The 43,462-nt window shown below is 74.0% G+C and carries 4 protein-coding genes and 1 pseudogene; all 5 read left to right on the forward strand.

Translation table 11 applies throughout. The features are described from left to right. A partial coding sequence (locus ACZ4XX_RS35730; RefSeq protein WP_468511987.1) for an SDR family NAD(P)-dependent oxidoreductase occupies positions 1–14,700 on the forward strand: 14,700 nt, incomplete at its 5' end. 211 nt (positions 14,701–14,911) lie between these two features. After that, positions 14,912–29,689 (forward strand): annotated as a pseudogene (locus ACZ4XX_RS35735) (amino acid adenylation domain-containing protein); the annotation flags it as partial. Between the two features lie 217 nt (positions 29,690–29,906). Further along, positions 29,907–35,999, forward strand: a complete 6,093-nt coding sequence (locus tag ACZ4XX_RS35740) for an SDR family NAD(P)-dependent oxidoreductase (RefSeq protein WP_468511988.1) — start codon at positions 29,907–29,909, stop codon at positions 35,997–35,999. 19 nt (positions 36,000–36,018) lie between these two features. Further along, on the forward strand, positions 36,019–41,706 hold the full coding sequence (locus ACZ4XX_RS35745) for a type I polyketide synthase (RefSeq protein WP_468511989.1): 5,688 nt from the start codon (positions 36,019–36,021) through the stop codon (positions 41,704–41,706). 101 nt (positions 41,707–41,807) lie between these two features. Next, positions 41,808–43,462 (forward strand): type I polyketide synthase (locus ACZ4XX_RS35750; RefSeq protein WP_468511990.1); only part of this gene is annotated, 1,655 nt, incomplete at its 3' end.

Consider the following 43,462-nt stretch of genomic DNA (forward strand, 5'->3'; position numbering starts at 1 on the left):
GTCACCGGACACCCCACCGACGGCACCCACCTCGACGCCACCTACTGGTGCCGCAACCTCCGCGAAACCGTCCGCTTCGACCAAGCCCTCAACCAGCTCCTCCAAGACGGCCACACCACCTTCATCGAAATCAGCGCCCACCCCGTCCTCGCCATCCCCCTCACCGACGCCGCCGCACCCCACAACGGCATCATCACCGCCACCCTCACCCGCAACCACGGCACCCTCCACCGCTTCCACCACCACCTCACCCACCTCCACACCCACGGCCACACCTGGACCCCCACCACCACCAACACCACCCCCACCCCCGCCAACCTCCCCACCTACCCCTTCCAACACGAACACTTCTGGACCGAGATCCTGGGCGGCGCCCACAACGTGGCGGCCGCCGGTCTCGGCACGGCCGAGCACCCGCTGCTCAAGGCCGAGGTGGATCTGCCCGATTCCGGTGGCGCCCTGCTGACAGGTCGGCTCGCGCAGCGGAGTCAGCGCTGGCTCGGTGACCATCGGGTGATGGGCTCGGTGCTGCTGCCCGGTACCGCCTTCGTCGAACTGGCGATCCAGGCGGGCAACCACGTCGGCTGCGGGCACCTGGAAGAGCTCACCCTGCAGGCCCCGCTCCCGCTGCCCGCCCAGGGCGGCGTGCAGGTCCAGGTCGTCGTCGGGGAGGAGGCCGAGAACGGCAGCCGGCCGGTGAAGATCTTCTCCCGCTGGGAGGACGCCGGTCCGACGGAGGGGTGGTCGCACCACGCCACCGGTCGTCTCGGCCGCGAACTGCCCGTGGCTTCCTTCGAGCTGTCGCAGTGGCCCCCGGCCGGGGCCGAGGCCGTTCCGCTCGACGGCTTCTACGCGCAGCTGGTGGAGGCGGGGCTCGAGTACGGACCGGTGTTCCAGGGTCTCGGAGCGGTGTGGCGGAAGGACGGCGAGGTCTTCGCGGAGGTCGCGCTGCCCGAGAAGCAGCACGCCGACGCCGTCCGGTTCGGCCTGCACCCGGCCCTGCTCGACGCGGTGCTCCACGCCGCCGGTTTCGGCCCGCTGACGGCCGAGCCCGGCAAGCCGTGGCTTCCGTTCTCCTGGTCGGGCGTCACCCTGCACGCCGTGGGTGCCACGGCCGTACGGGCCAGGATCACCTCCGACGAGGACGGCTCCGTGCGGGTCGAGCTGGCCGACCTGTCGGGCAGCCCGGTCGCCTCGATCACGTCGCTGGTGGCCCGTCAGATGTCCGGTCGGCAGCTGACGGACGCGGGATCGGGTTCGCTGTACCGGCTGGCCTGGTCCCCCGTCACCGCCGGTGACGCCCTCGCCGACGCCGCGAGCGCGGTGGTCGGGCACGGTTCCGGCGACTTCGCGGCGGCACTGCGGACGGCGGGCTGGGAGTGCGAGGCCTTCGAGGACCTCGCGGCGCTGTCGGCGCACGCGGAAGAGACGGGCGCGGTTCCCCGGACGGTCTTCGCACCGTTCCTGGCCCCCCGTTCGGAGGACGGGACGCCCGCCGGCTCGCCGTTCGAGCCGACGGCGGCGCACACGGCGGCGCGTGAGGCGCTGCTGCTCGCGCAGGCCTGGGCCGAGGAGAGCCGTTTCCCCTCCGCCAGGCTCGTACTGGTGACCCAGGGGGCGGTGGCCGCCGGCGCGGAGCCGTCCGACCTCGCGGGTGCCACCGTGTGGGGTCTGGTGCGTTCCGCCCAGTCGGAGCACCCGGGCCGGTTCACTCTGGTCGACCTGGACGGTGCCCTCGACCTGGACGACGCCCTCGACGCGGCGAGCGCCTGTGAGTCGCTGGCGGGTGCCCCGGTCGAGGAGGAGCAGCAGCTCGCCCTGCGGGACGGTGCCTGGCTCGCCCCTTCGCTCGCCGTGGCTCCCCGCGAGCCGCTGACCGTGCCCGCCGGCGAGCCGGCATGGCAGCTGACGCCGGGTGCCGGCGGCCTCGACGCCCTCTCGCCGGCCCCGTTCCCGCAGGCCCTCGCGCCGCTGGCCGCAGGTCAGGTGCGCATCTCGGTGCGCGCGGCGGGACTGAACTTCCGCGACGTGCTGATCGCGCTGGGTACGTATCCGGACGCGGGGCACATCGGCAGCGAGGCGGCCGGTGTGGTGACCGAGGTCGCTCCCGATGTGACCGGTCTGGCGCCGGGCGACCGGGTGCTCGGCATGGTCGACCGTTCGTTCGGCCCGGTGGCCGTGGCCGACGCGCGGATGCTCGTACCGATGCCGGAGGGCTGGTCGTTCGAGCAGGCCGCCGCCGTGCCCATCGCGTATCTGACCGCCTACTACGGTCTGGTGGACCTCGCCGGGCTCCGGGCCGGTGAGAAGGTGCTCGTGCACGCCGCCGCCGGTGGTGTGGGTACGGCCGCCGTCCGCATCGCACGGCACCTCGGGGCCGAGGTCTACGGCACCGCGAGCCCCGGCAAGCACGCGACGCTGCGGGCCGCGGGCTTCGACGACGCGCACCTGTCCTCGTCCAGGACCCTGGACTTCGAGGAGGAGTTCCTCCGGGCGACCTCCGGTGACGGCGTCGACGTCGTACTGGACTCGCTGGCCGGGGAGTTCGTGGACGCTTCGCTGCGCCTGCTGCCGCGCGGTGGCCGCTTCGTCGAGATGGGCAAGGCCGACGTCCGCGACGCCGCTCAGGTGGCGCGGGACCACGAAGGTGTCTCCTACCGGGCGTTCGACCTGATCGAGGCGGGACCCGAGCGGCTCGGTGAGATGCTCGCCGAGGTCGTGGCCCTGCTGGAGAGCGGCGCCCTCGAACCGCTCCCCCTGCGCAGCATGAGCCTGCGCAACGCTCCCGAGGCCTTCCGGCTGCTCGCCCAGGCGCGGCAGGTCGGCAAGCTGGTGCTGACGGTGCCGCGGGGCATGGACCCCGACGGCACGGTGCTGCTCACCGGTGCCACCGGCGCGATCGGCTCCCTGCTCGCCCGCCGTCTGGTGGAGGAGTACGGGATCCGGCACCTGCTGCTGACCAGCCGTCGCGGCGCGGACGCGGCGGGCGCCGCCGAGCTGGACGCCGAACTGACGGCGCTCGGGGCCGAGGTCCGGATCGTGGCCTGCGACGCGGCCGACCGGGACAGGCTGGCGGAGGTGCTCGCCGGGGTGGATCCGGCGCACCCGCTGACCGCGGTGATCCACTCGGCCGGTGTGCTCGACGACGGTGTGCTCGAGTCGCTGACGCCCGAACGACTGGCCACCGTGATGCGCCCCAAGGTGGACGGGGCGTGGAACCTGCACGAGCTGACCCGGGACGCCGACCTCGCCGCCTTCGTCCTGTTCTCCTCGATGGCGGGCACCGTGGGTTCGGCGGGTCAGGCCAACTACGCCGCCGCGAACGTCTTCCTGGACACGCTCGCGCAGTACCGCCGGGGCCTGGGGCTGCCGGCGCACTCGCTGGCCTGGGGGCCCTGGGACCTGCGGGGCACCAGCGCCATGATGGAGGGGATCGACGACAACGACCTGGCCCGGATCTCCGGGACGGGCATCGTGCTGCTGCCGCCGCGGGACGGGCTCGCGCTCTTCGACGCGGCACTGTCCTCGCCGGAGCCGGCGACCGTCCAGGTGAAGTGGGACTTCCGGCAGCTGCGGGCGCGCGCCGCGGCCGGCGCGCTGCCGCCTGTGCTGCGCTCCGTGGCGGGTGGGATCGCCCGGCGGACCGCCTCGGGCTCGCCCGTCTCCGGGGGCGACGCCGGGCTGCGCGTCCGGCTGGCCGGTCTGCCCGCCGACGAGGCGCGGCGGCAGGTGCTCGATCTCGTACGTACGCAGGCCGCCGCCGTGCTGGGGCACTCCGGCCCGAACGCCGTCGAACCGGGCACGGCCTTCCAGACCCTCGGCTTCGACTCGCTGACCTCGGTGGACCTGCGCAACCGGCTCGGTGTCGCCACCGGTCTCCACCTGCCGGCGACGCTGGTCTTCGACTACCCGACGCCGCAGGTGCTGGCCGGGCACATCGCCGACGAACTGCTGGACACCCGGCAGGAGGTACGGGCGGTGACCGCGGCGGCGGACGCCGCGGACGACCCGGTCGTGATCGTGGGGATGGCCTGCCGCTACCCGGGCGGCATCACCGACCCGGACAGCCTCTGGGACCTGGTCGCCGAGGGCCGCGAAGGCATCTCGGAGTTCCCCTCGGACCGTGGCTGGGCCCTCGCCGACGAGGCGGACTACCTGCGGGCGGGCGGTTTCGTCCACGAGGCGGGCGACTTCGATCCGGCGTTCTTCGGCATCAGCCCGCGTGAGGCGCTGGCCATGGACCCGCAGCAGCGGCTCCTTCTGGAGACCACCTGGGAGACGCTGGAGCGGGGCGGGATCGAGCCGGCCGCATTGCGCGGCACCTCGGTCGGCGTGTTCGTCGGCGGTGCGTCCACCGGGTACGGCACGGACGCGGACCTGGCCCGCGCCGGGGTCCAGGGCCACATGATGACCGGCGTCTCCAGCAGTGTGATGTCCGGCCGGCTGGCCTATGTGTTCGGCCTCGAGGGGCCCGCGGTGACCGTGGACACGGCGTGCTCGTCCTCGCTGGTCGCCCTGCACCTCGCCGCGCAGGCCGTACGTTCCGGGGAGTGCTCCCTGGCGCTGGCCGGCGGTGTGCAGGTGATGGTGAACCCCGCGGTGTTCGACGAGTTCGACAAGCAGAAGGGCCTGGCGTCGGACGCGCGGTGCAAGCCGTTCGCGGAGGCCGCCGACGGCACCGGCTTCGCCGAGGGCGTCGGCATGCTGCTCGTGGAGCGGCTGTCGGACGCACGGCGCAACGGGCACCAGGTGCTCGCGGTGGTCCGGGGCAGCGCCGTCAACTCCGACGGCGCGTCGAACGGCCTGACCGCCCCCAACGGCCCTTCGCAGCAGCGCGTCATCCGCCAGGCGCTCGCCAACGCGGGACTCGAACCGTCCGAGGTCGACGCCGTCGAGGCGCACGGCACCGGCACCAGGCTGGGCGACCCGATCGAGGCACAGGCCCTGCTGGCCACGTACGGCCAGGACCGACCCGAGGACCGGCCCCTCTACCTCGGTTCCATCAAGTCGAACATCGGCCACACCCAGTCGGCCGCGGGTGTCGCGGGCATCATCAAGATGGTGCAGGCCATGCGGCACGGAACGCTGCCGCGGACCCTGCACGTGGACGAGCCGTCCACGCACGTCGACTGGACCTCGGGAGCCGTCTCGCTGCTCACCGAGAGCCGGCCGTGGGAGAACGACGGGCGGCCCCGCCGCGCGGCCGTCTCCTCGTTCGGCGTGAGCGGCACCAACGCGCACATCCTGCTGGAGCAGGCTCCGGCCGAACCGGCGCGTGCCGCCGGGGGGCCGGCCCCCTTCGAGGCGCTGCCCTGGGTGATCTCGGCCAGATCGGGCGAGGCGCTGCGGTCGCAGGCCGAGCGGCTGCTCACGCACCTCGACACGCACGGGGAGCTTCCGCCGGCGGCCGTCGCCGCCGCCCTGGGTACGGGACGCACCGCCTTCGAGCACCGGGCGGTCGTCGTCGGCTCGGACGGGCCCGGGCTGCGCGCCGGGCTGGGTGCCCTGGTCGCGGGCGAGCCGGCCGCGGGTCTCCTTCAGGGCACCGCGCACGTCTCGGGCAGGACGGTGTTCGTCTTCTCGGGTCAGGGCAGCCAGTGGGACGGCATGGGACGGGCCCTGCTGGAGAGCAGTCCCGCCTTCGCGGAGACCGCGGCCGCCTGTGACGCCGCGTTCGCGCCGCTGATCGGCTGGTCCGTGCTGGAACTGCTGCGGGGCGAACTGCCCGCCGCCGACTACCCGCTGGAGCGGATCGACATCGCCCAGCCGCTGCTGTTCACCATGTTCGTCTCGCTGGCCGCCGTCTGGCGGGAGGCGGGCGTGGAGCCGGACGCGGTGGTGGGCCACAGCCAGGGGGAGGTGTCCGCGGCCGTGGTCGCGGGGGCGCTCACCCTCGAGGAGGGCGTCCGCGTCATCGCGCTGCGCAGCCGGGCGCTGCACCGCGACGGCGGCGGCGGGGAGATGGCCTTCGTCGACCTGCCGCTGGCCGAGGTCCTGGAGCGGTCGGCCGGCTACGGCGACCGGATCGCGATCGCCGCGGTGAACGCCCCGCGTTCCGTGGCGGTGTCGGGCGACACGGAGGCCGTGCTCGACCTCCTGATGGACCTCGACGACGACGACGTGTCGTGCGGCCGGCTGCACTCCTCCTGCGCCTCGCACAGCAAGCACATGGACCGGCTGCTGCCGGAGCTCCAGGCGCAGCTGGACGACCTTGTTCCGCGCGACAGCCACGTGGCGTTCTACTCCACGGTGACCGGTGCGCCGGTCGCCGGGCACGAGCTGGACGCCGCGTACTGGAGCCGCAACCTGCGGGAGACGGTGCGTTTCGAGGACTCCGTACGCGCGCTGCTCGCCGACGGGCACTCCGTCTTCGTGGAGGTATCCCCTCACCCGGCCCTGATGATGGGCGTGCAGGACACCATCCAGGACGCCGGCGCCGACGCCGTGGCGGTGGGCACCCTGCGGCGCGGTGAGGGCGGCCGCGACCGCTTCGTCCACTCGCTGGCCGAGGTGTTCGTCCACGGTGCCGGGGTGGACTGGGCGCCGCTCCTCCCGGACACCGTACGGGCCGAGGTGCCCACCTACGCCTTCCAGCGGCAGCGCTACTGGCTGTCGCCCCGGGCGACCGCGAGGGACGCGGGCGCCGTCGGCCAGGGGGTCCTGGACCACGCCCTGCTGGCCGCCGAGGTCGTGTCCCCGCGGTCCGGGTCGATCGTCCTCACCGGCAGGCTCTCGCAGGCCGCGCAGCCCTGGCTGGGCGACCACCGGGTGCACGGGAGCGCGGTGCTGCCCGGCAGCGCGTTCGTCGAGCTGATGAGCAAGGCCGGTGACCGGTCGGGCGCCGGCCGGGTCGGGGACCTCGTGCTGCACACCCCGCTGGTGCTGCCGGACACCGAGGACGGCAGGCCCGCCACCGGCGTACAGCTCCAGGTGATCGTCGGTGAGGAGACCGAGTCGGGGACCCGTCCGGTCGAGGCCTTCTCCCGCAGGGAGAACGCCGCTCCGGAGGAGGACTGGACGCACCACGCCTCGGGCACCCTGACCGGTGCGGCCGACCGCGCCCCCGGCTTCGACCTGGCGGCCTGGCCGCCGCCGAAGGCCCGGGTCGTCGAGGTCGACGCGCTCTACGAGCGGCTCGCGCAGAGCGGTCTGGAGCACGGCCCCTCCTTCCGGGCCGTGCGGGCCGCGTGGCAGGACGGCGACGACCTCTTCGCCGAGGTCGAACTCGCGCGGGAACTGCACGCGGACGTCGACGGCTTCACCCTGCACCCGGCGCTGCTGGACGCCGCCCTGCACGTGGGGTGGTTCGCCGCGGCCGGTTCCGGGGAGCTGCCCCCGGCTCCCGAGCTGGTACGGGGGGCCGAGCTGTACGCCCGGGGCGCCACCGTCGTACGGGTGCGGATCAGCGGGCGGACGGAGGACACGTTCGGCGTCGAGATCGCCGACGAGTCCGGTAGGCCGGTCGCGTCGATCGAGGCGCTGACCTCGCGGGGCATCGAGGCCGAACGGCTCGCCGGCCCCGGAACGCTCCAGGACGGCGCCCTCTATCGGGTGGACTGGCTCCCCGTCCCGTCGGCGAAGCCCGGCGTCCCGGTCCGCTGCGCGGTCGTGGGCGCCCCGGACGGGACGCCGGCCGCCCTGGAAGGGGCCGGCTGGGCCGTCGAGACGCACACCGGCTTCGAGGCGCTCGCCGAGGCCGCCGAGGACGGGGCCGGGGTCCCGGCCACCGTCTTCGTCCCCGCGGCGCAGGACGCGTCGGACGATCCGCTCGCGGACGTCCGCGAGCTCACCTCGTCGGTGCTGTCGACGCTGCACTCCTGGCTCGCCGAACCCCTTTTCGCTTCTTCCCGGCTCGTCCTGGTCACCCGGGGTGCGGTCGACACGGGCACGGGAGCGCCCGGCCTCGCCGCCGCCGCCGTGTGGGGCCTGGTCCGTTCGGCTCAGTCCGAGCATCCCGGCCGCTTCGCCCTGCTGGACCTGCCGGACACGCCCGACGCGTGGGAACTGCCCGCCGGCGCGCCGTTCGAGACCGAGCCGCAGCTCGCGCTGCGGGCGGGCGAACCGCTCGCACCCCGGCTCGTCCCGGCGACCGACGGCGCGGAGCCGGCGCCCGACGCCCGCCCGCTGGATCCGGCCGGAACGGTGCTCGTCACCGGCGGCACCGGAACGCTGGGCGCGCTGGTGGCCAGGCACCTGATCACCGCGCACGGGATACGCCGTCTCGTGCTGACCAGCCGGCGCGGCCCGGACGCGCCCGCCGCGGCCGGGCTCCGCTCGGAGCTGGCCGAACTCGGCGCGGACGTCCGGATCGTCGCCTGTGACACGGCGGACCGGGCGGCCGTGGCGGAGGTGCTGGCCGGGATCGACCCGTCGTACCCGCTGACCGGCGTGGTGCATCTGGCGGGCACCCTGGACGACACCGTCGTCGAATCGCTCACCCCGGAGCGCATGGACACCGTCCTGCGGCCGAAGGCCGACGGCGCCTGGCACCTGCACGAGCTGACCCGGGACCTGCCCCTGGCCGCGTTCGTCCTCTTCTCGTCCATGGCCGGCACGCTCGGCGCGGCCGGCCAGGGCAACTACGCCGCCGCGAACGTGTTCCTGGACGCGCTCGCCCGGCACCGGCGGTCCCAGGGCCTGCCCGCCCACTCGCTCGCCTGGGGATTCTGGGCGCAGACCAGTGAACTCACCGCGGAGCTCGGCGCGAACGACCTCGCGAGGATGGCGAAGGCGGGCGTCCTGCCGCTCGCGTCCCCGCGGGGACTCGCGCTGTTCGACGCCGCTCTCGACCGGCCGGAGCCGGTGCTGCTGCCGACCCGTTGGGAGTCGCGCCGCCTCCGGGCGCACGCCGCCGCCGGCACCCTGCCGCCGGTGCTGCGCGGGCTGGCCGGCGCCGTCGTCCGCAGGACCGTCGCGGCCGCCGGGACCGGCACGGTCGACTCGGGGCTGCTGGGCCGGCTCGCCGGGCTGAACCCCGCCGAGGAACTCGCCGTGCTGGTCGACCTGGTGCGCTCCCACGCGGCCGCCGTGCTCGGCGCGGCTTCCGCGGCCTCCGTCGACGAGAACAAGGCCTTCAAGGAGTTCGGCTTCGACTCGCTGACCGCCGTCGAACTGCGCAACCGACTGGGCGGGGCGACCGGGCTCACCCTGCCGTCCACCCTGATCTTCGACTACCCGACGCCCGCCGTGCTCGCCGCCCATCTGCGCGACGAGGTGACCGGGGCACGGTCGACGGCAGCCCCGGTGGCGGCGGCCGGCTCCCGGGACGCCGATGATCCGATCGTGATCGTCGGCATGGCCTGCCGCTATCCGGGCGGGATCGCCGACCCCGACGGCCTGTGGGACCTGGTCGCCTCCGGCGGGGACGGGGTCTCGGCCTTCCCCGAGGACCGTGGCTGGGACCTGGACAACCTGTACGACCCGGACCCGGACAACCCGGGGACCTCGTACACCCGTGAGGGCGGTTTCCTCTACGAGGCGGCGGAGTTCGACGCGGCGTTCTTCGGCATCAGCCCGCGTGAGGCGCTGGCGATGGACCCGCAGCAGCGGCTCCTGCTCGAAGCCTCGTGGGAGACGCTGGAGCTGGCCGGCATCGACCCGTCGTCCCTGCGGGGCAGCCGGACGGGCGTGTTCGTCGGAAGCATCAGCCAGGACTACGTGTCCGGTGTGGCGAAGGCACCCGACGAGGTGCAGGGCCACCTGATGACCGGCAACACCAGCAGCGTGGTCTCGGGCCGGGTCGCGTACACCATGGGTCTGGAAGGTCCCGCGGTGACGGTGGACACGGCGTGCTCGTCCTCGCTGGTCGCCCTGCACCTCGCCGCGCAGGCCGTACGTTCCGGGGAGTGCTCCCTGGCGCTGGCCGGCGGTGTCACGGTGATGGCGACACCGGCGACGTTCATCGGGTTCTCCCGTCAGCGGGGCCTGTCACCGGACGCGCGGTGCAAGGCGTTCGCGGAGGCCGCCGACGGCACCGGCTTCGCCGAGGGCGTCGGCATGCTGCTCGTGGAGCGGCTGTCGGACGCGCGGCGCAACGGGCACCGGGTGCTCGCGGTGGTGCGGGGTTCGGCGATCAACCAGGACGGCGCGTCGAACGGCCTGACCGCCCCCAACGGCCCTTCGCAGCAGCGCGTCATCCGCCAGGCGCTCGCCAACGCGGGACTCGAACCGTCCGAGGTCGACGCCGTCGAGGCGCACGGCACCGGCACCAGGCTGGGCGACCCGATCGAGGCACAGGCCCTGCTGGCCACGTACGGCCAGGACCGACCCGAGGACCAGCCCCTCTACCTGGGCTCCATCAAGTCGAACATCGGTCACACCCAGGCCGCGGCGGGTGTCGCGGGCATCATCAAGATGGTGCAGGCCATGCGGCACGGTGTCATGCCGCAGACCCTGCACGTGGACGAGCCGTCCACGCACGTCGACTGGACCTCGGGAGCCGTCTCGCTGCTCACCGAGAGCCGGCCGTGGGAGAACGACGGGCGGCCCCGCCGCGCGGCCGTCTCCTCGTTCGGCATCAGCGGGACGAACGCCCACGTCGTCCTGGAGCAGGCGCAGGAGGCGGAGCCTTCGGACGGGACCGTCCCGGAGCGCACCGGTCTTCCGGTCGTTCCCTGGGTGGTGTCGGGGAAGACGGCCGCGGCGGTACGCGACCAGGCCGCCCGCCTCGTCTCACACCTCCAGCGCCACCCCGACGCCGACCCCCAGGACATCGGCCACGCCCTCGCCACCACCCGCACCCTCTTCGAACACCGCGCCACCGTCACCGGCGAGAACCACACCGAACTCCTCACCGCCCTCACCGCCCTCGCCCACGACGAACCCCACCCCCACATCACCACCGGCCAACCCACCAAGGGCCCCCTCGCCTTCGTCTTCGCCGGCCAAGGCACCCAACACCCCGGCATGGGCCACGACCTCTACACCACCTACCCCGCCTTCGCCACCGCCCTCGACACCATCGCCACCCACCTCGACCCCCTCACCGGCCACTCCCTCCACGACACCCTCTTCACCACCACCGACAACCGCATCAACGACACCCAGCACACCCAACCCGCCCTCTTCGCCTTCGAAGTCGCCCTCCACCGACTCCTCGAAACCTGGGGCATCACCCCCGACTACCTCATCGGCCACTCCATCGGCGAAATCAGCGCCGCCCACATCGCCGGCATCCTCACCCTCCCCGACGCCTGCACCCTCGTCGCCGCACGCGCCCGCCTCATGCAGGCCTGCCGCAACGACGGCGCCATGGTCGCCCTCCAAGCCACCGAAGACGAAGTCCTCCCCCACCTCAACGAACACGTCTCCATCGCCGCCCTCAACGGACCCCGCTCCGTCGTCATCGCCGGCGACGACCACGCCGTCGAACACATCACCCACCACTTCGAAGACCAAGGCCGCAAAACCAAGTGGCTCAACGTCTCCCACGCCTTCCACTCACCCCACATGGACGGCATGCTCCACGAGTTCAAAACCACCCTCGACACCCTCACCTACCACCCCGCCACCACCCCCCTCATCTCCAACCTCACCGGCCAACCCCTCACCACCACCGACGCCGACTACTGGACCCGCCACGTCCGCGAAGCCGTCCGCTTCGCCCACGGCATCCACACCCTCCACACCCTCGGCGTCACCACCTACCTCGACCTCGGCCCCGACGGCACCGCCGCCGCCATGACCACCAACTCCCTCCCCGACAACACCACCGCCCACATCATCACCACCCACCGCACAAACCAGCCCCCCACCCACACCCTCACCCACGCACTCACCCGCCTCATCACCACCGGCACCACCCCCCACTGGAACACCTACTACAACCCCCACCACACCACCCCCCACCCCCTCCCCACCTACGCCTTCCAACACCACCGCTACTGGCTCCCCGCCACCCAGAACACCCACAACACCACCGACCTCACCACCGCCGGACTCACCCCCACCCACCACCCCCTCCTCGCCGCCACCCTCGAACTCCCCCACAACAACGGACACCTCCTCACCGGACGCCTCTCCCTCACCACCCACCCCTGGCTCGCCCACCACGCGGTCATGGGGTCCGTGCTGTTCCCGGGGACCGCGTTCGTCGAACTCGCCGTCCAGGCGGGTGACCTGGTCGGCTGCGGCCACGTGGAGGAGCTCACCCTGCAGGCGCCGCTGATCCTCCCCGAGCGCGGCGGAGTCAACGTGCGGCTCTCCGTGGGACCGGCCGACGAGAACGGCCGGCGCCCGCTCACCGTCGCCTCGCAGGCCGAGGACGGGATCTGGGTGCAGCACGCCGAAGCGGTCCTCACCGCCGCCGCGACCGAGCCGGCCATGGCACCCGACTGGACGGTCTGGCCGCCCAAGGGCGCCGAACCCGTGTCCATCGACGGGTTCTACGACCACTCGGCCGAGGCCGGCTTCGCGTACGGAAGCGTCTTCCAGGGGCTGCGCGCGGTGTGGCGCGACGGCGACGACGTCCTGGCGGAGGTCGCGCTCCCCGAGGAACACCAGGAAGCCGCGGGCGAGTTCGGCCTGCACCCGGCCCTCCTCGACGCGGGCCTCCACTCGGTCGGACTGACCAAGGCCATGGGCGAGCAGGCCATGCTGCCCTTCGCCTGGAACGGAGTCACCCTGTACGCGGTCGGTGCCTCGGCCCTGCGGCTGCGGCTGACCCCGACCGGTGCCGACGGCACCGTCTCGGTGGACATCGCCGACGTCGCGGGACGCCCGGTCGCCCGCATCGAGGAACTCATCCTCCGGCCGGTCAGCCAGGAGAAGATCTCCGCCCGGCGCACCTCCGCCGGCGGCTCGCTCCACCGGGTGGACTGGACGGCCGCGCCGCGGCTCGCCGCACCGGCCCCCGACACCTCGTACGCCTCCCTCGGGGAACCGCTCGTCGACGGCCCCGCCTACCCGGACCTCGCGGCGCTCCGGGACGCGGTGACGGCCGGGACACCCGTACCGGACCTGGTGTTCGTCGCCTGCCCGGCGGAGCCCGGCGACGTCCCCTCGGCCACGCGGGCCGCCACGGGCCGCGCGCTGCGGCTGGCCCAGGAGTGGCTGGCCGAGGAGCGGTTCGAGCCGTCCCGGCTCGTGCTCGTCACCACCGGTGTGGTGGCGGCCGCGCCCGGCGCGCCCGTCTCCGACCTGGCGGGCGCCGCGACCTGGGGTCTGATGCGTTCGGCGCAGTCGGAGAACCCGGACAGGATCGGCCTGCTGGACCTGGACGGCGATCTCGCCACGGCGCTGTCCGCCGCTCCGGTCTCCGAGATCGCCGCGGCACTCCTCGACGGCGAACCCCAGCTGGCGGTGCGCGAGGGCGCGCTGCTGGTGCCGCGGGTGGTCACCGTCGACCGGACGTCCGCGCCGGAGGAGTCCGCGCCCGCCGAGCCGCTCGCCCAGAACGGCACCGTCCTGATCACCGGCGGCACCGGCGTCCTCGGCGCCGAGCTCGCCAAACACCTGGTCCGCGAACGGGGCGTACGCCACCTCGTGCTGGCCGGCCGGCAGGGCCCGGCGGCGGACGGCGCGGCCGCGCTGCTGGAGGAACTCACCCTGCTGGGCGCCTCGGCGCGCATCGAGGCCTGCGACGCCGCGGACGGCGAGGCGCTGGCCGCGCTCCTGGCCTCCATCGGCACCGCGCACCCGCTGACCGGTGTGGTGCACGTCGCCGGTGTCATCGACGACGGCGTGCTCGCCTCGCTCACCCCCGAGCGCATGGACGCCGTGTTCCGTCCCAAGGTCGACGCGGCGTGGAACCTGCACCGGCTGACCGCCGGGGCGGACCTGGCGGAGTTCGTCCTGTTCTCCTCCGCGGCGGGTGTCGTCGGTGCGCCCGGCCAGGGCAACTACGCGGCCGCCAACGCCTTCCTCGACGCGCTCGCCCAGCACCGGCAGGCGGCCGGGCTGCCCGGCCGGTCGCTGGCGTGGGGTGCCTGGGCGCAGGCGAGCGGCATGACGTCGGCGCTCAGCGAGGCGGACCGCTCCCGGATGGCGCGCGGAGGCGTGCTGGCCCTGGAGACGGCCGTGGGCATGGGCCTGTTCGACGAGGCCGCCCGGGCCGGGGACGCCGTCCTGCTGCCCATGCGGCTCGATCTGAAGGCGGCGGGCGGGGCCCTGGTGCCTCCGCTGTTCCGGGCGCTGGTTCCGGCCGTCCGGCGCACCGCTTCCGCCGGCACCGCGTCCTTCGGGCCCGCGCTGCTCCAGCGGCTGCTGGTGCAGGGTCCCGAGGAGCAGCGCAAGACCCTGTCCGACCTCGTGTGCGCGGAGGTGGCGGCCGTGCTCGGCCATGCATCCGGGAGCACGCTGGAACCGGACGCGGCCTTCTCCGAGCTGGGCTTCGACTCGCTGATCGCAGTCGAACTCCGCAACCGGCTCAACGAGATCACCGGCCTGAAGCTGCCGTCCACGCTGGTGTTCGACTACCCGAATCCGGCGCTGCTGGCGCAGTACCTGGGCGAGCAGATCCTGCCGGAGCCCCAGTCCGTCAGCGACCGGCTGCTCCAGCAGATCGACGGGCTCGAAGCACTGCTGGCCGAGCTGGCACCCGAGCAGGACGACCTGACCCAGGTGCGGGAGCGGCTGCGCACGGTGCTGGCTCAGCACACCAGGAGCACGGAGGCGGAGGGCGAGTCCGGCATCGAGGACACCTTGCTGTCCGCCTCGGACGACGAGCTGTTCGACTACTTCGACAAGGATCTGGGGATCTGAGGTCCACTCCCCCACCCGGCCCCGGAAGCTCACGCTTCCGGGGCCGGTGCCGTTCCGGCGCAGTGCCGGCCCACCACACGTCAACGCGACCGCAGAACCCAGCGAGGGCTAGATGTCTAACGAGGAAAAGTTCCGTCAGTACCTGGCGCGTGCCGCGGCCGAGCTGAAGCAGGTCCGCGACAAGCTCCAGCAGGTCGAGGACGACTCGCACGAGCCGATCGCGATCGTCGGCATGGCCTGCCGCTATCCGGGCGGGATCACCGACCCCGACGGCCTGTGGGACCTGGTCGCCTCCGGCGGGGACGGGGTCTCGGCCTTCCCCGAGGACCGTGGCTGGGACATGGAGAACCTGTACGACCCGGACCCCGACCGGTCGGGGACCTCGTACACCCGTGAGGGCGGTTTCCTCTACGAGGCGGCGGAGTTCGACCCGGCGTTCTTCGGCATCAGCCCGCGTGAGGCGCTGGCGATGGACCCGCAGCAGCGGCTCCTGCTCGAAGCCTCGTGGGAGGCGGTGGAGGCGGCGGGCATCGACCCGGTCTCGCTGCGCGGTTCGCAGACCGGTGTGTTCGCCGGGCTCATGTACCACGACCACGTGTCCCGGCTCCGTGACGTCCCCAAGGACCTGGAGGGCTTCCTCGGCAACGGGAACGCGGGCAGTGTCACCTCGGGCCGGGTGGCGTACACCATGGGTCTGGAAGGTCCCGCGGTGACGGTGGACACGGCGTGCTCGTCCTCACTGGTCGCCCTGCACTGGGCGATCCAGGCGCTGCGGACCGGTCAGTGCCGGTACGCGCTGGCCGGCGGTGTCACGGTGATGGCGACGCCGGCGACGTTCATCGAGTTCTCCCGTCAGCGGGGCCTGTCGGAGGACGGCCGGTGCAAGCCGTTCGCGGACGCGGCCGACGGCACGGGCTGGTCCGAGGGCGTCGGCATGCTGCTCGTGGAGCGGCTGTCGGACGCACGGCGCAACGGGCACCGGGTGCTCGCGGTGGTGCGGGGTTCGGCGATCAACCAGGACGGCGCGTCCAACGGCCTGACCGCCCCCAACGGGCCCTCGCAGCAGCGCGTCATCCAGCAGGCGCTCGCCAATGCCAGGCTGACGCCGAAGGACGTCGACGCCGTCGAGGCGCACGGCACCGGCACGACGCTGGGCGACCCGATCGAGGCACAGGCCCTGCTGGCCACGTACGGCCAGGACCGCACCGACGGCCGGCCTCTCTATCTGGGTTCCATCAAGTCGAACATCGGTCACACGCAGGCCGCGGCGGGTGTCGCGGGCATCATCAAGATGGTGCAGGCCATGCGGCACGGGACGCTGCCGCGGACCCTGCACGTGGACCGTCCCTCCACGCACGTCGACTGGACGGCCGGCGAGGTCGCGCTGCTGACCGAGAGCCGGCCGTGGGAGAGCGGGGGGCGGCCCCGCCGCGCGGGTGTCTCCTCGTTCGGCGTGAGCGGGACGAACGCGCACGTGGTGCTGGAGCAGGCTCCGGAGACGACGGAGGAGTCGGACGGTTCCGACGCCTCGGACACCGCCGGTGCCGCCGAGGAGTCGGCTGCCCGCGTGGAGCTGCCCGTGATCCCCTGGGTGGTGTCGGGGAAGACGGCCGCGGCGGTACGCGACCAGGCCGCCCGCCTCGTCTCACACCTCCAGCGCCACCCCGACGCCGACCCCCAGGACATCGGCCACGCCCTCGCCACCACCCGCACCCTCTTCGAACACCGCGCCACCGTCACCGGCGAGAACCACACCGAACTCCTCACCGCCCTCACCGCCCTCGCCCACGACGAACCCCACCCCCACATCACCACCGGCCAACCCACCAAGGGCCCCCTCGCCTTCGTCTTCGCCGGCCAAGGCACCCAACACCCCGGCATGGGCCACGACCTCTACACCACCTACCCCGCCTTCGCCACCGCCCTCGACACCATCGCCACCCACCTCGACCCCCTCACCGGCCACTCCCTCCACGACACCCTCTTCACCACCACCGACAACCGCATCAACGACACCCAGCACACCCAACCCGCCCTCTTCGCCTTCGAAGTCGCCCTCCACCGACTCCTCGAAACCTGGGGCATCACCCCCGACTACCTCATCGGCCACTCCATCGGCGAAATCAGCGCCGCCCACATCGCCGGCATCCTCACCCTCCCCGACGCCTGCACCCTCGTCGCCGCACGCGCCCGCCTCATGCAGGCCTGCCGCAACGACGGCGCCATGGTCGCCCTCCAAGCCACCGAAGACGAAGTCCTCCCCCACCTCAACGAACACGTCTCCATCGCCGCCCTCAACGGACCCCGCTCCGTCGTCATCGCCGGCGACGACCACGCCGTCGAACACATCACCCACCACTTCGAAGACCAAGGCCGCAAAACCAAGTGGCTCAACGTCTCCCACGCCTTCCACTCACCCCACATGGACGGCATGCTCCACGAGTTCAAAACCACCCTCGACACCCTCACCTACCACCCCGCCACCACCCCCCTCATCTCCAACCTCACCGGCCAACCCCTCACCACCACCGACGCCGACTACTGGACCCGCCACGTCCGCGAAGCCGTCCGCTTCGCCCACGGCATCCACACCCTCCACACCCTCGGCGTCACCACCTACCTCGACCTCGGCCCCGACGGCACCGCCGCCGCCATGACCACCAACTCCCTCCCCGACAACACCACCGCCCACATCATCACCACCCACCGCACAAACCAGCCCCCCACCCACACCCTCACCCACGCACTCACCCGCCTCATCACCACCGGCACCACCCCCCACTGGAACACCTACTACAACCCCCACCACACCACCCCCCACCCCCTCCCCACCTACGCCTTCCAACACCACCGCTACTGGCTCCCCGCCACCCAGAACACCCACAACACCACCGACCTCACCACCGCCGGACTCACCCCCACCCACCACCCCCTCCTCGCCGCCACCCTCGAACTCCCCCACAACAACGGACACCTCCTCACCGGACGCCTCTCCCTCACCACCCACCCCTGGCTCGCCCACCACGCGGTCTTCGGCGGAATCCTGGTCCCCGGGACCGGCCTGCTGGACGTGGCCCTGGCCGTGGGCCGGACCGTCGACGCCCCACGCGTCCGGGAGCTGTCCCTGTCCAGGCCGCTCGCGCTGCGCGCCGGCACCCCGGTCCGGCTGAACGTGCTGGTCGAGGCGCCGGACGAGCACGGCCACCGCTCCCTCGCGATCTACAGCCAGCCCGAGGACACGGCCGAGCCCGGCGCCTGGACCCTGCACGCGACCGGCGAACTGGCCGGTGCCGCCGCGGAGGAGACCGCCGGCGCCCCGGAGCTCCGCACCTGGCCGGTGAAGGACACCCAGCCGGTCGCACTCGACGGGTTCTACGAGCGCCTGGACGCCCAGGGCTTCACCTACGGGCCCGCCTTCCGGGCCCTTCAGGAACTGCGCACGAGCGGACGCGTCGCCTACGGACGCCTCGTCCTGCCCGAGGAGGCGGGCACGCCCGACGGATACGGGGTGCACCCGGCACTGCTGGACAGCGCGCTGCACGTCCTCGCCGGAATCACCACGCCGGACGACAGGCCGGACGCCGACTCGGTGATCCTGCCGTTCTCGTGGTCCGACGTGGAGCTGTACGCGACCGGCGCCACCGAGCTGCGGGTCCGCATCGAGCTGCCGGAGACCGCGGAACCGGGGGGCTCGCCGGTGGCGAGCGTCCTGGTGACCGACGCCGAGGGCGAGCCGGTCCTGCGGGCGCGTGCCCTGGAGATGCAGCGCGCGACGGCCGCACAGCTGCGGGCGGCCCAGGAGTCCGGCGTCGAGCACCTCTACCGGCTCGACTTCCAGCAGGTCGCCGTCGACACCGACGACCGCCCCGACGCCGACGGGCTGCTGGTGCTGGGGCACGGCGGTGCCGTCGCGGACGCACTCGGCACGGAGACGTCCGCCGGGCTCGCCCCCGACGCCGCCCCCCGGCGGATCGTCGTCGACCTGACCGCCCCCGACGCCGCGGCGGAGCACGGTGCCTCGGCTGCCGGGGCGGCCCTCGCGGCCACCCGCGACGCGCTGTCGCTCGTCCAGCGGGTGCTGGCGGAGGAACGGCTGTCCGGCACCGACATCGTCTGGGTGACCCGGGAGGCGCTCGCGGCCCGCCCGGAGGACGGTGCCCCCGGCTTCGCCCACGCCGCGCTGTGGGGTCTGGTCCGCACCGCGCGGGCCGAGCACCCCGAGCGCGTCCTGCGGCTGCTCGACCTCGGTGCCGAACCGTCGGATCCGGCGGTGATCGGTGCCGCCCTCGCACTGGACGGGGAACCGGAACTGGCGCTGCGGGGAGACTCCGTCTACGCCCCGCGCCTGGTCCGCGCGCAGGGGTCCGGGAGCTCGGTGACACCGCCGGCCGGGGACGCGCCCTGGTACCTGACGATCCGTGAGAAGGGCCGGCTCGACACGTTCGCCGCCGTGCCCGTGGACCGGTCGGCGCCGCTCGGCGCCGGCGAGGTGCGCGTACGCACCCGTGCCGCCGGTCTGAACTTCCGTGACGTCCTCAACGCCCTGGACATGGTCCACGCGCCGGAGCTGGGACTCGAATTCGCGGGCGAGGTGCTGGAGACCGGTGCGGACGTCACCCACCTGCGCGTCGGCGACCGGGTCATGGGCCTGTCCGTCGCCACGTTCGGCACCGAGGTCCGCGCGGACGCCCGGGTCGTCGCCCGGATACCGGACGCGCTGGGCTTCGCCGAGGCGGCGACCGTCCCGCTGGCCTTCCTCACCGCCTTCTACGCGCTCACCGACCTGGGCGCGCTGCGTCCGGGCGAGAAGGTCCTGATTCACGCCGCGGCCGGCGGTGTCGGCATGGCTGCCGTACAGCTCGCCCGGCACTTCGGCGCCGAGGTGTACGGCACGGCGAGCGCCGGCAAGTGGCCGGCGCTGCGCGCCCTGGGCCTCGACGACGACCACATCGCCTCGTCCCGCGACACGGAGTTCGCGCCCGCCTGGCACGACGAGGGCATCGACGTCGTGCTGAACGCGCTCGCCGGGGAGTTCGTGGACGCCTCCCTGGGGCTGCTCGCCGACGGGGGCCGGTTCCTGGAGATGGGCAAGACCGACGTCCGCGACGCGGACGAGGTCGCCGCAGCCCGCCCGGGGGTCCGCTACCAGGCCTTCGACCTCATCGAGAGCGGTCCCGAGCGGATCGCCGAGATGTTCGCCGTCCTCACCGAACTGCTGGCCGGGGGCGCCCTCACGCCGCTCCCGTTCGCCGCGTACGACGTGCTCGACGCCCCCGACGCCTTCCGGTACATGGGCCAGGGCCGGCACATCGGCAAGGTGGTGCTGACCGTTCCCCGGCCGCTCGACCCCGCGGGGAACGTGCTGGTCACCGGCGGTACGGGAGAGCTCGGCCGGGCCGTGGCGGAGCGGCTGGTGCGCGAGCACGGCGTACGCCACCTGGTCCTGACCTCACGCCGCGGGCCGGACGCGCCCGGGGCGGCCGGCCTCGCGGCCGAACTGCGCGCCGCGGGCGCCGACGAGGTCCGGATCGTCGCCTGCGACACCGCCGACCGCGACGGGGTCGCGGCGGTCCTCGCGGACGGGGCCGCCGACCGGCCCTGGACGGCCGTCCTGCACCTCGCCGGAGTCATCGACGACGGCATGGTGCGCGGCCAGGACGCGGCCCGGCTGGCCACCGTCTTCGGTCCCAAGGCCGACGGCGCGACCCATCTGCACGAGCTCACCGCCGATCTGGACCTCGCCGCGTTCGTGCTGTTCTCCTCCGCCGCGGGCACACTCGGCTCGCCCGGCCAGAGCAACTACGGCGCGGCCAACGCCTTCCTGGACTCCCTCGCCGCCCACCGGCGCAGGCGGGGACTGCCCGCGCTGAGCCTCTCGTGGGGCCTGTGGGCGCAGAGCGGCACCGGCATGACCGCGCACCTCGGCGAGGCCGAACTCGCCAGGATGCGCCGCCAGGGCGCCCACGCGCTGAGCGTCCCCGAGGGCCTGGACCTGCTGGACGCGGCGCTGCGGCGCCCCGAGGCGCACCTCGTCCCCGTGAAGTTCGACACGGGCGCACTGCAGCGCGGTGCCGACGCCGGGCTTCCGGCCCTGTTCCGGGCGCTCGTCCGGCCCCGGGCCAGGCTGCGCGAGGCCGCGCGGGCCACCGGCGGCGACTCGCTTCGCGACCGGCTGGCCGGCACGCCCGAGGCGGAGCGGCTCGCGGTCCTGACCGAGCTGGTGCGCCGTGAGGTCGCCCTCGTGATGGGGGTGTCCGGTGCGGAGGGCGTCGGCGCGGAACAGCAGCTGAAGGAGCTGGGCATCGACTCGCTGATGGCGGTGGAGCTGCGCAAGCGGCTCTCCGACGAGGCGGGCGCCCCGCTCCCGGCCGACCTGGCGTTCAGCCACCCGACGCCGCGGGCGATCGCCGGGTTCCTGCTGACGGACGTCTTCGACGACCTGACGGCCCCGGCGGTGACGGCGGTGACGGCGGACGGGCCGGAGCTTCCGGAGCTGTCGCGGGCGGAGGGCGTGACGCGCTATCCGGCGACCCACGGGCAGCGCCGCCTGTGGTTCATGGAGCACCTGCACCCCGGCTCGCCGCAGTACAACGCGGTGTTCCGGCAGCGGGCCGAGCGTCCGCTGGACCAGGAGGTCCTGGAGCGGGCGCTGGCCTGGGTGACGGACCGGCACGAGTCCCTGCGCACGGTTCTGCGGGCCGAGCCCGAGGGCCTGGTCCAGATCGTGCTGCCGTCCGTGTCGGTGCCGGTGGTCCGGGAGGACCTGTCGGGCGCCGACGAGCAGGCGGTGGAGGAGCGGCTGCGCCGCGAGGAGCTGACCCCGTTCACCGTCGACGGCGGGGACCTCGTCCGGGGGCTGCTGCTCGACCTGCCCGACGGCGGCCAGTTGATCTGCTTCGTCCTGCACCACTCGATCACGGACGGCTGGTCCTCCGGGATCTTCCTGCACGACCTGTACGAGGCGTACCACGCGTTCCGCGACGGCCGGGAGCCCGAGCGGCCCGTGGTGGAGCACCAGCTCGGCGACTACGCGCTGTGGGAGGACCGCTGGGTCCGCGAGGACCGCTTCGCCCCGGCGCTGGACTTCTTCGGCCGGGAACTGGCCGGCGTACCGAGGCTGGAGTTCCCGCCCGGTCCGCGGCAGGAGTCCGACGGCGCCGAGGGCGACGCGGTGTACTTCGGTGTGCCCGCCGCTCTGCGGGACGATCTCGAGGGGCTCGCCGCCTCGGCCTCGGTGACTCCGTACACCGTGCTGGTCAGCGCGTTCGCCGTCTTCCTGAAGCGGTACTGCGACCAGGACGACTTCGCGGTCGGCACCGTCTGGGGCAACCGTCAGCTGCCCGGCACCGCCGGCCTGGCCGGGTTCCTGGCGAACACGCTGCCACTGCGCTGCGACCTGACCGGCGATCCGGCCTTCCGTGACGTGCTGGCGTCCATGCGGCCGCGGGTGCTCGGTGTCCTGGAGCACCAGAGCGTGCCGCTGACCGAGATCGTCCGGACCGCCGCGGGAGAGCGCACCGGCGAGGAGAACCCCTTCTTCCGTGCCGCGTTCAACTACATCAGCGCCTCCGCGCCCGCCCTGGGCGAGGGCGACGACGCCTGGACCCGACCCGGGACGGGCAGCACCCTCGGCAACGTCCGGGGCGCAGCGAAGTTCGAGATCGGCCTGACGCTGGTCTCCGACGAGACCGGGCTCCGGGGCGAGCTGGAGTTCCAGTCGCACGTCCTGGACCGGGACGCGGCGGAGCGGATGGTGGAGAACTTCCGCACCCTGCTCGCCTCGATGGTGAGCGCTCCCGACGCCCCGATCGCATCCCTGGCCCTGCTGGGCGAGACCGAACGCGACTGGCTGGACGAGCGGGCCGGATCGGTGCCCGACGAGCCCCTGGACCCGCGGACCGCGCTGGAGCGGGTGCTGGAGCGCGCCGCCGCGGCCCCCGGGGACACCGCGCTGGTCCACGGCGAGCAGACCCTGACCTACCGGGACCTCGTGCGGGCGGCGTCGGCGGTGGCCGGAAGGCTGCGCGACGCGGGCGTCGGACCGGACGTGCTCGTCGGCCTCCACGCACCTCGTTCCGCCGCCTTCGTGGTGATGGCGCTCGGCGTGTGGATGGCGGGCGGGGCGTATGTGCCGCTGGACCCCACGTACCCCCGCTCCAGGACGGAGTACGTCGTCCGGGACAGCGGGACGGGCGTCGTCCTGGCCACCCCCCAGAACCCGTTCGAGCCGGAGCAGGAGGGTGTCGAGGTCCTCACGATCGACCTCCCCGCCCTCGCGTCGCAGCAGGAGGACACCGGCCTGCCGCAGGTCGCACCGCCCGCGCCGGCGGATCTCGCCTATGTGATCTACACGTCGGGTTCGACCGGCCTGCCGAAGGGCGTGATGCTGGAGCACGCCCAGTTCGCGAACTTCTGCACGGCGATGGACGAGACCGTCGGCGGCGGCACCGGTGACACCTGGCTCGCCGTCACCAGCCCGTCCTTCGACATCTCGACGCTCGAACTGCTGTGGACGCTGACCCGCGGCTACCGCGTCGTCGTCGCCGACGGCGGCGTCGCGGAGTGGGGCCGCTACCGCGACCTCGCCCCCACCCATCTCCAGTGCACGCCGTCCCTGGCCCGGATGCTCGTCGCCGACCGCGACGGCCGGGCCCTGACGAGCGGGCTGCGCCGGCTCCTCGTGGGCGGCGAAGCCCTCGACCGTCCGCTCGCCAAGAAGCTGCTGCGGCACTGCACGGGCGAGATCACCAACATGTACGGGCCGACCGAGACCACCGTGTGGTCCTCGGCCTGGACGGTGACGCCGGGCGAGGTCGCGCTCGGCCGGCCGCTGCACGGCAACCGCCTGTACGTGCTCGACGCCGGCGGGCAGCCCGTGCCGCGCGGTGCCCGGGGCGAACTGTGGATCGGCGGCCTGGGCGTGGCCCGCGGCTACCTGCACCGTCCCGACCTCACCGCCGACCGGTTCGCCCTCGACCCGACGGGCCTGCCCGGACGGCGCATGTACCGGACCGGCGACGTCGTGCGCTACCGGCTCGACGGCAGCCTGGAGTTCTGCGGGCGCACCGACGCCCAGACGAAGCTGCACGGTCACCGCATCGAACTGGGCGAGATCGAGGCCGTCGCCGGCGAGTGCGCCGAGGTCGCCTCCTGCGCGGCCGTCGTCCGCGAGGACACTCCCGGCGACCAGCAGCTCTTCCTGTACTGGGTACCGGCGCTCGAGACGGCCGACGCCGGAGCCGTACGCGAACGGCTGGCCGAGCGGCTGCCGGCCTTCATGGTTCCCGCACGGCTGGTCCGCATGGCCGAGCTGCCGCACACCCCCAACCAGAAGGTCGACCGGAACGCGCTGCGCGCCCTGCCGCCGACCGTGACGGAACCCGCGGCGCGGGCCGGCCACGCCGCCGGCGTCGGGTCGGTGGAGGACATCGTCGCCGAGGCCTGGGAGTCCGTCCTCGGGCTCACCCGCGTCGAGCGCGACAAGGGCTTCTTCGAGCTCGGCGCCAGCTCGATGTCGGCCCTCGCCGCACACCGGCTGATCTGCGCCGGGACCGGCCGCGAGTTCCCGCTCTCCGCCATGTTCCGCTACCCGACCGTGCGTCGTCTCTCGGCCCACCTGGGCGGGACGACGGCACCCGCCGCACGCATCGGAGCGGGCGTGCGTCCTTCCTCCGACGAGCCGATCGCCATCGTGGGAATGGCCTGCCGGCTGCCGGGCGCACCGGACGTCGACACGTTCTGGCGGGGGCTGCGGGAGGGCCGTGACTTCATCCGCCGGTTCACCGACGAGGAGCTGCGGGAGGCGGGCGTGCCCGACGCGCTGCTGGCCGACCCCGCGTACGTCAAGGCCAAGGGGTACGTCGAGGACGCCGACCTGTTCGACGCCGGGTTCTTCGGCTACTCGCGGTCCGAGGCCGAGGCCATGGACCCGCAGCACCGGCTCTTCCTGGAGTGCGCCTGGGAGGGACTGGAGCACGCGGGCATCGTCGCCGACTCCTTCGACGGCGCCATCGCGGTCTTCGGCGGATCCGGATTCGGCGGGTACCAGCAGGACGACGTGACCGACCTGTCCTCGTTCTACCGGAACATGGTCGGCACCAAGGGCGACTTCCTGGCGCCCCGCGTCGCGCACAAGCTGAACCTGCGCGGTCCGGCGCTCAACGTGCAGACCGCCTGCTCGACGGGTCTGGTCGCCACGCACCTGGCCCGGGAGAGCCTGCTGCGCGGCGAGTCCGACATCGCCCTCGTCGGCGCGTCCTCGCTGTCCGTGCCGCTCAAGAACGGGTACCCGTACCAGGAGGGCATGGTCGTCTCCCCCGACGGCACGTGCCGCGCCTTCGACGCGGACGGCGCGGGCACCGTGTTCAGCGACGGCGTCGGCGTGCTCGTCCTGCGCCGGCTCTCCGACGCCCTCGCCTCCGGCGACACGGTCTACGCCCTCGTGCGCGGCAGCGCCATCAACAACGACGGCTCCGACAAGGTGGGCTTCACCGCGCCGAGCGTCGCGGGCCAGGCACAGGTGATAGCCGCCGCGCAGGCCGCCGCGGGCATCACCCCGGACACCGTCGGTCTCGTCGAGGCGCACGGCACGGGAACCGCCCTGGGCGACCCGATCGAGGTGCAGGCGCTCCAGGAGGTCTTCGCGACCGCCGAACGGGACGAGCCCTGCTCGCTCGGCTCGGTGAAGACGAACATCGGCCACACCGACGCCACCGCCGGCGTCGCGGGGCTCCTCAAGGCCGTGCTCAGCCTGCACCACCGGGAGTTCGTGCCGAGCCTCCACTTCCGGCGCCCCAACCCCGAGATGGGCCTCGACCCCGAGCTGTTCCGGGTCAGCACCGAGACCGCCCCGTGGGACTCTCAGGGGCCGCGCCGCGCCGGCGTGTCCTCGTTCGGCATCGGCGGCACCAACGCCCACGTCGTCCTGGAGGAGGCGCTCGCGCCCCGCGAGGACGACCACGCCACCACGACCGACGCGGAACTGCCCGTCGTCCTGTCCGCGAAGAACGAGACGGCGCTGCGCGCGCAGGCCGCCCGCTGGGCGTCCTGGCTCGGCGCCCACCCCGACGTCCCGGTGCGCGACGTCGCGGCCACCGCCGCCCGGCGGCGCACGCACTTCGCCGCCCGGGCCTCGGTCTCCGCGCGGACGGCGACGGAGGCGGCCGAGGCGCTGACCGCCCTCGCCGAGCACCGCACCCACCGCAACCTCGTCGAGGGAACCGCCGGCGAACACGGCGGCCCGGTCTTCGTCTTCCCCGGTCAGGGCAGCGAATGGGCCGGGATGGGCCAGGACCTGCTGGAGCGGTCCGAGGTGTTCGCCCGCGTCGCGCACGAGTGCGACGCGGCGTTCGCCCCCCTCCTCGGCCGCTCGGTCGTGGAACTGCTGCGCGAGGGCGACGCCTCGTCCTGGTCGCGCCTCGACGTCGGCCAGCCGCTGACCTTCACGATGTACGTCGCCCTGGCGGCGCTCTGGCGCTCGCTCGGCGTGGAACCCGCCGCCGTCGTCGGACACTCGCAGGGCGAGGTGGCGGCCGCGGTCGTCGCCGGGGCCCTGACCCTGGACGAGGGCGCCCGCATCACCGCGGTCCGCAGCGCCGCGCTGCAGGGCCGCGCCGGGACGGGCCGCATGGCCGTGGTGGACCTGCCCCTGGACGAGGTCCTGGCCCGGATCGCCCCGTACGAGGGCGCCGTGTCCGTCGCCGCGGTCAACACCGCACGCTCGGTGGCGATCTCCGGCGACGCGCGCGCCGTCGACGACCTGCTGAACCTGCTCGACGACGAAGACGTCCCGTGCGGCCGACTGGACGCCCCGGTGGCCTCCCACAGCCACTACATGGACGAGGTCGTCCCCGCCCTGGCGGCGGAGCTGGCGACGCTGCGCCCGCGCTCCGGCGACGTGCCGTTCTACTCGACCGTCACCGGCGCCCCGCTGCCCGGCGAGGAACTGGACGCGGCGTACTGGTGCCGCAACCTGCGCGAGCCCGTCCGGCTCGACCTCGCCCAGCAGCGGCTCCTCGCCGACGGCATCGACGTGTTCCTCGAAGTCAGCCCCCACCCGGTGCTGCTGATGCCGCTCACGGACGGCGCCCTGCTCCTCGGGCACGAGCGGACCGTGGTCGCCTCCACCCTGCGCAACGGGCACGGCGGCCTGTCCGAGGTGCTGCGCACCGCCGGGCTCCTGCACGCGCACGGCGTCCCGGTCGACTGGGACCGGTGCCCCGGCGACGGCGCGGCCACCGCGCTGCCCGGGTACGCGTTCCAGCGGCAGCGGTACTGGGCGGAGCAGGCGAAGAAGCCCGCCGCGCCCGCCGCCGCGCCCGCCGACGCCTTCTGGAAGGCCGTCAGCGACGGCGGCGCCGAAGGGGTCGCGGCCCTCCTCGGCGCCCCGGAACGGCTGCGGTCCGGGATCGAGGAGCTGCTGCCGCTGCTCACCGCCTGGCAGGACCGGCAGCGCCTCGACACGACGATCGCCTCCTGGCTGTACGACGAGGTCTGGCGGCCGTCCGAGCTGCCGGGAACGGGTACCGGTCCGGACGGCGACTGGGCCCTGATCGGCGGCGGGGACGAGGACGGCCCGGCCGCCGGACTCGACCGCGCCCTCCGGACCTCCGGCGCCACCGTGCACCGGCTCCCGGCAGGCCTGGACCGCGACGGCCTGACCACCGCCCTGACCGCGCTGCCCACCACGCTCCGCGGGCTCGTGACCTTCGAGGGCACCGACGACCGGCTCGACGCGGACGGGGTGCCGGAAGGCCTCCGGCAGGTTCTCGCCCTCGTGCAGACCCTCGGCGACACCGGACGGACCGTACCGGTCTGGGCGGTGACCCGCGGCGCGGTCTGCGTCGACGGCACGGAACCCCTGACCGGACCGCTGGGGTCCCTCGTCGGCGGCCTCGGCCGGGTCGTCGCCCTGGAGGCGCCGGCCCTGTGGGGCGGTGTCGTCGACCTGCCCGCACAACCGCACGACGGCTGGGCCGACCAGTTCGTCCGCGCCGTCGGCGCCGCCGACCACGAGGACCAGATCGCGCTGCGCCCGCGGGGACGGTTCGTACGCCGCATGGTGCGGCTCGCGCCGCGGCGGCGCGAGGAGCCCTGGTCGACCGGCGGCACCGCGCTGATCACGGGCGGTACGGGCGGGCTGGGCCTCCGGCTGGCCCGCTGGCTGGTGGACCGCGGCGCCGGGCACCTGGTGCTGGCGTCCCGCGGTGCGGTGGAGACACCCGAGGTGACGGCGCTCCGGGAGGAGCTGGCGCCGAAGGGCGTCGCCGTCACCCTGGCGGCCTGCGATGTCGCGGACCGCCGTCGGGTCGAGGAGCTGATCGCCCGCTGCGACACGGCCGACGCCCCGCTGCGTACGGTCGCCCACCTCGCCGGCGTCAACCGCAACGCGCCCCTCGGAGCGGTCACGGACGCGGAGATCGGCCCGGGTCTGGCCGCCAAGGTGCGTGGCGGCTGGAACCTGCACGAGGCGCTCGGCGACCGCCCGTTGGACGCGTTCGTGCTGTACGGCAGTGGCGCGAGTCTGTGGGGCGGCGGCCACCAGGCCGTGTACGGCGCGGCCAACACCGGCCTCGACGCGCTCGCCCGGTACCGCCGGGAACAGGGCCTGGCCGCCACGGTCGTCCACTGGGGCGGCTGGGCGGGCGCCGGCATGCTGACCGCCGAGGACGAGAAGCAGGTCGAGGCACGCGGTCTGCTGTCCATGGATCCCGCGCACGCCCTGCACGCGCTGGGGACCGCGCTGGACGCCGGCCTGACGACCCTCGGTGTCGCCGACATCGACTGGACGCGGTTCGCGCCCACGTACGCCGCGTCCCGGCCCCGCCCGCTCATCGAGGAGATCCCCGAGGCCCGGGCGGCCCTGTCCACGGCCCCGGCGGCCGATCCGCGGACGGGCGACCGGCTGCGGGGCGAGCTGGCCCTCCTGGGCGAGGACGCACGGCTGCGCCGGATCGTCGAGCTGATCAGGGCCGAGGCCGCGGACGTACTGGGGCTCGTCCCCGAGAAGGTGGACCCGGCCCAGCCGCTCCAGCAGCTCGGCTTCGACTCCCTGATGGCCGTCACCGTCCGCGGAAGTCTCGCCCGCGGTACGGGACTCGCGCTCACGACGGACGTCTTCGTGCGGTACGCCACCTGCGAGGAACTCGGCCGGTACCTGCTCGGCGAACTGTTCCACGAGGCCACCGACCGGCCGCGGCGGGACGGGGACGCGCACGACCCGTGGCTGCGGGTGCTGAAGCCCGGCGTGCGGCCGCACGCCCGGGTCGTGGCCATGCCCGGCATGGGAGGCACCTCGGGCGGTTACGTACCGCTGATCCGCAGCCTGCCCGAGGGGGTCGAACTCCTCGGCGTCCAGCTGCCCGGCCGGGAGGCCCGTACCGACGAGCCGCCCATGACGGACATGATGGCCATGGCCGACGAGGTCACGGCCGCACTGGCCGGGTACGCCGACGTCCCCCTGGTCCTCTACGGCCACAGCCAGGGGTCCTGGCTGGCGTGGGAGGTCGCCCACCGGCTCGGGGACCGGCCCGACGCGCCGCCGCTCTCCCTCGTCGTGGCCTGCGCCCAGACTCCGTACGCGGAGGTCACCGAGACCGTCCGCAGGATCGGGGAGAGCGCGGCGGCCTGGGACGGCACGTCCGCGGCACACCTCGCAGAGGCGTTCGAGGGGCTGCTGCCCCGGCAGATCCTGGAGAACGAGGACCTGCTCGCCGAATACGTGCTGCGGCTGCGAGCCGACACCGACCTGGGCGAGAACCACCAGGCGGCCCTGAAGGGGCTGCACCGGGACGGTCTCGACGTCCCGGTCGTCGCGATCGCGGCCACCGAGGACCCGGCGGTCGCGCCCGAGGCCATGGACGCCTGGCGCGAACTGACCCGCGGCTCCTTCGTGCGCCGGAGCATCGAGGGCTCGCACGCCGCGCCCCTCGAGAACGCCGACGTGATGGCGGCCGAGCTGGTCGCGGCGATCCCCGGGGGTGAGCGCTGACCCCACGCACGGGGCGGTGAGGGGCCGGACGGGCCCCTCACCGCAGGCGTCCCTTCGCGGCCCCAGGCCGCAGTCGAGTCCCGCGCAGAGCCGATTCAACTCGGCGTCAAGTTCCGCGTGGTGCGCTAGAGCAGGCGGTTTCCCGCCCGGTGCCGGTGGTGTCCGGCACCGACCGGCGCAGGGCCCGGCCGGCTCGACCGAAGGGTGTCAGATGGGCGTGAACACGACGGGAATGGCCGTCGAGACCGATGCCGCGGAGATCGCGGCATTCCTGCGCGGTGCCGTGGCGGAACTGCTCGGGGTCACGCCGGACAGCGTCCCCGCCACGGTGGCGCTGCGCGACCTCGGAGTCGACTCGACGGGCGCGACGCGACTCGCCGGCGCGCTGTCGGAGCGGCTGGGACGCGACGTACCCGCCTGGACGCTGTGGCAGCACCCGACCGTCGCGGAACTGTCCGCGGTGCTCGCCGGAGAACGACCGCACCCGGCCACCACGGCTCCGCGGCGGCGGGGCTCCGGCGCCACCGAACCGATCGCCGTCGTCGGCCTCGGCTGCCGCCTGCCCGGCGGCATCACCACCCCCCGGGAGCTCTGGGAGAGCCTGATGGCGGGCCGGGACGCCGTCGGCGAGGTTCCGGCGGACCGCTGGAACGCCGACGACTGGTTCGACGAGGACGTCCGGGCGCCCGGGAAGTCGACGACCCGACGGGGCGGATTCCTCGACGACGTCGCCGGCTTCGACGCCGGCTTCTTCGGGATCTCGCCCGCCGAGGCCACCCGCATGGACCCCCAGCAGCGGATCGCGCTCGAAGTCGCCTGGGCGGCGCTCGAGGACGCCGGGATCGTGCCCTCGACCCTGGCCGGAGGACGTACCGGCGTGTTCGTCGGGACGATGTGGCAGGAGTACCACCTGGCCACCGGGGCCGACCCGGAGGCCATCGGATCGCACTCGGCCGTCGGCTGGGACACGTCGATCGTGCCCGCCCGGATCGCGTACGCCCTGGGACTCCAGGGTCCGGCGCTGTCCGTCGGCTCGGCGTGCAGCTCGTCGCTGGCCGCCGTGCACCTGGCCGCCCACAGCCTGCGCCGCGGAGAGTCCGACGTCGCCCTCGCGGGCGGGATCAGCCTGATGCTGCACCCGCACACGACGGTCGCCATGACGAAGTTCGGCGGAATGAACCCCGCCGGACAGTGCCGTGCGTTCGACGCGGACGGCGCCGGATACGTCCGCGGCGAAGGCTGCGGCATGGTCGTCCTCCGGCGCCTCTCCGACGCCCTGCGGGACGGCGACCGCGTGTACGCGGTACTGCGCGGCAGCGCGACCAACAACGACGGCGCCTCCAACGGCCTCACCGCGCCGAACCCGCGCGCCCAGGTGGACGTCGTCCGCGACGCCTGGAGCGAGGCCGGCATCGCGCCGCACCGCGTGTCGTACGTGGAGGCGCACGGCACGGGAACCCCCCTGGGCGATCCGATCGAGGCGGCCGCGCTGGGAGAGGTGTTCGCCCCGGGCCGCACGACCCCGCTGCTCCTCGGATCCGCGAAGACCAACTTCGGGCACCTGGAGCCCGCCGCGGGCGTGCTGGGCGTCCTCAAGACGGCGCTGGCGCTCCACCACGGGGAGCTGCCGGCGAGCCTGCACTTCCGGCAGCCCCATCCGCAGATCGACTTCACCGGGCAGGCCCTCGACGTGGTCGCCGAGCGGCGGGACTGGCCCGAGGGCCCCCGGCACGCCGGCGTCAGCGCCTTCGGATTCGGTGGGACCAACGTCCACCTCGCCCTGAGCGAGGCTCCCCACCGTCGCCCCTTCACCGTGCCCGCCGCCGCACGGGAGGCGGCGGGCGGCGCGGAGGGCGCACCCACCGTCGCGTTCTGCTTCTCGGGCCACGGCTCCCAGTGGGTCGGCATGGGCCGGGACCTGCTGGCCGAGCCCACGTTCCGGGCGTTCCTCGCCGACGCCGACCGTGCGGTCGCCGCGCGGACCGGCTGGTCCGTCGTGGACGAACTCGTCGCCGAGGACGGCAGGCTGGACCGCACCGAGGTCCTCCAGCCGGTGCTGTTCGCCCTCCAGGTCTCCCTCGCCCGCACACTGGAGCGGTGGGGCGTCACCCCCGACGTCGTGTTCGGGCAGAGCGTCGGCGAGGTCGCCGCCTCCGTCGTCTCCGGTGCGCTCACCCTGGAGCAGGGCGCCCGGGTCATCACGGTCTGGTCCCGCCTCGTCGCCGACCGGGCCGCAGGCCTCGGCACGATGATCGTCTGTGATCTGCCGGCCGAGGACGCCGCCGCGTTCGCCGGTGACCGGGTCACCGTGGCCGGGCACCTCTCGCCCCGTCAGGTCTGCCTGTCCGGACGCACCGACGCGATCCTCGCGGTGGAACGCGAACTCGGCGACGCGGGCGTCACCACGTACCGGGTGGCCATCGACTACCCCTCGCACAGCACCGAACTGGACCCGCTCGCCGGAGAACTCACCGAGCTGCTCGCGGACCTCGCCCCCTCCGCGGGCCGGATCCCCTTCCTGTCCTCCGTCACCGGCGACCACCTGGACGGCACCGCCCTCGACGCCGCGTACTGGGCCCGGAACATGTGCCGGCCGATGCTCGTCGACGAGGCCGTACGCTCCCTCACCGCCGCCCACCCCCGGCTGAGCGTCGTCGAGATCGCCCCGCACCCCGTGCTGCGGAAATCCCTGGAACACACGCTCGCCGCAGCCGGCAGGGACGCCGACACTCCCGTACGGCCGACCTGCCGACGCGACACCCCCGCCGTCGAGACGCTGGAGGCGCTCCTCGCCGCGCTCGGCTCCGACGGCGTCGCCGTCGACTGGGCCCGGGTCACCGGGGCCGCCGGGCAGCGGCAGGAGCCGCTGCCCTGGGTGCTCGCCGCCAGGACGGAGGAGGCACTGCGCGCCCAGGCCGCCGCCCTCCACCGCCACGTACGGGACCTGCCCGGACTCTCCCCCCGCGACATCGGCCACTCCCTGGCCACCACCCGTACCGCCTTCGAACACCGCGCTGCCGTGGTCGCCGAGGACCGCGACGACTTCCTCCGGGCACTGGAGGCACTGTCCTCCGGCGGCCAGACACCCGCCCTCGTCACCGGCACCGGCCACACCCGCCCCGACGACCGGGACCCGGGTCCCGTCCTGGTCTTCCCCGGCCAGGGCTCCCAGTGGACCGGCATGGCGAGCGAACTGCTCGACCGGTCGCCGGTGTTCGCGGAGTCGTTCGCGGCGTGCGAACGCGCGCTCGAACCGTTCGTCGACTGGTCGCCGACGGCGGCCCTCACCGACGAGGACGCCCTGCGACGGGTGGACGTGGTCCAGCCCGTGCTGTGGGCGGTCATGATCTCCCTCGCGGAACTCTGGCGGTCCCACGGGGTGGAGCCCGCCGTCGTCGTCGGCCACTCGCAGGGCGAGATCGCCGCGGCCTGCGCCGCCGGCGGACTCTCCCTCGAGGACGGCGCCCGGGTCGTCGCGCTCCGCAGCCAGGCCATCGCCCGCTCGCTGGCCGGCCGGGGCGGCATGGTGTCCGTGGCGCTGCCCCGGGCCGAGGCCGAGCGGCGCATCGGGAACTGGGGCGGGAAACTGTCCGTCGCCGTGGTCAACGCCCCGGGGCTGACCGTCGTCTCCGGCGAGCCCGCCGCACTGGACGAACTCATGGCGGAATGCGCGGAGCTGGACGTACGGGCCCGGCGCATCCCCGTGGACTACGCCTCGCACTCCGCACAGGTCGACGGGCTCCGCGAGGAGCTGCTGACGGCACTGGCGCCCATCCGGCCCCGCTCCGGCACGGTGGGCTTCTTCTCCACGGTGACCGGCGCACTGCTCGACACGGCGGAACTGGACGCCGAGTACTGGGTCCGGAACCTGCGGTCGACGGTGGAGTTCGCCTCCGCCGTCGAATCGCTCACCGCCCTGGGCCACCGGCTGTTCGTCGAGGCCAGCCCCCACCCCGTACTCACCATGGCGGTCGAGGAGACCGCCGGCGCGGACGGCGTCGTCGCCATCGGCAGCCTGCGCCGCGGCGCCGGGGGCCAGGACCGCTTCCTGTCGTCGGTCGCCGAGGCCCACGTCCGGGGTGCGAACGTCCGCTGGGAGCCCGTCTTCCACGGCGCGCGCGTGGTCGACCTGCCGCCGTACGCCTTCCGGCACCGCCGCTACTGGCTCGAACCGGCCGAAGGGAAGAACCGTCCGACGGCCCCCGCCGGTACGGAGGACGCCGAGTTCTGGGCGGCCGTGGAACGCGGCGACCTCGACGCGCTCACCACCGGCCTGAACGTCGACCGCTCCGCGTCCCTCACCGACCTCGTCCCGGCCCTGTCCTCGTGGCGCCGCCGCTCGCAGGGCGGGACGACGGTCCGGAACTGGCGCTACCACATCGACTGGAAACCGGCCGACGTCTCCTCCGGCGCCCTGCCGGCCACCCCCTGGCTGGTCCTGCTCCCCACCGGCGACACCGCCGCCGCAGCGGTGACACGCGGCCTCGAGGACGCGGGCGTCGAGCTCGTCACCCTCGCCTGCGCGCACGACGAGGAGCGGGCACTGCTCGCCAAGCGGCTCCGGGAGGTCTGGGACGACCAGGAGGTCCTGCCCCAGCCGGAGTTCGCCGGCATCCTCTCCCTGCTCGCCCTCGACGACACCGGACCGGCGGGCCACGCCGTGCCGTCCGGCTACGCCGCGACCCTGCTCGCCGTGCAGGCGCTCGGCGACGCGGGGATCACCGCCCCGCTGTGGTGCGTGACCCGCGACGCCGTCCGCACGGGACCGGGCGACGACCACGTCGACCCCGTCCAGCGCGCGGTGTGGGGCCTCGGCCGCGTCGTCGCCCTCGAACACTCCGACCGCTGGGGCGGACTGATCGACCTGCCGGGGACGCCGGACGACCGGCTGTGGCCGCGGCTGGCCGCGATCCTCGGCGGAGACGGCACCGAGGACCAGGTCGCCGTACGCCCCGACCGCGTTCTCGTCCGCAGACTGGCCCGGACCGGCACCCCGCCGGCCGCCGACTGGCGTCCCTCCGGCACCGTCCTCGTCACGGGCGGCACCGGCGTGCTCGGCGGCCGGATCGCCCGCTGGCTGGCCCACAACGGAGCCCGCCGACTGGTCCTGACCAGCCGGCGCGGCCCGGCCGCGCCGGACGCCGACGCCCTGGTCCGCGAGGTGCGCGCGCTCGGCGTCGACGTCGTCGTCGAGGCCTGCGACGTGTCCGACCGGGAGCAGCTGCGCGCCGTCCTCGACCGCGTACCGGACGACACCCCGCTGACGGCCGTGCTGCACACGGCCGCGGTCCTGGACGACGCGGTGGTCGACGCCATCGACCCTGAGCAGGTCGCCCGCGTGTGGCGGGCCAAGGCACGCGGCGCGCTGAACCTGCACGAGCTGACGCACGGCCACGACCTGTCGGCGTTCGTCATGTTCTCGTCCTACGGGGCCACCGTAGGCCTGCCCGGCCAGGGCAACTACGCGCCCGCCAACGCGTTCCTCGACGGACTCGCCGAGGCCCGCCACCTCGAAGGACTGCCCGCCACCACGGTGTCGTGGGGTGCCTGGGACGGCGGCGGCATGGCCGAGACGACGGTCAAGGGCGTCCTGGACCGGCACGGCGTGCCCGGTATGGACCCGGAGCTGGCGCTCCTCGCCCTCCAGCAGGCCGTCTCCACCGGTCGGCCCTGCCAGACCGTGGCCGACGTGCGCTGGTCGCGCTTCCTCACCGCGTTCACAGCGGGCCGCCCCAGCCCGCTGCTCTCCGACCTCCCCGACGTACGCGAGCTCGCCGCCGCGGTCCCGGAGACCGCCGCCCCCACCGGTCCCTCGCTGCGGCAGCGCCTGGAAGCGCTGCCGGACGCCCGGCGGACCGAGTCGGTCCTCGAACTGGTACGCACCCACACCGCGACGGTGCTCGGCTACGGGCCGCAGGAACCCATGGACGCGAAACGGGCGTTCAAGGAGCTCGGCTTCGACTCCGTGACCGGCGTCGAGCTCCGCAACCGGCTCAACGCCGAGACCGGACTGCGGCTCCCCGCCACGCTCGTCTTCGAACACCCCACCCCTGCCGCGCTCGCCGACCACCTGCTGGCCGAACTCGGTGTCGCCGCACGGTCCGGCACCGGCCTGGACGCGCTCGAGGCGGCGCTCGCCGAGCTGGACGCCACGGTGCTGACCGACGGCGACGACGCCCGGCTGTCCCACGCGGCGCGGCGGCTGGAGGAACTGCTGGCGCGGCACGCGGCAGCGGACGTGTCACAGAAGCTCGACGACGCGTCGGACGACGAGTTGTTCCAGTTCATCGACGAGGAGTTCGGACTCTGACATGGCGAATGAAGAGAAGCTGCGCGACTACCTCAAGCGCGTCACCGGTGAACTGAGCGCGGCGCGCGAGCAGATCCGCCAGGTCGAGCTGAAGGAACGGGAGCCCATCGCCGTCGTGGCGATGAGCTGCCGCCTGCCCGGCGGCGTGACCGGCCCGGAGGACTTCTGGCGGCTGCTGGCCGACGGCGAGGAGGCCATCGGCCCCTTCCCCGACGACCGCGGCTGGGACCTGGGCCGGCTCTACGACCCCGACCCCGACAACCCGGGCACCGTGTACGCGAACGCCGGCGGATTCGTCGAGGCCGTCGGCGCGTTCGACGCCGGGTTCTTCGGCATCTCACCCCGCGAGGCCCTCGCCATGGACCCCCAGCAGCGACTGCTGCTGGAGGGCGCGTGGGAGGCGTTCGAGCGCGCCGGAATCACCCCCGAGTCGGTGAAGGACCGCACGGCGGGCGTCTACGTCGGCACCAACGGTCAGGACTACGCATCCCTGGTCACCGGCCGCAGCAGCACCGAGGGGCATGCCCTGACCGGCGGCGCGGCGAGCGTCCTCTCCGGCCGCATCGCCTACGCGCTGGGCCTCCAGGGGCCCGCCGTGACCGTCGACACCGCCTGCTCGTCCTCGCTGGTCGCGCTGCATCTGGCGGTGCAGGCGCTGCGCCGGGGCGAATGCTCCCTGGCGCTCGCGGGCGGGGCCACCGTCATGGCCACACCGAACCTGCTGGTCGAGTTCAGCCGGCAGCGCGGACTGTCGGCCGACGGGCGCTGCCGGGCGTTCTCCGAGGACGCGGACGGTACCGGATTCGCCGAGGGCAGCGGACTGCTGCTCCTGGAGCGGCTGAGCGACGCACGCCGCCACGGCCACCCGGTGCTCGCCCTGGTGCGCGGCACCGCCGTCAACCAGGACGGCGCGAGCAACGGCCTCACCGCCCCCAACGGCGCCGCGCAGCAGGCCGTGATCCGCGCCGCGCTCGCCAACGCCGGACTCGGCCCCGCGGACGTCGACGCCGTCGAGGCCCACGGCACCGGAACGCGGCTCGGCGACCCGATCGAGGCGCGCGCCCTGCTCGCCACGTACGGCACGGCCCGACCGGCCGAACGGCCCCTGTGGCTGGGCGGTGTGAAGTCGAACATCGGCCACACCCAGGCCGCCGCGGGGGTGGCCGGAGTGATCAAGATGGTGCAGGCTCTGCGCCACGGCGAGCTGCCCCGCACCCTGCACGCCGACGAGCCGAACTCGCACGTCGACTGGACCGCGGGCAGCGTGCGTCTGCTGACCGAGCCGGTGGCCTGGCCCGCGGGCGACCGTGCGCGCCGCGCCGGAATCTCGTCGTTCGGGATCAGCGGTACGAACGCCCACATCATCCTCGAAGGACCGGAATCCGTCCCGGCCGAGCCGGCCGACGCCCCCGAGGCACCACCGGTCGGCACCGGCCTCCCGGCGGTGCCGTGGCTGCTGTCCGGCCGCGACGAAGCGGCGGTCCGCGAGCAGGCCGCCCGCCTCGCCGCCCACCTGGACGCCCACCCCCGGACGCCGGTCGCCGACGTGGCCCGTTCACTGGCCACCACCCGTACCGCCTTCGACCACCGGGCGGCCGTGACCGGCGCCGACAGCGAGGAACTGCTCGCCGGCGTACGGGCGATCGCCGAGGCCGGACCCCTCCCCGACACGGTCGCGACGGGCACCGCCCCGGCCGGGAGAACGGCGCTGGTCTTCCCGGGACAGGGCACCCAGCGGGTCGGCATGGGCCGGGAGCTGTACCGGGACTTCCCCGTGTTCACGGCCGCCTTCGACGCGGTGTGCGACCGGCTCGACCCGCTCCTCGAACGCCCCCTGCGGGACGTGGTCTTCGCCGCCCCCGGCACCCCCGAGGCCGCGCTGCTCGACCAGACGGCGTTCACCCAGCCCGCCCTGTTCGCGGTCGAGGTCTCCCTCTTCCGGCTCGTCGAGTCGTGGGGCGTCACCGCCGACCACGTGCTCGGGCACTCCGTCGGCGAGCTGTCCGCCGCGCACGTCACCGGCGTGCTGTCCCTCGACGACGCCTGCACCCTGGTCGCGGCCCGCGGCCGGCTGATGCAGGCCCTGCCCACCGGCGGCGCGATGCTCGCCGTCAAGGCTTCCGAGTCCGAGGTGGCGCCGCTGCTCGCCGCACGCGCGCACGAGGCCGGACTCGCGGCGGTCAACGGACCGGAATCGGTGGTGGTGTCCGGCGCCGCCACGGCCGTCGACGAGATCGGCGCCCAGCTGGCCGCCCGCGGCGTCAAGACCCGGCGGCTCACCGTCTCGCACGCCTTCCACTCGCCGCTGATGGACCCGATGCTGGCCGAGTTCGCCTCGGTCGCGGGGACGATGACCTACGGTGCGCCGGCCCTCGGCCTCATCGGCAACGTGACGGGCCGACCGGCCGGCGACGAGGTGCGCACACCCGAGTACTGGGTCCGGCACGTACGCGAGGCCGTCCGTTTCGCCGACGGGGTACGGACGCTCCTGGAGGCGGGAGTGACCCGCTTCGTCGAACTCGGCCCCGACGGCACCGGCTCCGCGATGGTCGCGGACTGCCTGGCGGAGGCGGGCCCGGAGTCCGCCGTCACGGTGGTACCGCTGCTCCGCAAGGACCGCCCGGAGTCACGGACGCTGATCGACGCGGTCGCCCGCGCCCACACCCTCGGCGTCACCGTGGACTGGGAGCGTTTCTTCGCCGGTACGGGCGCCCGCCGGGTCGAACTCCCCACGTACCCCTTCCGCCGCACGGTCCACTGGCCCGAGCCGGCCGGTCCCACGCTGGACGCGGCCGCCCTGGGCCTGGAGGACCCGGCGCATCCGTGGCTCGCCGCCCGGACGGCCCTCGCCAACGGCTCCGGCCACGTCTTCACCGGCCGGCTGTCCCTGACCGATCAGCCCTGGCTGGCCGGCCACGCCGTGTTCGGCCAGGTCGTCCTGCCCGGCACCGGACTGCTCGAACTCGCCCTGGCCGCCGCGCACCGCTCGGACGCCGCCGGGATCGAGGACCTCACCCTCGTGGCGCCGCTCGTCCTGCCGCCCGCCTCCCCCGTCCACGTCCAGGTGTTCGTCGGAGCGGCCACCGGTCACGGGAACGACCGGCGACCGGTCACGATCCACAGCCGCCCGGAGGGTCAGGAGACCTGGGTCCTGCACGCGACCGGCGAGCTCGGCGGAGAACGGGACGACGCCACCCCCGCGCCGTTCGCCGCACTGCGCCGGTGGCCGGTCCCGGGCGCCCGCTCCGTCGGCACGGACGGTTTCTACGAGCGCTTCCGGGAGCAGGGCGTCGACTACGGCCCGGCATTCCTGGGGACCGCCGAACTGTGGAACCACGACGGCACGGCCTACGGCGTCGTACGGCTGCCCGAGGGGACCCCGGCCGACGCCTTCGGCATCCATCCCGCCCTGCTGGACGCGGCGCTCAACGTGATGAAGGCCGTGCCGGACGCCGACGAGGACACCGCCGGGGTCCTGCTGCCGTTCGCCTGGTCGGGCGTCGAGCTGTACGCCACCGGCGGCGGCGAACTGAGGGTGCGCGTCGACGTCGAGACCACGGACACGGGCCGCCGTCTCACGGTCCTGCTCGCCGACCCCACCGGCGCCCCCGTGGCCCGGATACGCGGTCTCGAGATGCGCCGGGCGAGCGCGGAACTGCTCAGGGCCGCCACCCACACCCGGATCGAGGACCTGTACCGGCTGGAACTCCAGCCGGTACCCGACTCCGCGCCGAGGTCCACCGGCCGACCCACCACCCTCGTCCTCGGCGGCACCGGCGGCCTCGCCGCCGTGCTCGGCGCCGAGACCCTGCCCGACGCGGACGCCCTCCTCGCCGCCCTCGACGGCGACGCCCAGGCACGGCAGCACATCGTCGTCGACGCCACGGGCGGAACCGGACACCCCGACGCGGCCGTCCACGAGACCGCCGGAGAGGCACTGCTCCTGCTGCGACGGCTCCTCGCCGAACCGCGCCTGGACGACGCCGAACTGACCTGGGTGAGCGGCACCGGACCGGACCGGAGCCCGGGGATCGGCCACGCGGCCCTGCGCGGTCTGCTCCGCGCCGCCCGGGCAGAGCACCCCGAGCGGTCCATCCGCCTGATCGAACTCGACGGGGCCGCCGATCCCTCGACCGCCCTGGCCGTACAGGGCGAACCGGAGCTCGTCGTACGCGACACCGGCCTCCTCGCCCCGCGCCTCGTCCGCGCCGACACGGACACGAACGGCCCGAATGACAGGATCTCGCCGAACGACGGGATCTCTCCGGACGACGGGGCTCCGCCGTCCGACGGGTCCTCGCTGCCCGACGCAGCCACGCTGTCCGACGAGGACGGAACCGTGCTCCTCACGGGCGGCACCGGCGACCTGGGCCGCGCCGTGGCCCGTCACCTCGTCGACGCCCACGGCGTACGCCGGCTGATCCTCGCCTCCCGGCGCGGCCCCGACGCCCCCGACGCCGCGGACCTCGTCCGCGAGCTGACCGGGGCGGGCGCGCTGAGCGTCCGTACCGTCGCCTGCGACGTGGCCGTCAAGGAAGACGTGGCCGCACTGCTCGCCACCGTGGATCCCGAACACCGGCTCACCGCCGTCGTCCACCTCGCCGGCGTCCTCGACGACGGCCTGGTCACGACACAGAGCCCCGAGCGCCTGGAGCGCGTCTTCGCGCCGAAGGTGCACGGCGCCCTGCACCTCGACGAGCTGACACGGGACCTGGACCTGAAGGCCTTCGTCCTCTTCTCCTCCGCGGCCGGTGTCCTCGGCACCGCGGGCCAGAGCACGTACGCCGCCGCCAACACGGTCCTGGACGCGCTCGCCGCACGACGAAGGAGCGAGGGCCGGCCCGCGACCAGCCTCGCCTGGGGCCTGTGGAGCCAGGACGGCAGCGGCATGACCGCACACCTCGGCCAGGCCGAGATCTCCCGCATGCGCCGACAGGGCATCGCCCCCATGACGGTCGCACACGGACTACGGCTGCTCGACGTGGCACTGCGCCGACCGGAGGCCACCCACGTGCCCATCCGGCTGGACCTGGCGGCCGTGGCCCGGCACCTCGACGACGGCGCGGAGGCGCCCGCGGTCCTGCGCTCGCTGGTCCGGCCGCGGCTCCGCAGGGCCGCCGAGGCGGCCGCGCCCTCCGACACGCTGCGGGAACGGCTGCTCCCCCTGACCCCGGAACGCAGGACCGAACTGGTGACCGGGATCGTGCTCCACGAGGTCGCCGTCGTGCTGGGACTCGACGGTGCCGGCGCCGTGGCCCCGAACCAGGTGCTCAAGGAACTGGGTCTCGACTCCCTGATGGCGGTGGAACTGCGGCGCCGCATCGCCGGCGCGGCCTCGGTGTCCCTGCCGTCCACGCTCGCCTTCGACTACCCCACCCCGGCCGCCGTCGCAGGCCTGGTCCTCGCCCGACTGGACCTCGCGGACACCGCCCGCCAGGACACACCGTCCGACGATCCGGCCTCCGTCCTCGGCTGGGTCCTCGACCAGGTCTCCCCGGACGACCTCCACCGCAGCGGTCTGCTCGAACTCCTGGTGGACCTCGCCCGGCGCACCCGTCCGCACACGACCGCGGAGAGCGGGGAGCGGCCCACGGCGGCCCGGACCGGCACCCCGCACACAGCACCCCGTCTTGAGGAACGGTCCGTCGACGACATCAACGCGGAGCTCGACGCCCTGCTCGCGTCGGTCGGCGACGAGGCCCCCTGACCGGCACGCGCACCCGCACCGTTCCCCATTCCGCCCAGAAAGGCTGATCGATGAGTATGACGTCCCCTGACCGGATGGAAGCGGCCCTGCCCGCGATTCGTCTGCTCCAGAAGCGAGCGGCCGACCTGGAGGCTCAGCGGACGGAGCCGATCGCCGTGGTGTCGATGGCCTGCCGTCTGCCCGGCGGCATCGACACCCCGGAGGCCTTCTGGGACCTGCTGTCCTCGGGCGGGGACGCGGTGGGCGGGCTGCCCAGGCGCTGGGACGGGCTCGACATCTACGACCCCGATCCTGAGGCGGTGGGCAAGAGCTACGCCCGCGAGGGCGGCTTCCTCGCCGACATCGAAGGGTTCGACGCCTCGTTCTTCGGGATCTCCCCGCGCGAGGCGCAGTCGATGGACCCGCAGCAGCGGATCGTCCTGGAGACCGCCTGGGAGGCCCTGGAACGAGCCGGCATCCGCCCGGACTCCCTCAACGAGAGCCGCACCGGCGTCTACCTGGGCACGATGGGCTCCGACTACGACGCCCTCGGCTCCCATGACCTGGAAGCCCTCGACGGCTATGTGAACTCGGGCAACGCGAGCAGTGTCGTCTCGGGCCGGGTGTCGTACTCGCTGGGCCTGCAGGGGCCCGCGGTCACCGTCGACACGGCCTGCTCGTCGTCCCTGGTCGCGCTGCACCTCGCCATCGCCGCACTCAGGACCCGGGAATGCGGACTCGCCCTGGCCGGCGGCGTCACGGTCATGTCGACGCCGGCGACGTTCGTGGAGTTCAGCCGTCTCAAGGGACTCTCCCCCGACGGCCGCTGCAGGAGCTTCTCCGCCGATGCCGACGGCGTGGGCTGGGCCGAGGGCGCCGGCATCCTGCTCCTCAAGCGCCTCTCGGATGCGGAGCGGGACGGCGACCGGGTGCTCGCGGTGATCCGTGGCTCGGCGGTGAACCAGGACGGCCGCAGCCAGGGCCTGACCGCTCCCAACGGGCCCTCGCAGCAGCGGGTCGTGCAGGACGCACTGGCAGCGGCGCGTCTCACCCCGGGGGACATCGACGCCGTCGAGGCGCACGGCACCGGCACCACGCTCGGCGATCCCATCGAGGCCGGCGCGCTCGCCGAGGTGTTCGGCCCGACCCGCGACACCGACCAGCCCCTCTATCTGGGTTCGTCGAAGTCGAACATCGGACACGCCCAGGCCGCGGCCGGCGTCGCCGGCGTCATCAAGATGGTCCTCGCCCTCCAGCACGAGCAGCTCCCCAAGACCCTCCACGCAGACGAGCCCAGCCCCCACATCGAGTGGGACGGCAGCGGTCTCCAGCTCCTCCACGACGGCCGGGACTGGAAGCGCGGGGACCGCGTCCGCCGGGCCGGTATCTCCTCGTTCGGCCTGAGCGGCACCAACGCGCACGTCATCCTCGAAGAAGCCCCGAAGACCGAGGCTGAGTCGGCTCCGGAGAACGCTTCGGACCAGCCTCTCCCTCTTCTGGTGTCCGGTCGTAGTGAGGCTGCGTTGCGTGCGCAGGCCGCCCGCTGGGCGGACTGGATCGAGGCCCGGCCCGAGACCCCGCTCGCCGAGATCACCACCACCGCCGCGCTGCACCGCACCCACTTCGACGTCCGCGCCGGAATCCTGGCCACCACCACCGAAGAAGCCATCACCGGCCTACGAGCACTCGCCGAAGGCCGGGAGCACGAGAACGTCGTCACCGGCACCGCCCGACCCGTCGGCAAGACCGTGTTCGTCTACCCCGGCCAGGGCAGCCA

This window comes from Streptomyces sp. NPDC029956 (assembly GCF_055574655.1).